This window comes from Pseudoalteromonas fenneropenaei, from assembly GCF_042643375.1.
GTDB lineage: Bacteria > Pseudomonadota > Gammaproteobacteria > Enterobacterales > Alteromonadaceae > Pseudoalteromonas > Pseudoalteromonas fenneropenaei.
In genome coordinates this window covers 1-57,671 of record NZ_JBHRSD010000047.1, presented here as the reverse complement: position 1 = coordinate 57,671, position 57,671 = coordinate 1, and the positions used below count along the sequence as shown (strand labels likewise).

Below are 57,671 nucleotides of genomic sequence, written 5' to 3'. Positions count from 1 at the left end.
CAACGCGTCAGCTGAATCAAACCAGTTAAGCTGTCCGTGATTCATAATGGCAATACTATCCGCGATAGACTCTATATCACTCACGATATGGGTAGATAGTAAAATCAGCCTGTCCGCTGCAAGCTCAGCGAGCATGTTTTTGAATTGGTTTCGCTCTTCTGGGTCAAGCCCGACTGTCGGCTCGTCAACTATCAGTAATGCGGGGTTATTCAAAAGCGCTTGGGCAATCCCGACACGTTGGCGCATACCGCCAGAATAAGATGATAATGGAAAGTGAGCAACATGAGTGAGGTTGAGCGATTCAAGCAGAGTATCAATTCGCGAGCGTGAAGTTTTTGTGTCGAGCTGTTTTAAATCACTGATATACGATAAAAACTCTATGGTGGTCAATTCGTCATAGACACCAAAATACTGCGGCAAATAACCCAGCTCTTGGCGTAAATGCTGGGGTTTGCGAATAATCGACTCCCCTTTCCAAAGCACCTCGCCCTGTGTTGGTTTTTGCAACGTAGCTAAGATATTCATTAAAGAAGATTTACCCGCACCATTTTTACCCAATAAACCCACAATACCCTGGCTTAAATTTAGGTTTATGTCGCGAAGTACAGCTTTGTCTTTTTTATAATAATGAGTGAGCGACTGAACTTGTAACATGCGTTTCTCCTTGAGTATGCTGTTGAACCGCATACTCTTACATACCGAATAGAGAAACGCATTTTACGTAACATTTATTTAAATTGTAAACAAAATAAAACCTTAGGAACTGCTTTTATTTATTTACATTTAACAAATAGTCACCTGCACCTGAGTAAGACAGTACAATAAAGCGATAATAGCCATTACTTGCACTGTAGGTTATCGCTTCATTCGATGTGGGTGATTCAGAGACCGCCACTTGCTGCCAAGCACCATTCACCCATTTCTCTAACTTAAGATCAAAATCAGCACCTGCTGGCCCTTGCAAGGTTGCCTTTATCGTCCCACCCGCATATTGAAACCAGTTGCCATTAGGTTGAATAGCTTGCTGTTTGTTATTCAAGTAACCAGTATAAACCTCGCCTGCTGGCGGTTCTACAGCACCAAGGTCAAAGCTGATAGTCGCGGCAGGGTCGGAAACACCGCTAATCGCAAGGCCTGAATCATTGCCATTCCACCACAATGAATTAGTGCCTTTGCTAGTGAGCGCATTAGGCAAGGTGGCACTAAATTCACCGTTCACATCAAACAGGTCGTTAGCATCGCCACGGTTACGGTTGTTTTCTGGGTCGCGTCTGGCATCAGCATGTTCCATTTGAATATATGGATGCCATTCATCCGAGTTATTCCCCGCAGGGTCAACATGCCAAATTGCTAAGCCTTGATCCGGCTGCTCTGAGTTTTGCCCTGCGCGGTGGATAGCCTCAATATAGAATGCTTCTTGCGTATTTTGTGGGTTCGACCATTTGTATGAAGTATTACTGGCTGCGGTATGCGTCAAGCGACCACTTGGCGCGTTGGCATTAAGTGCAGGGTTTAGCTCAGTGACAGTATCCCACCCTGCAGTCGCGCGTAGCGGTGCCACCGGGCGAGTCGGTTTAAAACGGTTAGTGTCGCCAATAGCGCCAAAGCCCATGACACCAAAACTTGCGACTGAACCTTGCGAAGTACCATCATAGTCATAAAGATCAGGCCAGTTGGTGATCAAATGCCCAGATTCATGCACAAAAGTACCAATGGCTAAGCTATTACCCATGTCAGTAATTTGGTATCTGTCAGTACAGACACCGTCGGCACAAAAGCGTGGGCTGAGCTGTGCCATATGCGGCCATAAGCCTTTAGACCAGCTGCTGTCGGAAGCGCCCGCGTAGAAAATATTCAGGCCGCGAATTTGCTTAGAGCCATTAGTAGTGAGCGACGCAAAGTTAAAGCCTTGGGTGTTTTCAAGCCAATTTAACGCTTCTTTGATCAGTTCTTGCGAACGTACTGTTGAGCTATAACGGCTGTCAGCATAGTAAGCTTTGTTGTTTTTTGCGGTGTAATACGCCGTCACAGTATTAGTGTAATCTAATTGATTACCCGACACTGAACGGAAGTAACCTCTAACCGACTGCGCATTGCCAAACTCACTGTAATTTAAATCATTTAAAAATGATTCAACTTGGCCTTTAGTAATGGTGCCGCGTGCATCTGGGAAATCAATAATAATGGTGAGGCCTTTTACTGTGCCAGAAATCGCACTTGGCTCAACCAGCTGTGCATTCACATCAGCGGTTTCTGCGAAAAAATTTTGTTTGGCTGTATGGATATGCTCCTTCACGAGCGTTTTAGACACTTGCTCAAGTTGACCCACTTCAGCACGTGCCAACCGCTTTGCATTCGCTTTGGTTACCAATACACCTGTCGATTGCAACGTTTTGCCATCGTCACTGACTTTGGCATAGGCCATACCATTTAACACTTCATCAAATATTACCAATTTGCCATTGGCTGCACGTTGCTCAGCAAAATAGGTGTTACCGTTTAAAGTGATGATGACGGTGTCACCATTAGGTTGCTTGAACGGATAAGTTTCATTTTGATAAGGCACTGCGGCATAAGCCAGACTGGAAGTAAGCAATGTGAGCGGAATTGCCAGCAGCTTAAGGTTGTTTTTCATGTTGTATCTCCTTTATTCGGTACGGCATTTATTACATAGCCAAACCATTCGATCAACATTTTATTTTCATTTTTATACCAATGTACCCAATAAATAGATAAAAATGCATAAAAAAACAAATAAAGACAAACATTTCAGCTAATGCTTGCCAAAAACAAAACAACATCACTAAGACCGATTAAGTTGTAGTAACACAGCTGATTGTATGAACATTGCAAGCACGAAAGAATCACAACTCATGATCAGGTTTATTGAGTAGCTTGCTTATAGGTTGGTAGATGCAAAAATAAGGCGTGGTCACTGCCACGCCTTATTACTTAAACCTTGATAGTTTTGAGGGTTAATTATCAATGCAAGATCAGTTACCCGTAAATTCCATCACAGCATTAGTCGGCACTTCTTCTACTTTCACAGGTAATAAGTATTTTTCAAGCCATTGTTCTTGCTCCCACAGCACATGCAGGATGCTTTCGCGGGCTTTATAACCGTGCCCTTCTTCAGGTAGCATAACTAATCGGGCTTCTTTACCTAGCCCTTTTAATGCCGCAAACATGCGCTCCGATTGCATCGGGAAAGTGCCAGAATTGGGGTCTTCTTTACCGTGGATCATTAACATAGGTTCGTTGATTTTCTCGGCATGGAAAAACGGCGACATAGTGCCGTAAACATCTTGCGCTTGCCAAAAATCACGCTCTTCACCTTGGAAACCAAACGGCGTTAAAGTGCGGTTATAAGCGCCGCTGCGTGCTATGCCGGTTTTAAATAAATCGCTGTGGGCGAGTAAATTCGCCACCATAAAGGCGCCATAAGAGTGGCCTGCAATGGCAATATGGGCTTTATCGGCCACGCCTCTTTCAACCAAAGCATTGACCGCAGCCTCAGCGCTTGCGACCAATTGACTGCGGAAGGTGTCATTCGGTTCTTTATCCCCTTCGCCCACTATTGGCATTTTCGGGTCGTCAAATACTGCAATGCCTTTGGCAAGATAAGGCATTGGCCCCCAATAACCGATATAACTAAATTTATAAGGCGACTCTCGCACCTGCGAGGCAACCGCTTTATCTTTAAACTCTAATGGATAAGCCCACATCAACACAGGCAAAGGGCCTTGCTCAGGCTTGTAACCCGCTGGCAAGTACAAAGTGCCTGTCAGCTCAACGCCGTCTTTACGTTGGTACTTGATGACTTCTTTGCTAATGCCTTTAAATTCAGGATATGGATGCTCGTAACGAGTAAGTTGCGTCAATGAGCTGTCCGCCATATTGCGAATAAATAAGTTGGGTTGCTCTAGTTGCGACTCACGCACGGTAATAAATTGAGTGCCATCATCATCTAACATATCTGTCACGCGCTCATAATAAGGCGCTTCAGACTGCCAAAGTTTAGTGCTGCTGTTGGTTTTTGCATCATAACGGGCGAGGAAAGGAATGTTGCCTTGTGGCGAAGCACCCACACCCGTTAAATACAGATAGCGGCCACCCACAATTTTGACTGACTTCACACCTAAATCATTATGCGCATAAACAAAATTGCCCGGATCTTGATAAGCATCGTTATAGCTGCGCTCAGAGAATAGCACGCGATTTTCATCGGCGTTACGTGGCGATACCACAAAGCTGCGCACGCTGCGGTCTTTAAAACGCCATTCGCTCAAAACAGCCACGTTATCGTCTGCCCATTCAATGCCGCTAAAACGTCTCTCTAGCTTAGCAAATAGCTCTGAACCGCGGCGAAACGGTGCACTAATGGTATATAAATAATCATGGTGTTCAACTTCAGCCTTCATATCGCCACCATCTTGGGCTTCAGCCCACAGCACAGTGGCTCCTTTATCGCTACGCCATTGAAAGTCGCGTGGGCCGCTAATTACGCTATCAAAACCTTGAGGTATATTTTCAGCCAAAGGTTGGCGGGCTAATTCATACAGCGGATGACCACGCATGCCCCAAATTTGCCACACAGTCGGGAAGCGTGGATACGGTACTTGGTAAGAGAATGGCGCTTCTAACATCCCAATCAGCAAGTTTGTGGCATCCGGCGACACTTGGTAGTCTTTAATCATCAGCTCCGGGCCAATTGCTTGCGTTGTGCCATCTAAATGCACTTTCTCAAGGCGGCTTTGGCTATAAAATGTAAACAGCTGCTCATCAAAGGGGGAGCTGAGTAAGTTTTGGTAGGTTCGCGCTGGTGCTTTTTCACCTGTGGTCACTTGTACGATAGGTTTTAGCTCAGCGCTTGCTTGGCTCGGTGGTAGCTTGTCTTTATTAACTGCGATATTCAGGATAACGCTGCTGCTATCTGGCAACCATTGGTATGGTGCAGCAAGCACACCATTGAGTGGTAATGGGCTAAATTGGCTCAGTTTGCGGCCACGAATATCATACATCCATAAGGTGCTGGTAGTTTTGTTAGAAAGCACAAAACTAAAATAACGGCTGTTACTAGACCAAGCTGGGGATGAAATCTTACCTTCTGGTAAATCACCAATTGTGACTACAGAGCCAGTTTGTACGTGTTTGAATTCTAGCTTGGTATAAAACCGCGTGGTGTTACGCATCAGTGTATGCGGATTAAACTTAATCCCAGCCAAAGCCAGCTCTGGCTGCGACAGCTCGCTCAGCGTCACCACATTGCTGCGTTCCAGCATCGCCAACCAGTCTTTATCATTGGACAATAAAGTGGTGGGGAGATACTTTACGTCCACTAAAGCGGCAATGGCAGAAGATGGGGTTTGATACCCTGCATTGGCTTGCTCACTGGCATTAACCGTACCTAGTACTAAAACACTGAGGGCCGCGAAAATTCGCCACCCAGTTCGAAACGCCGTCATATTAACTCTCTGTTATCCTAAACAAGTTCAAATTGATAATACTAAAATCAGCGTAAAATGCGAGTATTTGCGCTCTGCCAAGGGGCTAGGCTTTTGCTCCACCCAAGAATGGGGTAAACTGCGACGAAACGCCAAAAATCGCCGTTGTATTTCATCCTTACGGCGAAGCGAGTGCGTATACTATCCTTTTACGCTTAGCCTGTTTGCTAAGGTTAGGGCCGTTTGATAACTTTGTCCGTTGCATGACATAATGAATAAAAATAATAAATCTGAAAAAATCACCATTTTTGACGTTGCCAAAGAAGCGCAAGTCTCAAAATCAACCGTTTCTTTGGTGCTAACCCAAAGCGATAAAGTCAGCGACCGTAGCCGCGAAAAAGTCCTCAAAGCTATTGATAAACTAGGCTATGTCTACAATCGCGACGCCGCCGCGCTACGCAGTAAGCGTTCTAATTTAGTGGCGCTCGTCATTAACGACCTCACTAACCCTTATTCCGCCCAGCTTGCTGTCGGTCTTGAAAAGCACATTGGCGCTTTAGGTATGCTACCTATGTTGGTTAATACTGGCGAATGCCTGACTCGCCAGCAGCAAGTAGTTAACACTTTAAAAGAGTACAATGTTGCCGCGTTTGTCATTTGTCCGGCGCCTGGTACTGACAAACAATGGGTCAATCGCTTGATAGAAAGTGGTTTTCCGGTGATCAATATTATGCGGGAGGTACCATTTAGTGATGCCCCGACCATTTTGCCGGACAACCAAAAAGGCACTTTGCTTGCCACAGAGCATTTGCTCTCGCAAGGCATTGAAAAAATCGCTTTTGTTGGCGGAACGGAAGATATCTCTGACTACCATGAACGACTCGCCGGTTATCAAACTGCACTGCGTCTGCACCAAGTTGCAAGTAATAATGCCATCGTGCCCGCCTCTACCAACCGCCAAGGTGGTCGAGAAGCCTTTAACACTTTGATGCAAACCCATCCAGATACTGAAGCCATTGTGTGCTTTAGTGATGTTATTGCCTATGGTGTTATTGAAGCAATGCGCCAGCGCCAGCTTGAGCCGGGTAAGGACATCAAAGTGGTAGGGTTTGATGACCTCGAAGACTCAAGGCTAATGGACCCTTCTCTCAGCTCGGTGCATATTGAGGCCGATGACATAGGTAAGCGTACTTGCCTTGCGCTCGCTGAACTTTTAAATGGCTCTGCACCTGCAGTACGCACTTTAGTCGATGTAAAGCTAATTGTGCGTGACTCATCAAGAGCTAACAACGTCCGTTAGATACACGATTAGGTGCTAAAGCCAAGGTTGCCGCATGAGTTGTTCTCTCTGCGGCCTGCTCCTACCGATAAGTTGCTATTTTTTATAAACTAATCTTAACTAAAAACAGCGTATTGGGAGGCCTCCAAGTGGGCCTGAGAAAAAGCCGCCAAAACGCGTTAAAAGCACTAGACTTTGCGGTAAATGCCGCTAGAATGCGCAACGTTTTTCAATGCTTTGCTAAAATTTAACCAGCTCCTTTAAGGCATTTTTAATTTGAATTCAGCAACCTTCACGCAAAAGCGCAAGTTTATCGTTCGTCTCGGTAAAATGCTGCACAAATATGGCACACCAGCTTACCGTCTTGAAGCACATTTAATGGAAGTCGCAACCCATTTAGGGCTTAAGTCGTCTTTTGTTATGTCGCCTACCTCAGTGACTTTTGTTATTTGGACAGAAGGCCACGAAGAGGAATACACCCATGTGGCGCGTGTTGATCCGGGCGACCATGATCTCGGCTCATTAGCCGATACCGATGATGTAGTGAACCGTATGTTGGCTGGCGAGTTAGATATTAGCGAAGCTGAGCGCTGCCTTGAAGCAATCGCCACGCAAAAACCGCCTTACAACCGCTTTTTGACCGGCATTGCCTTTGCCATGTCGGGTGGCGCATTTGCCATGCTGATGGGCACTAGCTGGAATGACGTGCTGTGGTCAGCGATTTTATCCAGCGTGGTGTATTTATTTGTGCTGTGGTCTACACGCTCACGCCGCGTCAGTCACATGTTAGAACCATTAGTTGCGATTGTATCGGCACTTTTAGCCTGTGGCATTAGCGTGCATCTGGATGCACAAATAAACATACGTTTGGTGGTGCTTTCGTCAATTATTGTGTTTATTCCGGGTCTTGCTCTGGCGCTTGGCTTTGCCGAATTATCTGCACGCCATTTAGTATCCGGCACCGCAAGGGTAATGGATGCCCTAATGCTACTATTTAAACTCTATTTTGGCGCCTTTATTGGTATTGCACTCGGTTTTGCGCTATTTGGCCAAACCGACTTTATCCAACCTGAGCCTTTACCAAAATGGTCAGCTTGGCTTGCGGTATTTGCGCTATGTTCTAGCCTACTTATCATCTTTCGCACCAAAATGCGCCATGCCAGTTGGTCAATTGCCTCTGGCTTTATCGCGTTTGCTGCCAGCATGAGTGCTGCCGCGTATTTTGACTATGCCATGGGCACTTTTATCGGTGCGTTTGCGGTAGGGGTATTTAGTAACTTCTTTAACCGTATGGTCAACGCCCCAGCATCGATTGTTGCAATGCAAGGTTTAATCGTGCTGGTGCCGGGTTCAAAAACCTATATCGGCTTAAATTCCCTAATTGAAGGGCAAAGCTTTGTGGTCGCTGACCATATCGGCCAGCAAACCTTTTTAATCTTTATGTCGCTTATCGCGGGTCTTATCTTCGCTAACGTAGCATTACCACCGAAAAAGAGCTTATAGGTTAACGGGGGAAATCCCCGTTCGCTTTACATCCGTACTGCGCCTAAATCCAGCGCCTTACCTGCTGACAATAATGCAAATATTCCGAGCCAAATAATGCAACCATTGCCCGCTCTTCAGGCGCGATTTGAAATCGTTGTAAATAGGCTATAAAGCTTGCCCATAGCAGTAAATTCAACGGTGCTGCGAGGATAAGGAACAGTCCAAGCAAGATGAGCGCCATGCCTAAATACATGGGGTTTCGTGAATAAGCAAAAATGCCGTTTGTTACAAGTGAGGCGGTTGCCGTTGGAGTTCTTGGGTCAACCGTAGTGTGTCGTAACCGAAAGGTTAAAAACGCATTGAGCATAATTGCCAACCCCACACACCATAACGCCAGCGCACATACTGTCAGCCACAACGGTGGGCTCAACCGCCAGCTATAACAAGCCACCAGCCAAAACAATAGGCCAAATAAGGCTGTTAATAAAAGTGGCGGGATGCGTGTCTCTAACCAATGCGCTGCGCCTAACTGCTGGTTCATGTGCTGTCCTTACTCGTAAATTTACCACGTTTAGTCATGAGCAAGCTTACTCTTGATAATGAAAAAAACACAGTAATGAATAAACCTAAATTTTGTGCGCAGCTTAAGTTTTTCTTAAGTTAGCCTACATACAGTCAGAATAGGATTTAAGTTACTAGGCTTACTATTTTGCAAAAACTCAACACGCTGGCTTTACCCTCTGACACGCCGCTAATCAAAACGCGACTATTGAGCTTATTAAGTCATCGCCATATTTTACGCTTTATCAGTGCAATGTGGTTTACCGCGGCTTACAACAGTGTTTTTATCAGCAAACTCACCACTGCGGTCAATGTCAGCGCGATATTACTATTGCTCTTACTTACCTGGCTGATTATCACCTTGTTGACACCCGGTAGGTTGTTCAAACCTATGTTAATAGTGCTGATTTTCAGCTCAGCCGTCGTACAGTATTACAGCAGCAACTTTGGGGTGATGTTTGATGCCGGCATGTTGCAAAATGTGTTAGAAACCGACATTCACGAAGTTAAAGATCTGCTCAGTTTCAAATTCGCCAGCTATTTTGCCGTTTTTGCACTGCTGCCAACGCTAGTTGTGTGGCAAATGCCCAACTTAAAGTTAAACCGCTGCTTAAGGGTGCAGCGTTACTTGCTGATTATATTGGTTAATATCGCACTGATTGGCAGTCTCGCTTTGACCTCCTATCAGTCGCTGTCGGGTTATTTTCGAGTGAACAAAGAGCAACGTTATTACGCCACTCCGCTTAATATCGTTGCAGCAGTAAACAGTCAGTTGAAAAAACACCTTGCAACACCAGTCAAAGAATTTACCCGCATTGCCAGCAATGTGACTTTTGTGCCATTTTCTGCCAAACCGACTGTGTTTATACTTGTTCTTGGTGAAACAGCACGAGCTGATCACTTCACTATCAATGGATACCAACGCGATACCACGCCTAATCTCAGCAAACTACCAATTGTAAACTTTGCCCAAGTCAGCTCATGCGGCACCGCCACCGCCCATTCAGTACCTTGTATGTTCTCGTGGATGAACAAGGCCGATTATGACGAAAACATCGCGAAAAACTCAGAGAACCTGGTCGATATAGTCAAAAGAGCAGGTTTCGACGTGCTATGGCGAGATAACGATAATGGCTGTAAAGACGTATGTAACCGCGTTACTACCGAAAATTTATACCAATCCGCGAATATTCATTGTGAAGATGGCTGCCCAGATGAAGTCTTGCTGGAGCATTTACCAAACCTACTTCAACGCCAGAAAAACCTCTTTATTGTGCTACACCAACAAGGTAGCCATGGCCCTGCGTACTATCGCCGCAGCCATGGCCAACAAGTGGTATTTGCACCCGCTTGCCAAGATGAAACATTTGCTACGTGCAACCAGCAAGAAATCATCAATGCGTACGACAATAGCTTAGTTGCCACCGATGATCTGTTAGGAAAATTAGTGACTACACTCGCCGCTATGCCCAATGTGAACACTGGCTTGTGGTATGTTTCCGACCACGGCGAGTCGTTAGGTGAAAATGGGGTTTACTTACATGGCTTACCCTACTCGCTTGCACCTGACGCCCAAACCCACGTACCTATGCTGTTTTGGCTGTCTAACAATTACCTTCACGATGCCCAATTGAACCTTGATTGCTTACATAAAACCGCCGCACAAGCGACCAGCCACGATGCCTTATTCGGCTCAGTTTTAGGGTTATTGTCTATTCAAGTCACCACTAATAAAGATTTGACCGATCTCATCACTCCGTGTAGGAGCACTTATGCACAAAATTAGCGTAGCAGTATTACTGGCATTAGGGCCTTGGTCATTGGGTATGGCCAATGAACTGTTAGGATTAGATGAATTGTGTGCTGCGAAAAAGGCACCACGCGATACATCCCAAACCGCATCACAAGCAAATCAGCAGAAAACCATTGTGGTCGGCGAGCTGGCGGTAACAAATAATCCAATATTTCCACCGGATAGCCCTGATACGACGGCGTTTCATAAGCTCGTCAACTGGTTGCACATAGACACTCGAACCAAGGTGATTGTAGAGCAGCTCCCATTTAAACGTGGCGACCTTATCAGTGAAGCGGATTTACAAGAAGCCGAGCGTATTCTAAGAAGTAAAAAGTATATTCGTGACGCGAGCGTAACGTTAGATGCAGATTGCGAACCTGATCAACCCCAACGCATTGCAATCCAAACCTATGATACTTGGAGTTTATTGCCCAGTATTAATATTGGTCGCAGTAGTGGTAACAATAACAGCAGTTTTGGCTTCAAAGAGGAAAACCTACTGGGATATGGTATACGCGCATCACTTAAGTATAAATCGGATCATGAGCGTACAGGCTATCATACTGTGGTACAAATGCCCGCCCCTTGGCAGCCACATGCCATGCTAACGGCGCAAGCGGATGACTATGACGATGGCAAAGTGATGATGCTAGATTACTACCAACCATTTTATCAGCGCTCAAGCAGTTCTTTACAACGCTACTTTTTCCAGATTCAGCAACAACTTACTTCCATTTACCACAACGGCGGCACCGAAAGTCAGTATCAATATGATGGCACCATAGCACAACTGGCTTATGGTCAATTGTGGCAACAAGACAACGACAAAACCATACGTTGGCTCGCCGGTGTTGACCATCAAGACATTCAGTACGGTGATAATGCGCTGCTAGCTCGGGCGAATTTGCAAAACTACCAAATCACCGCGCCTTGGTTTGGTGTGCAATGGCTTGAAGACAAATATACTGTGTTACACGATATCGACCTTATCAATCACAACGAAGATATTAATCTCGGCTGGGATTTATATAGCAAAGTCGGCTTCGATACCGTCAATGCGGGCCAAGGTTTTACGGTTGAACTCACCGCAGATAAAGCTTGGCTACCCAGCCCTGCGATGCTGTATCGCTTTCACAGCCAACTTAGCGCCACACTTGGCACTGAATTGGAAGACCGTGTGAGTGTTTCCGCTAGTGGTAAAATCAATTATCGGATCAATGACTTATTTGCTTTATATGGGGAAGTCTCTGGCACTTGGCAGAATCGCGAGTTTTCCGATAGACCGCTGGCAGTTGGTGGTGAAGAAGGTATTCGCGGCTTTCCACAAAGCTACCAACATGGCACGCAAGTCACACGAGCCAGTGCTGAGTTGCGCATGTATCCCAATATTAATCTCTACCAAATTGTTGATTTAGGTTTCGTTGCGTTTGTCGACGTAGGTAAAGCCAGTGGCGATGTTTTCTATCAAAACATTACTGACAAAATGCTTGGCAGTGTTGGCCTAGGCGCGCGTTTGTATTCTTCGCGCTCGAGTAACGAAAACGTCATCCATATCGACTTAACTCGCCCCATTAGCACTTTTCCTGAAGTTGATAGCTGGGAAATTGGCCTGTCGGTAGAGACGCGCTTTTAAACGCGTCTCTACTTTTTATGGCCGTTCCGGCAATTTATATAAGCCCTGACTATAGAGATAATTGCCAAGTAGTGCATGCGCTTTGGCAATTTGAACTTGTAAAGGCGTGGCATTTGTCGCTTCCAATGGCGCATTTACACCACGATAAATATACGCTGATGGTGCTTTGTCTGGCTGTAACACGGTAAGTCCTGCTGCGGTCAAATAGCCAAAGTTATTGCTAAACTGCATCATCGCCCGTGGCGCTGCTGTGTGTGGTTTGGTTAAGTCAAAGCCTAACATTGGCGATACGTTCTCCACCCCAATCAAAGACAGCATAGTCGCCGGCATATCCAAATTGCTGGCAATGCGTTGGTCTTTTTGAGGTGTAATGCCCTCGCCCAAAATTAACCCCGGAATATGGAAGTTTTTTACCGGTACTGGCGTAGTTGAATCAACCCTCGCATCGTGATCGGCAATCACCAAAAACACAGTATTGTGCCAATAATCACTGGCTTGCGCTTTGGCAAAAAACTCACCTAAGGCTTTGTCACTGTACTTAATCGCATTGTTACGTGTGGCAAGTGGTTGCTCATAGGGTTCAATTTCCCCAGCAGGGAACTCATAAGGCGTATGATTTGAGGAAGTAAAAACGAGACTAAAAAAAGGCTTATCTTGTTTATTGAGTTGCTCAAACTGGCGATGCGCTTCAGCGTATAAATCTTGGTCGCTCGCCCCCCAAGAACCAACAAAACTGGTCTTGGCAAACTTAGGTAAATCAACGATGTCGCTAAAGCCATTGCCCAAAAAGAACGATTTCATATTATCAAAGTGACTTTCACCACCGTAAACAAACTGCGTATGGTAGCCTGCTTGTTGAAGTAACTCCGCAATCGTAAAAAAGCCATGCTGCGCTTTGCTTAGTTTTACCACAGCGCGTGACGGGGTGGGTAAAAACCCGGTCGTTACAGCCTCAATCCCGCGTACTGAACGCGTACCTGTGGCAAATAATTGCTCAAATGCCCAGCCTTGTTGCATTAACTTGTCCAGATTGGGCGTGAGCGGCAACCCTCCTAAACCGCCAACAAACCTTGCGCCTAAACTCTCTTGCAATAGGATCACTAAATTGCGCGGTTTTCCTTGGTAACTCGGTAATTGCCGATTCATCGTTGGAATGGCTCCGGCAATAAAACTCTGCTCACGACCCGTTTGCGCTTTCACCACCGCCAGCATTTCAGCCACTGGCATATCACCGTAAAACTTGGCTGCACTTTTTTCTGCACCAATACTTTTCATCGCAAAAGCCAGTGAAAAGCTTGAGTTTAGAGCCAGTTCATTGAGCAAAATATCGTCGGAAAACGCCACCATCGCGGGGTTAAGTGGGCGATGACCAAACGTCGAACGCGCGCCTATAAAAAGCGCAAGCACGACCACGAGTAAAGTCACCATTCTTGGTAAGTAGCCCATTTCGCTCGCTGCGCTAACCTGTTGCCCAACAAGACGAAACGCAAGCCAAGCGGTTCCAATCGTACCAATTACAACTACAAAAATACTGGCTTTATAGCCCGTCCAAAGCATGCCGAACACTTCTTTTGGATACAATAAATATTCAACAAACAGACGATTAGGCCGCAAATCATATTCAGCAATAAAGGTTGGTGTGACCAGCTCCATACAGGCAAGCAGCACCAGTATTACAGATAAGTAAACACACAGCAGCTTTTGCCATATTGCGCGCACTCGTTTTTGATTGGGGAGTAACAGATGAATAAGCACAGGTAGCAGCAACAAATAGCTCAAGGTCGCAATGTCTACTCGTAAGCCTTGGGCGAGAATGCCAAAGCCAGTTTGCAGCGAATTGACCCGCTCACTTTGCCATACCAACAATGCAATACGCATGCACGAAAGACCAACCAAAGCGGCTAGCATTGTTGCCAAAAACGGACGCAACAACCGTATAACTTGATATTTCATTGCTGCAAATTACTGGAATCGGGTCAGTACGAGATTAACAACCACCATGCTCCAAACAGTGACCGTCAGCGCTAAACTGACGAAAACTGCGGCTGAGCCAATATCTTTTGCACGGCCTGACAGTTCATGATGTTCGCAACCAATACGGTCAACTACCACCTCAATGGCTGAATTAAGTAGCTCGGTAATTAGTACGACAAACAAACATGAAACGAGCACGATGCGCTCAAGCAGTGTTACAGGCAACCAACAGGCTAAAGCGGTCAACACCGCAAACAACAAGACTTCTTGGCGAAACGCCGCTTCAAAACGCCATGCAGCCGCAAACCCCTGTACTGAATAGCCTGTCGCTTTAACTATGCGTAATATTCCACTGTGACCTGGTTTCATCGCAACCTAACCTAAAAGATTGTATTCAAACCATAACGCTAGCGGTGCAAACTTAAGAAAGTCTTAAGAAAGGTGAATTTATTTTTCGGATAATTAGAAAAGCAAAACGGCGCAGTGCGCCGTTTTATTAAGAAAGTGTAATTGGGTAAGTGGGGACGGCTGAAACCCGTTTGCCAATATGGCGGAGCACCCACCACCAAGCAACCAGCAAACCTGCCATAGCCAATAGCCATAAGCTCGAAAATGTAGGTGTTGTGCTCAGCATGCCAATTTGATACACCGAAGTGGCAAGAATATAGGCAATCGAGGTCGTCCAAGCCACAACTAACCACATCCATTTTCCACCGGACTCACGCTTGATTGCGCCGAGCACTGCCACACATGGCGTGTATAATAAAATCAGTACTAGGTAGCTAAACGCGCCCAACTGACCGTTGAATTGACTTGCCATCGCAGTTAATAAATCACTATTGGCCGCACCTTCTTCATTGGCCGCAGTTAACCCTAACGGATCGGCAAATTTGGATACTAGATCCTGCGCATTGGTCACCAGCGTACCGGCAGCCTCGGTGAATTTATCAGTCAACGACCATTCGCCCTCATCGGTTGGTTGACCGACATAGAGCGCATCAAGTGTGCCAACAATCGCTTCTTTGGCAAAAAGACCAGTCACTACGCCTACCGTTGCCGGCCAGTTGTTGTCTTCAATACCCAATGGCGCAAGTACTGGGGTGACCACTTGTGCTGTTCTTGCCAATAATGATGCATCGCTGTTTTCATGCCCAAAACTGCCATCCGTACCCACCGAATTAAGCACACTCAGCAAGGTCACGACAAATACGATGGTTTTGCCTGCGCGAACAATAAAGCCTTTTAAACGATACCAAGTAGTTAAAAACAGATTGCGCCATACTGGTAGATGGTAAGCTGGCATTTCGGTAAAACTCGGTGTTTTAGCGGCATTAAAGACTAACTTACGAAATACAAAACCCGAGGCAATCGCAACCAAAATCCCAAACAAGTACAGAGCAAACACAATATTTGCTCCATTGATTGGGAAAAATGCCGCGGCAAACAACGCATAAACAGTCAAACGTGCACCACAAGACATAAATGGCGCCATAATAATAGTAAGTAATCTGTCTGACTCACGATTCATGGTACGCGCACTCATTACCGCCGGCACATTACAACCAAAACCGACGATAAGCGGCACAAACGCATTACCCGGTAAGCCAATCGACGACATTAGCCTATCTATAACAAACGCAGCGCGCGATAAATAACCACTATCTTCCAAAATAGATAAGCAAAAATACAGTACCGCAATTACCGGAATAAAGGTCGCAACTAATTGAATACCGGCCCCGACCCCATCGCCTAAGATAACACCAAGCCACTCAGGTGCGCCAACATCAGCAAGTAGTAGTTTCACGCCGTCAATTAACAACGCACCCACCAACACATCAAAGAAATCGATAAATACGGCACCGAAGTTGACGGCGATAGTAAACATCAGATACATCATAAAGAGGAAAATCGGTACACCTAAAAAGCGGTTCAACACCACTTTATCAATGCGGGTGGTCAAATCTGAACGTGCTTCAGAGACCATGTTCACGCCGTTGGTGAGCTGTTTAATAGTCTGATAACGGCGCACCACTTGTTCGGTTGAACCACCTTTTTCAGCAGCAAAGGCCTCCTTGATATCAGTTTTGCTCGTTTTGACTAACCCAGCTAAGCTTTGATTCAGCTGCGTTTTTAAGGCATCAATACCACTGCCTTTAGAGCCAACTACAGCGATGATTGGCAAGTTTAAGCGCGTTGCCAAAGTATCCAAATCAATATTCTTGCCGCGTTGCTTTGCCACATCGAGCATATTGGCAACCACTACAACCGGTAATCCCAACTCTTGCAATTGCGTAGTTAACACCAAGTTACGTTCAAGGTTAGCAGCGTCAACCACGTTGATAATAAGGTCCGCTTCATGATGCTTTAGGAAATCAATCGCGATTTGCTCATCTTGCCCCGGCTCAATTTGTTCAACACTATACAAGCCCGGTAAATCAATCAGCTCAACTGTGCTATCGGCAAGCACAAGTTCACCGGTTTTACGCTCAACAGTCACGCCTGGCCAATTACCTACTTTTTGGCGCGCCCCAGTTAAACGGTTAAATATGGTGGTTTTGCCGCAGTTCGGGTTACCAACTAATGCTATTTTCACGCCTTTTCCTTACCCTGAAGCTCAATATGTGCCGCATCGGCACGACGAATGCTGACAAAAGTATCGCCTACCAATACTTGCATCGGACAACCCATCGGCGCGATATTGAGGACTTTCAACACCTCACCTGGGACAATACCAAGCGCGAGAATGCGACTCACCAACGCAGCGTCGGGATGAGTAATAGCGGAAATAATGGCGGCTTGATTCGGTTTCAGTTCACTGAGTGTCATAATTGTTACTGCAATTGATGATGGTTCTTATTACCAATTAATAGATACGCATGTTATCGTAATCTAAGCACTAGGGCTATGGCAGCGTAAAAATAATTTAATATGTGTATGCTAGAGCGTTGCAGTGAGGTCACTCTTAGTTGCGCATAGTACCCTGTTTCCGATTAAGACCTAGCTTTCAACCCCGTTTTTTGCCGTGTCCATACCTAGTTAATTCCATCCGTTATCGTCAGCACAAATCACATCATAGTGACACTTAGTGCTAAAACGGAGTATCTTCAATAGATTGGTGTTAGCTATTAAAGTGAACTACAAACTCTGTTGGGTGGGAGAAATCACGCTTAAATAAAGTACAAAAAAACATTGTCAGTAGCCATTACTTTGATATATTACTTAATCAATTAAGAATGCAAGATTTGGCACATCAGGCCATTATTGCTTAGCATGATGCTTTGTTTATTAAGGAGCAAAATTGGCTGTACTAACCTGTTTTGGGGAAATCTTAATAGACATGCTACCTAATGAAGGATCTTATCTACCCATTGCTGGCGGTGCGCCGGCTAACGTTGCCGTGGGTTACGCTAAATTGGGCGGCAACAGCCGATTTATCGGTGGACTAGGTGATGATGTGTTTGGCGAACAACTGCGCCATGCGATTAGACGTTATCGGGTTGACGACGCTTTATTGCTAACCGTACCTTGCAGTCAAACCGCACTGGCATTTGTGCAATTAGATCACACAGGTAAACGACGTTTTAGTTTTTATCGCCACAATACCGCTGATGTACGTTTCCCTTTAACTGAATTGGCGCATATTGACTGGCCTAGCGATGGCTTTTTTCACTTTTGCTCAAATACGCTCACAGATCCGCACAGCGCTTATACCACTTTGGCGATGATCACAATGGCGCACCATCACAAACAAGTTATCAGCTTTGATGTGAATTTAAGGCAGAACTTGTGGTCCAATGTTCAAGAGCTGGCCGATAGCGTTGAACGCTGCTTTCATTTTGTTGATATTTTGAAGTTCAGCGAAGAAGAGCTCTGTTATTTAGCAACTGCAAAAGGTCTGCGTTCAGAACAATACTTAGCTTGGCTACAGTCATCATTCGACGTTAAGGTACTTGTCATCTCTGCGGGGCATAAACCGGTAACGCTCATTTGCGATGATATTTGGCGGCAGTATTCTGTACCCGAAATTCACGCGATTGACACCACAGCTTCTGGTGATAGCTTAGTGGCCGCGTTGTTGTTCCACCTAACCGAGAGCAGTTTACGCAATGAATTACCGCTTAGGCAGGCACTAGATAATCGCCAATTGCTGAAGCAAGCGCTTAAATTTGCGGTGCAATGTGGCTCGTTCACTTGTCTTAGTAAGGGCGCGTTTCCTGCAATGCCTGAATTTGCCGATGTTGCACACCATTTTACTCCCTTCGAGCTTTCATGCTCGGCACTTCCTCAGGGATAGCATGTGATTCGGTCCAAGGTTGGACTGATTTTTCTCATCACTTTTACCAGCTTTATTACTATAAATCGCGGTCTGATTCAGTTATAACTAAGCATCAAAATCAATTAATAAGAATTTTTATGCGTGCAAGGATTGTCTCTTTCATCATTTCACTTATTACAGTTGTACCTTGGTGTGGATTTGCTGACACTTTTCATGAACTCACAATAGCCGAATTACAAACTAAGCGCGCAAAAAACGAACTTAGCTACGAACAACTCACGGCATTTTATCTTGAGCGTATTGCGCGCATAGACCCAAAGCTCAATAGTGTAATTAGCCTTAACCCCAATGCGTTGCAAGAAGCAAAGCAGCGCGACACTGCATTTAATGCGGGAAGGGCTAGTGGTATGTTGTTTGGGGTGCCTGTATTAATTAAAGACAATATCGATGTTGCTGGCATGGTGACCACGGCTGGAGCTAAAGCCTTACAACGCAATCTAGTCACTCAAGATGCTCCGCTGGTTGCCAAATTAAAAGCAGAAGGTGCCATCATTCTTGGCAAAACCAATTTAAGTGAATGGGCAAATTTTAAAACATTAAAAAGCAGCAGTGGTTACAGTGAAATTGGCGGGCAAACCAAAAACCCCTATAACACCGCCTTTACACCCTGTGGATCAAGCTCAGGTAGCGCAGTTGCGGTGAGTGCCAATTTAACCTTAGTTGCAATAGGTACTGAAACCGATGGCTCAATTTTATGCCCTTCGTCCTTTAATGGCATTGTTGGTTTTAAACCAACTCTCAGCAAAATCTCGCAGCAAGGTATTGTCCCAATTGCCCATTCCCAAGATACCGCAGGGCCAATGGCACGCACTGTAGATGATGCCGTTCTAGTCTACTCCGCTATCACCGGCGACATAGCGCCAAGCCTGATGCCAAAGCTTGCCTTGGCAGGTAAAACCTTGGGTCTATTAACGGCCATGCAAGATTTTTATGCGCCGCATCAAACCGCGTTAATTAAGTCATTAGATGCGTTTGCCGTGCGCGGTGTGAAAATTCTTAAGCATTTACCCTTTAACAACATGGATAAATTGTTTGCAGCTGAGTTCGAAATTTTACTCTACGAATTTAATCAAGATGTGAGTCAATATCTACGCAATACCAATCAAGATGTTGTCGTCAAATCGCTCAAAGATCTGGTGGCGTTTAATCAACTGCGCGGCGACACACGGCAAGACCTACTAGAAAGTGCACTAAACACCACAGATAAAGACAAATATGCCGAGGCGAAGGCGCTTATTAATGAATATGCGTTAGAACAGCTTAAAGCACTAAAACTGAAATATAAAATCGATGTTTTTGTTGCCCCCACTACAGCCTCCGCTTGGCCTATCAACCTACAAGAAGGTGATAACTATACTGGCAGCAGCACTTGGTTAGCCGCCATGATAGGCGCACCAGCCATTACAGTGCCATTACAAAGTATCGACGGTATCCCATCAGGACTGACTTTTTTTGCCCTTCCGGGTGAAGACGATAAGGTCTTAGCATTTGCCCGTGAATTTGAGCAAATGACCCAAGCGCGCGTTGCACCAAAATTGTAAACAGGACTTTTTATCCTTACAAACCTTGCAAACCATCATGTGCTCTACCAAGCTATTGTATATAAGGCAAAACTCAGAGTGCGCATGTAAATAAGGATGAAAGATTATTTCACCGCAAGTTTGGACGTCGCCAAATTTGCCTTAATTGCCATTGGTATGATTGTCTGCGTGCTTATTTGGCACAGCCTCAGGGTGAATGAGCGCGAAAGTGCTATCAGTCATATGCAGGACAACGCGAATCGAGCTAACACTGCTGTGATGGCGCTTTATACAGGAACAAAGCGAGCACTTGACCGCATTGCAGACCGTTGGCGCCAAGCAAATGGTACGAGTGAGCAGCTATGGCGAATTGATGCTACCCATTATGTGGTTGATCAACCTTGGTATCAGGCTTTGGAGTGGGTCGATGCCGATGGCGTCGTACGCTGGGTCGTACCTCTCTTTGGCAATGAAAAGGCAGTCAATTTTAATCTTAATTCAGAACCTGAACGTCAGACCCTGCTTACACTGGCAAAAAATACCAAAGTAAGCCAATTGTCCAAGCCGATTGATCTGGTGCAAGAAGTGCGGGGCTTTTTAATTGCAACCCCACTATGGCTGCGCAATGGCCAGTTTGATGGCTATATGTTGGGCGTGTTTAATGCTCAAGAGTTTTTCAATCAGGTCGTTAAACCCTTTCAGGACCATTTCGTCGTCACTATCCAATTTGATGATAGACTTCTTTATGCCTCTGAACCTTTTGACCCCTTAGACCGCAGCCTCAATAAGGCCACTACGACTATTTTCGACGACTCAGGCTATACCTTGACACTCATTGCCAAAGAGCAATTATTCTTAGATTTTGAAACCAACTTACCCGATCTGGTGCTCTTACTCGGCTTTGTGCTTTTTGTGTTACTCGATATCACGCTCTTTTTTTGGAGCTACGCTACCGAAAAAAATAATTATTTAGAAGAACATAAACGAGAATTGACCGACAACCTAAAAATTCAGGAAGCCTTTATAGAAAACATCGGGGATGCTGTGGTGATAATAGACAAAGAAGGCGCCATTCAACGCTTTAATAGTGCCGCTACAACCCTGTTTGGCTACACAGAAGAAGAGATCAAAGGGCAAAATGTCAGCGTTTTGATGCCAAAATCCATCGCTGATGAACATGCGCAATTTATCGCAGCCAGTTCCAGTTCAACACATCGGGTACTTGGCAGGACCCGCCCACTGATGGCGCAAAACCGCGCAGGCGAGGTATTTCCAGTCGACATTACAGTAACGCGCGTAGCCCTGAAGAATAACGTGTTATTTATCGGTCTCATTCATGACAGCCGTGAACGCCACCATACTCAAGCAATGTTAGAACAAGCGAAAGAACAGGCTGAAACAGCAAATACCGCCAAGAGTGAGTTTCTAGCAAATATGAGTCATGAAATTCGCACCCCCATGAATGGCATTTATGGCACCTTGCAAATTTTGGAGCAGGAGGTGTTAGAACTTGGGCACAAAAAATTAATCAACAAAGCCCTCTACTCAGCCAAAGCACTACTCACTATCATCAATGACATTCTCGACTTCTCAAAAATCGAAGCCAATATGCTGGAACTGGAAACCACCAACTGCAGCATTTTGCAGATTTTTGAATCGGTTATTTCAGATCTCAACCCTGTAGCGCAAAGTAAAGGAATAGGTTTAGTGCAACAAATAGAGCAAAACTTCCCTGATGGTTGGCAAGGTGATGCGGTCCGTATTCGCCAAATTTTGCTTAACTTAACCAGTAACGCAGTGAAATTTACCGAGCAAGGGCTAGTCACAATCAGCGTGGCGCTGGCAAAAACGAGTGATGGAAAAGATCAAATTAAATTTGTAGTGGAAGATACCGGCATTGGCATGGATGAAGCGGCGATCCAACAGTTGTTTACCCGATTTAAGCAAGCCGATAGCTCTACCACTCGACGCTTCGGCGGTACAGGGTTGGGCATGGCTATCACCAAAAATCTTATTAATATGATGCATGGCGACATTAACGTATCCAGTCGAAAAGGTGTAGGTACGCGCTTTGAGGTCTTGTTACCGCTCCCTCGTACTGACACTGTTGCACCTAGCAAAAATCACCAACATGCTACTGCACCCAAGCTTACAGGTAAGACTATTCTCATCGCCGAGGACAATAAAATTAATCAGATTGTGATCCAAACGATGTTAAAAAGTACCGAAGCCACACTCCATATTGTTGATGATGGTGAGCAAGCGGTTGCTAAAGCTCACGAGCTACAACCAGACTTAATTCTAATGGATATTCAAATGCCTGTTATGGCGGGCACAGACGCATGTCGTATCGTCAAACAACAGTTACCAGCCATTCCCATCGTGGCACTGACAGCTAATGTCATGGAGCAGGATAAAAAAGCGTATTTATCCTGTGGTTTTGATGCCCATTTGGCCAAACCAATCGAACTCTACTTGCTGTATGGACTTTTACACCAAATTTTTAAACCTTAGCTCGCCCCAAGTAGTAACCTAGGCATTTGACTTTCAAGCACATGCGATTTGCTTTAGCGAAAAGACAGCCGTTAATTCACATTATTGATCAAACGTGACAGATGTCACTGTGGTGTTGTGACATCCGTGACTGCCGCCAAAAGGACGTGCACCTTATGCTGGTGTCGTAGACCTTGTGGAGACAATCATGAAAATTCTCTTTGATATTGCACTTTATACGCACATTGCGCTTGGCTGTATTGCACTTTTGTTATTCTGGGTGCCTGTGGTAGCCAGTAAAGGCAGTAAGTTACATAACTTCACTGGCAAATGGTATACGCTCTGTATGCAAGTTGTAGCGGGTTGCGGCGTGCTATGTAGCGCTCTGGTGATTCTGGACCCACTCACAGTGCATCCACGTCATTTTATCGACCCGCAACAAGCCGCATTGTATATCGAACAATCACGTGCATTTGCAAGCTTTTTGCTGATGCTATCTTTTCTAGTCCTCACGGGCGTAACCCATGGCATGCGGGTTATCCAAGATAAAGCGTCACGTCAGCGCCTACGTCGCTTCGATATGCTGTGCTTATATTTAGCTTTGCTGCTATCTAGCCTCTATACCTTGTATTTGGGGATTATCGCAAACAATATGTTGTTCAATATTTTCGCGACGATAGGCATCCTATCTGTTGCGGGAATACTGCGCTACACCTTTAAAAAGGAACTAAAACCACGCGAATGGGTGATTGAACACTTAGGTGCTATGCTGGGTTCAGGAATTGGTGTGTATACCGCTTTCAGCGCAGTAGGCGGCAGACATGTGCTTGCGGTGTTGTTATCTGAGCAATGGATATTTATCTCGTGGATAGTCCCATCCGTAATTGGCACCGCAGCGATATTGTGGAGCACTCGTTATTATCGCAGTAAGTATCGCGTAAGCTAACAATATCGCTTCAGGCGCATAGTCGCGTCCTAATCTTTACTCACCAGCACTCGTAATAATTTGCGGGTGCTCACCGCATCTAACTTATCATATGCCATTAACAGCTCAGCTTTGCCGTCTGCATTGAGGTCAGCCACCACGATATTACTACCTGCTTGCGGGAATGGCGCATTCACTTTAAGTGGTGCAGAGAATTGCTTTGCCGCCTTTAATGGACGGATGGAGATGCGGTTTTCTCCTTCACTTAAGAGCAAATCGAGCTGTTTATCGCCGTCCATATCAGCCAGTGTAACGAGCGGATCACCAGCTCTACCCTTGCTCAAACTGAAGCGTAGCTCAGTGTCAAAGGCATTTGCGGGCTTTTTACCAAATTCACCGTTATCATCTTGCCAGTAAAGTAAAACATCTTGAGCTATGCTGCCTGATAACAGCGCTGAAATGATTTGTGATACGCCAATTTCAAAGCCAGATACTAAGACCTCAAGCTTGCCATCCTGATTAATGTCAATTAACTCAAGTCCAGCTAATGTACCTTCAGCACGTATGGTAGTATTCGGTTTACTGCTAAAAGAGAGCTGCTGCTTATCATCCAAGCTGCCATAGTAAAACTCGTAATCATTGCGTCTATCCAGCGCACCACTGCTGGTGGTAAAGCGTACCACTAAATCATCAATAGCATCACCGTTAACATCGAGAATGTCTTCCACTACACGGTGACTAAGCTCACTTTGATCCGGAGATTGGCCGCTGTCATCGCGTAAATCCCACCAGTTGACGCCATGAATATCATCAGCCACTTTTATCGCAAGGCTTTTTACACCCCCAGATAAAGTATATTGGCTAATCAGCCCCTGAGTAACTTCATAAACTTTGGCCTTTTCAGCCGTTTTGAAAAACACACTGGGCGGCCTGACTTCTAACTCGTTGCGCACTAAACTACGTGCTGCTGCAATAGGCAGAGTGTGCTTTCGTAACTCATGGTGACCACTCAACCACACAGTAAAATGATCCATTGCGGGTAGCATCACGTCCGCTTTGCGGTCTTGATTAAGATCGGCAATAAAGTCTATTTCGGCCAGAAAACCATTCTCGCCAAGCTGATAAAAGCTATGCACATCGCTGTACAAAGAGAGTCTATCTGGGACTGCTTTGGTTGGCACTCGATATGCGGCAACATGGTCGCGCGCGAGGAAAAATAATCCAACTTCCCCCTCAGCTGCCGACTCTAATACATCAACGGCAAAATAGTTTTTACCAATCGCAAATTCATCGACCACGCTGAGCGCTTCATTTTGCAGCGCCAATATTGTGATTTGGTGCGCTTGATTGAGGCCACTGCCAATCAAAATAATTTCTTTGCCCGGCAATGGGGCGACATCTGCCACTATCGGAGGACGACTAATATTATAATTTGATTGATGATTGAGAGTTTGATAACTCAAGGCCGCGACCGAGGGCGTAAAGCAGCTTGGGACTATGGCAAGTAATAATAACGACAATAACTTAGTTGGCAACGAAGCGCTTTGAAAACCCATATTTACACTGACCTTGTGTTTTTTGTTTCAGTATAGAGTGCAATAGGTCAATTTAGTTCATTTTTTGTCAGGCGTCTGCCACCTCCTGTGCACAGACGCCTGATAATTTTATTGCTTGGTGAGCAACGCTAATTCACCAATTTGCACTAAACGTCCGTTATCTCCTCCCACTCCACTGCCGCTTTGGTTATTACTAAACTCAAAGCGATAATGCCCATAAGCTGTGCTGTTGTTGCTTAAGTCGTATTGGTAAGTCGTTAAACGGGTTGGGTTTTGCGGATAAGCACCGTGACCAAGAGGCGTCCATTGTTCGCCATCTTGCGAGCCATACACAAGCCAACTGGTTGGGTCGCGCATTGCGTTGTCATTCCCCGTTGCCACTGAGTATTTCTGCAATATCTGCGGCGTGGGTAAAGTCAGTGTCACGGCAACAGAGTTCACCTCATTAATTGGCAATAGTTGAGGTAAATACTGTGATAGCCACCATGGCGTCTCTAGTACTGCGTTAAATTTCTTCTTCACGTTGTTATCGATAAGCTGTTCGGGCCCTTCTCCCCAGACACCAATATGCGTGGCATTGGTGCTGATGCTTACACCTTCATCTTGAGTAAAGTTACGATAACCCGCGACAGGCGTCGGCAGTGGTGCAACAATACCCAGCTCGGTTTGTAAGTAAGTTTGATATTCTTTGAGCACAGCTTCAATACCACGCGCTGGGCCAAAAATGGCCTTGAAGGCGGCATCAAAGCTCCAGTTTGGTATGGTTTTGGCCGATTGATTAAACAAACGGATAAAGTCTGTGTTGCGATTAGTTTTTGCCACCCACTCTAAAAAGAATGAAGTCTGATTGTAAGCATCTTCATTGTGGGTGTAGATCCAATCAATCTTGCCACGATAATGTTCAAGGTAACCCGCTTGAATACGTACATAATTCGCCAGCCCTTCAAGATAGGAATGGAGTTCTTGCCCTGCCTGATACACCCCTTTGGCTGGGGTATGGTTATAACCATGAGTGAGCTCGTGCCACAGTACCCCAATAATTTCATTACGAATCGCGTCATCACTTTGACCTGCGAGATTGGCGATGTGCTTAACATCAAACATCAACACCATATCTTTATCAGTGCCACCTTTCGCCGCCGGGAAATCATAATCACCAGTTTCAAAACGGACTGAGTTAAATACCGGCGCTTCGGTCACATTGTGGTACAGCACTTTGGCGACCCCAAGTGATATTTCTTGGATAACTTCCGTTAGATTTGGCAGCACTCGTTCTAATGCTTGTTGTCCTTGATGCTCCGGCAAATGCTTCACGTAGCTTACTGACGGCGGCTCAAATCCAGCCCATGGCTCTGCCTCATTCCAAACACGGATATAATCGTCTTGTACAAGCACGCTGTCGCCTTTGTCGTTACTCGCTTTAAGCGACACGGTTTTTGCGCCCAGTGAATTAAAGACCACATACGGATTTTGCTCACTGCTAGTTGCAGGTGTCCCGTCTTCAAACTGCCATTCCCATTTACTGGGGTTGACCAAAGACGTATCAGAAAAAATTACAAATTGACCCACTGCTGGCGTTTGCGTGGTAGTGGTAAAACTCACCAATGGCGCCTCGGCCACCACAATTAAGCCTAAATCGGCTAATTGCAGCAAATTCCCGCCCCATTCGTCGATACCTGAGTTTTCAAAGCTAAACCGAAAATATTGATAAGAGGTTTCGTTATCGCTGAGTGAGTAGCTTCGCGTCATTGAACGTGTCGCAAACACCTGATCCGATTGGCTATCTATACTGATCCAAGTTTCACCATCACTTGACGCTTCAAGTAGCCAAGTCTTAGGATCTCGCGGCGGTGCATCTCCTGCCGAGGTTAAGCTGTAGCCTTTGATCACCGCAGGTTTTACGGCACGAAACACCACTGTAGCAATAGGGCTAAAGGTCAGAAACTTGGTCGCTGCATTGCCATCAAGCAGGTTTTCAACCGACTCCGCAGCGGGTGAATCAACCGCATCGGGTGCACTTATTTGCGCGCCTGTGTCAGCGCTCATATTGCGTAACGCAGCATTCCCCGCAGCCGGAGTTGCAGCTGTGGAGCTCTCCTGTGTAGACACAAACCCAGAGCCATCATTGCATGCACTCAACATGCTAGAAATGGTCAGAGCCAAAAACGTAAGTTGGATTTTTTTCATTGTTATTTACCTGTCTAAGACGGTAAACCCATTCAGGTTGTACCGTCTTTACCTGTGTTTAGGAGTTAGAAGTTGTAAGTAGCGCGTAACGAGAATTGACGACCGAAGGTGTCGTACGCCCCTTTGCGATAAAAGGGGTAACTATCAAAAGTCTCATCCTGTGGCGGCATGGCATTAAGCAGGTTATTTATGCCAAATTGCAGACGTAAATCGTCACCAATTTGCTGTGCAATCGTAAGGTTATAGCGTGTCCACGCTGGTAAACGTTGGCGCTCACCATAGTTGGCGTTGTTCCACATTTTGCCTTTATAGATAGCGGTGAGTGTTACGGCTGTGTCGTCGTATTGCCATCCGAGCTTTGCATTTGCCATGGTTTTAAAGTCAAAGTTTGCTTGATCATCAAGTAAGTCAAGTAGCTCGTCCCCCGCCATCACCCGCTCTTTTTTCTTCACCACTTGCGAAACTTGCACTTTGTAATCCCAAGCACCGTATTCGCTATCAAGCTTACCTTGCACCGCAAAATCGACGCCCGCGTTTTGGCGCTCACTGGCGTTGATATAACCTTCCACCACAGTGGCAGGCAAATAAGGTGAACCGCGGAGCAATTTACCTAACCGGTCATAACTCTGACCATTTTCGTCAAAACGAGTAATACGCGCCGCCGCATTCGTACATAGAGTAGAATTACTATCATACCGACCGGTACGGCATTCATAATCCGTTTGCAAAATTTCGCCAGCACCTAAACGACGTACTTTGTCTTTAATGGTGATGTCGTAATAATCCACGTTAAACGAAAGATACTCAGCAAACTCATACACTACACCTGCGGTGAAAGTTGTACCCGTCTCTTCTTTGAGGGTTTTGTCGCCATATAGGTATGACTCATAGTTGGCTTGCACAGTCGGTTTGTCTGGATTTGATCTATCCGTATCCAAACAAGTTACCTCTAATGCAGCAGCGTTATAACTACCGGCATCACCACTTTGTAAAAAGCGCACACACGCATCACCTAATGTACGGTCAGCTGTACTGCCAAAGTTCCCAGCAAAACCTTTGTACACAGCATCTAAATCTGGCCCACGGAAGGTCGTGCCACCCGCAGCGCGTAACACCAGCTGCTCAGTGGGCTTGTAAACAACCCCTAGTTGACTCGACACTGCACCACCTACGTCTGACTCATCATCGTAATAGTCATAACGAGTAGCGGCTTCGATATCTAAACCTTCCATGACTGGCACTGCCATCTCAATTGCAGCTGCATAGCGTTTGCGGTCACCTTGGGTGGTAAGTCCGGTTAGGCCTGAAAACTCGCCACTTAAAATACGCTCATCCGGTTTGGCTTCAAGGCCTTCTTTTAAATACTCAACATAGGCCGAAAACGCCACGGGACCTGCGGGTAACTCAAATAAGTCGCCAGCGATTTCAGCGGTCAAACTGGTGTTGTAAGCTTCGTTGTCATAGGTGGCATAATCCGCAAGCTCTAAAATACTTTGCTTATCAAAAGCGCCAAACCAAAATGCGTAGTCAGGGCGGTAAATTGGTAAGCCGTCTTTCTCCCCTAACTTTTCGCCAAAGAAACGTTTGTTGCCAGTAACAGTCGCGGCAATATAGCTGTCGTCAAAGTACACTTCTGAGCGCGATAACGTCACGGCATAAGTGTAGTCTTGCCATTCTCCTTCAAAACCAAAGTTATACGAAAGCACTTTGTCTTTGTAGGTGCGGCCAAGACCATCGTCGGTGTATTCTGAATCTAACACTTTGCGCCATGCGTACTTCACCACCGCGCCTTGACTACCATCTTTATGCTTTAAGTCTGGATCAAAATAAGGATCACCAATAAAAAACAGAGGCCCACGGTCACTTTTTTTGGTTTGATCAACAAAGAAACCATTAGCGAACAAACGCAGGTCGTCTTGTAACTGATATTCGCTATTAAAGTACGCGGTAGCTGACTCGGCTTGGTTGGTTAAATGGTTATCGCCCGTTTCATCCCAGCCGCAGCTGTAGCCATAGTTGTTACGCGCAATATAATGTTGCACAGCCTGCGAATGCGGATTAGTGGCGGTATTACAATATTCGCGCGTGTAATTATTGAGCGTTGCGGTGTCTGTCGAATACACAGTAATAGAACGATTCAATTCCTTCGCTTTAGTCGGCGAAGGTGAATCCCATAGACTGTCATGGTAAGGTCGGTCAGCCGCTTTTAGCGCATCTTCACGTTTAAATTCAAACGCATAATCTAATGTCCAACGATCAAACGCCAAACCACCGACTAAACTTGCATTGAATTTATCTGCGGTATCGTAGGTGTCGGTGGTAAATTTCGCATCAACATAATGACCGCTAATGCCTTTTTTGGTAATGATGTTGATCACCCCACCCATTGCATCAGAGCCATACACCGCCGATGCACCACCGGTTTGCATGTCAATCCGCTCGACCATCGCCATCGGAATAGTATCTAGGTTAACAAAGTTCTTTTCGCCGTTAATCGCCATTGGGTAGTAAGCCATGCGCTTACCGTTAATAAGCACTAAGGTATATTCCGCACCAAGGCCACGTAAGTTAAGCTCCTTGGCGCCTGGCGTATACGAACCAGTTTCAACCTCACCAATAATGGCGCCAGTCGCTGCGGTTAAATTTGATAACGCATCGTAAACACTACTAAAACCGGCCTTTACCATATCGTCGGAAGAAAGCGATACCACATTGGTTACGCCCTCAAAGTCAGCCCGTTTCAAACGTGAGCCCGTTACCGAGACGCGCTCTATCGGCTCTGCTGTGGTTTGTTGATTATTTGCGTCCTCAGCACTGGCTGCAAACGAAGTCGCTAACGCAACAACTAAAGGCGAAAGTGCGAAGGTAAGTTGAGATTTAAACACTGAAATTGCTCCCTTGATGATTTGTAACGTTCCAATTTTTATTTATAAGTCGCATCACTTTCAATACTTTGCTGCGCACAACTCCGTCAACCCACTTACAAATAAAGTGGATTTAAACGAATTTTCATGGAACGATCCAATACTTATCTATCTAGGTACATTTGTCAAATATTTGTTCGAAAAGATTAAATAAAAACAAGTGCGGTAAACTCAAGCCGCACTTTGTTTCATCTATGTTATTCAGATTTGGCAAGCTCAGTGCTCAAACTCTGTTGATAACGCTGCCACAACTCATCTAAGTCTTCATTAGTCACCGCTTTAATTGCAGCAGCAAAGCTCCAAGGGCTTATCGTATGTGCCGTTTGGTTAAAACGAAAGGCAAATTCCGAATGCTGCTCAGCCAACCAAGCCAAAAAGAACCCCGTGTTGGTATAACCACCAAGCCATGATTCTGAGGGTTTGGGCGCACGGGTTTTGTGGAATCCGGCCTGAATACGAATGAGATCTGCCATTCCCTCCACAAACGCATGGGCTTGCGGCTCGCCATAGTGGCGATCTTTTGGAAAGAGCTGATAGCCATGGGTAAGCTCATGCCAGAGTACCCCAAGCAGCTCGTATTCCACTTGTGAATCTGGCTGCTCGGCCAAACGCTCAGTGATATATTTTGAACTAAACGCGATGATCATATTGCTCTCATCACCACTACGATAAGCTATGGTATCCATCCATTTCAGCTGAAATGTGACCTTTGAAAAATCAGGCACTTGTGTAAAGTCTCGATATAACATGGGAACAAGCTGTAACGTCACGGCATTGATGGTTTGGGTTAAATCAGGAAACAACCGCACTAAACGCTGATAGCCAAGCGAGCTGGTATCTTCAAACTGAACTTCTACTTGAGCAGGGGTGAATCCTAACCAAGGCGCGGTAGGGTCAAGCACTTTAAGCGCATTTTCACGTTGTAGTTGGTGTTCTCCAACCCGATTTTCTGCATGCAGATTAATGTGATAGCTGCCAGGAAGAGTAGGTGTAAACTGAACTTGCTCACCTTGTAAAATCAGCGCGGAATTTGATGCGCCCGCAGCTTGAATAGTCCAAGTCTGCTGAGTAGGTTGATTGGCCGTCTGGCTCGTAAGCGTCACTCGCTCGCCAAGTGTAGTTACGCTTTTATCGATGCTGAAATCCGCCAATGGCAATTCTGTCGCAGCAAACAAGGCAAAATCAGCCAACTGGAGATAGTTGTCACCCCACTCAGTCACGCCTCGCGATTGCATATCTAAGCGAAAATGTTTGAAAGGACGTGGATCAGCGATTTCAAACGCCACCGTTTCGCCCCGCGCTGCAAATTCAAATCCGCTTTGTTCATCCAATACTTGCCAATTATTGCCATCCAGAGACGCCAATAAACGCCATGTAGCTGAGTCTCGCATTGGCGCATCGCCTGCGCTCGTCAAGCTGTAGCGGCTGACTATTTCTTGATTTTCGCTGGAAAATTGCACCCAAGCTTTTGCGTGTTCGCTTAAATATTTGCTACTTTTCGCCTTATCAAACAGCTGAGCAATACCTTCATGGAGAATAAAGTCTGCATACTGGGCAGTAATTTCACCTTTATAATCAGTGATATCGCGCACCACAGGGGAAGTTGCCGTGTTATTTTGCAAAGCACAAGAAGACAAGCTCAATAAGCTTGCGCCTAACGTGAACCGCCAAGCCCAATGGCTTGAAATTAGGGTGGTCTGTTTCATTTATCGCTCCTTTTTGGATGAGATTATTGGATCGTTCCATGGAATTCAATATAAACTCAACTGAAAGCCGTTAATTTTTCAGCACATGCCCCTTAAAACCTCGTTCCCATAATAAATAATGATAAAAAACTTCGCACTGTAATGCCTTGTAACTACCTATTTGCTGATTTCTGACTACACTCAGCTTGTTAGGCGTGGACACAGTATTCCCAAACAACGAGCAAGGTTGTTAAACGTTTTATTGCAACTATACCCACATTACTTGGTGTTGCAGGTAGGCGGCAAGTAAGCGCATCCCCATGAGCATAGAATTACTGTGTGATTGGAGAGAGCTAACGCAGCCAACAGCGCTGCGGCTTCAAGTAGCAGGGTATAAACAGGGTTAAGGAAGAAGTCTTAATGTTATGGCGTCGCGTATCTTTGCAAGAACAATGGCATTTTTTGAAATTATTGCCCGCTGTGCTTTGCTGGATTTTTAGCGCAATCAGTCAGGCCGCAACCTTGACTATCGGCGTATCACAAACTCCTTTATCAACGCCGTTTATCGTTGCTCAGCAGCAAGGGTTTTTCTCTCAATTTGATTTAGATGTCACAATCAAACCCTGTCTTGGCGGCGTTGTGTGTAGCGATATGCTCAATCGTAACGAAGTCGACTTTGCCACGTTTTCTGACTCTGTGGTGATGTTTCAAATATACAAACAGCAAGAAATCGCGGTGATCAGCACCTTTGTACGAGCAGAGGGTGATGTCAGATTGTTAACCAAGAAAAATGCTCCGTATCAAACCATGGCACAACTAAAAGAACAGCCCATTGGTTTGGTAGCTGGGAGCGCTAGCGAGTTTTTTGTTGATGCCATGCTGGTCGCTCATGGCATGCAAAGTAGCGATATTACGAAAGTGTACTTAAGCCCCGTTGCACTCTCAGCGGCACTCAATGACAATCAGGTCGCGGCAATATCAGTGTGGGAGCCTTGGGCTTATCAATTACAACATAACCCGCAGCAACCACTGCGCGATTTAAGTCTAGCAGGGATCTACACCCTATCTTTTAATCTGGTAAGTAAAACGCAAACCTTAGCAGAAAATGACCACAAAGTGGTGGCACTGCTCAAAGCGTTAGACGCCGCCATTGAGTGGGCTCATGATCATCCCTTACAAACCCAACAACTGGTCGCAAACGCGCTAAATTTAGAACTTAAACAAATGCAATGGTTATGGGAACGTTATGTATTTCGCTTAAGTTTGAGTAATACTCTTATCGCCGAGCTACAATTACAGGCGCGCTGGGCAACCAAACTCGGCTTAGTTGAAGGTGAACTCCCCTCATTTCGACAATATCTATACTACGATGCATTACAGCAAGTACTCAATGAGCAGCTGGAGTGGCAATGATGAACTCGATTTCTCGCAAGTTGACACTACTATTCGTTTCCACTGCATTACTATTGTTGATGATCTCATTTGCACTTTGGAATATCGCCGAAGAACAACATGAAGCCAAACTACACGCGAATGAAATTATCAAAATTCACAAAAAAGTAGACTTCTTACACGGCCAATTGTGGATGTACTTGCAATACAAAGATAAGCAAAGTTTACAACGAGTCTCTTTAGCTCAGCAGGAGCTAAATGCCTTATTAAATCAATTCCTCCAACCTAAGTTAGCACTCAGTCCTTTAATACGACTAAACGGTAATCTTGCTATGTTATTAGCTCACGAAGTAACACTCACTCAACTCTTGCCTGTAGAGCCAGACTTTTCAGATAGGTTAGCTAAGGCGCAGTTACTGCTACATTCACGCTATAACATTTTGATGGAAGACATGAGCGAGGCACTGCTTGATGCCCAAAAACAGTTGGCGCGTAACAATGCAGCGCAACAACACCAAACCTTGTTCTTTACTGCACTATCACTGATAGTTTTTGCCATTTTAGTGAGTATCATCGCGCTATTTATCCTCAAGCGCGTACGCGGTGGTTTTTACCAATTGACCGATGGCATTGCCAGACTTTCGCAAGGAGACTTAGACAGCCGTATTGTCGCACGCTATCAAGACGAAGAATTTGCCACCGTTATTAAAGCGTTTAACCGTATGAAAGCATCGCTGCAAAAAACTACTGTGACCAAACAGCATTTAGCGCAAGAAGTTGCAGCGCAGACCGCACTGCTAGAACAACAAAAAGCCAAATTAACCTTTTTGTCCGAACGAGATCCTTTAACCGGCATCTACAATCGCCGTGCATTTAGCCAAGAACTTGAACGCACTATCGCTATGGCGCAACGGGCACAACTGCAATTTGCCTTATTATTTTTTGATTTAGATAAATTTAAAGCCATTAATGATACCTATGGGCACCCCGCCGGCGATGCAATATTGGTCGAAATTGCCAGACGTTTACAACACAATATTCGCAAATCGGATTTTTGCGGACGTATAGGTGGCGACGAATTTGTTGTTTGCCTTAATCTTGAAAAGGACTTTTCAGGGGTAGCCGACAAAGCCGAGCAATTGGTCAATAAATTAACCCGCCCAATCTTTTACGAACAGCTCAAACTTGAGATTGACGTAAGCATCGGCATTAGTCTTTACCCTAACGAGGCAACAACCCAGCAAGCACTGTTACATTTGGCCGATACAGCCATGTATAAAGCAAAAGCACTGCACGGTTCACATTGCTTTTGCCACCACTTACATACCGAGCCAAAACGTTTGGCGTGATGAACTAAACCTTAAAGCGACCTACGCTATGATTGAGCCCAGTCGCAACTGTACCTATTGAATGTGATGACTGATTGGTATCACTAACTAATTGCAACGCGGTTTGACTTAAGCTATTTAACGAGTTGACGTTATTGGTAATATTATCAACCACAGTACTTTGTTGTTCGGTCGCAGTCGCTATTTGATAGATAGTATCGTTAGTCAGCTGTAATTGCTCAACGACCTTGGCCAGTGCCTCACGCGCTTCATTGGATAATTGCACCACCTCGCCTACCTCATTTTTACCGCGGTTAATGGCTTCAACAGCTTGCTCCACACCCCGCTCCAATCCTACTATCATTTGCTGAATATCTTCAGTTGAGCGCTGAGTTCTGCTGGCAAGCGATCTTACTTCATCTGCCACTACGGCAAACCCGCGGCCTTGTTCACCCGCTCTGGCAGCTTCAATTGCCGCATTGAGTGCCAACAAGTTAGTTTGTTCAGCAATAGCGCGGATCACATCCAACACTTGCACAATGTTTTTTGATTCCATTGCCAAGTTTTGAATAACTTCACTGGCAAACTCCACCGCGCCGGATAAACCTTGAATACTGCTTACCGACTTATCAATTACGCGCTCAGCAACATCCGTATGTTGCTGCACTTCGTTGGTACGACTGGTTGCGCCTTGCGCATTGGAGGCTATCTCATGTACCGCGTGAGACATTTCATTGATTGCCGTTGCTACCATATCCAAATTTGCGCGTTGGTCATGGGAGGTGGTTTGACTTTGGGTAGCAATACTCTTTAATTGCGACACAGAGCCTTCTAACTGCGAGGCATCTTTTTGCACATGTTGGATCAAAGCTTGAATGTTTGCCATCAACTGATTAAACGACTTGGCCAACGCCGTCAGTTCGTCTTGACCTGACGTATCCAACCGACCTCGTAAATCCCCCTCGCCCTGACATAGGCTTTGGATCATTTCGTCAATTGAATCGATACGCTTAGTCACCAATAATGGCCCATACACGACACTGAGCAAGCCAAACAAGGAAGCTAATAGCACTAAGGTGATAAACAGCATTCGGCCTGTGGTATTTTTTTGCTCAGCAACTGCAGTGGTATTTTGTGCCAATTCTAAGGTCATTTCGCCTATTTTATCGTAGTGATCGCGTAAGCGCTGAAAGCTGACTTCAACTGTTTCAGTATTGTATTCATTTGCTTGAGTGCTATTACCTTGGTCAGCAAATACAAACACCTGCTTCGCCTCACTCAGCCAGGTATTATAGTCACGGTTAAAATCCTTCGCGGTAGTCACAATCTCTGGTACATCAGCCAAATTCGCCAATACCAGCTGCATTCTATCCAGCGCTTGTTTGGCGTTTTCGTCAAAGTCCGCTTTGGCTTGCTGCTTTATTTTGTCGTTGTCCGGATTGAGTAGGTAAAGTTGTGCAGCCGTTGCGGCTTGGTAGAGATCTCTATCGGCGTTTAAACTCGCTGAAATCGCCGAAATATAGGTTTTGGTCACTACAGCTAAATCATCAGACAAACGCTGCATCTGACGATACGCAAAGGCACTGACGACAATTAAAAACACAAACACTACAACAACAGGTACTGCAAACTTAGTACGGATAGATAAATCGTTCAGACGTGACATAGGCCACTCCAATAGTCGATTGATAGCAAAAGTATAATCGCTATCAGCCGACATTCAATGTGGCTTAATGTGGCGTACTTTGACTTAAGTACCGCGCAAAGTGAACAACGCCTTTGCGCGGTGAAGTGGCGCTAAGGCTAAAAGAAACCTAGCGGGTTTTCACTGTAGCTGACCAACAGATTTTTGGTTTGTTGGTAATGATCTAAGGCTTTTTTGTGAGTTTCGCGACCAATACCGGACTTTTTATACCCGCCAAACGCCGCATGGGCCGGATACATGTGATAGCAGTTTGTCCACACTCGACCTGCCTGAATCTTGCGACCAAAGTGATAAGCGCGGTTCATATCGCGCGTCCACACCCCTGCGCCCAAGCCAAACTCGGTACTATTGGCAAGCGCGAGGGCTTCTTCCGCAGTTTTAAAGGTTGAAAGGGAGATCACAGGGCCAAAGATCTCTTCTTGGAAAACCCGCATATTGTTGTGACCTTTAAGTAAAGTGGGCTGAATGTAATAACCCGCGGCAAGTTCATGTTGCATCACTTCAACGTCACCACCAATCAACACCTCAGCGCCTTCTTTTTTACCTATATCAATATAATTCAATATTTTATCAAACTGTGCTCGTGATGCTTGCGCACCCACCATAGTCTCAGTATCAAGCGGATTGCCGCGCTTAATCAGCTTAGTGCGCTCAATTACCTTAGCAATAAAGGCATCATAGATATCTTCTTGAACAAATAAACGCGATGGACAAGTACAGACTTCTCCTTGGTTAAAGTACGCAAGTACCGCGCCTTCGATACATTTACTTAGGTAGTCATCGTCTTTTGCCATGACATCACTAAAGTAAATATTGGGTGATTTACCACCCAGCTCTACAGTTGAAGGAATGATGTTTTCAGCCGCACATTTTAGAATATGTGAACCCACAGGTGTTGAGCCAGTAAAAGCAATTTTGGCGATGCGCTTACTGGTCGCAAGCGCTTCACCCGCTTCTTTACCAAAACCATTGACGACGTTAACTACCCCAGCAGGCAATACATCACCGATTAATTCCATCAGTACCAAAATTGAAGCTGGTGTTTGTTCGGCAGGCTTTAACACCACGCAGTTACCCGCCGCCAGTGCGGGCGCCAGTTTCCAAGCGGCCATCAGAAGTGGAAAGTTCCATGGAATTATCTGTCCGACCACACCAATAGGCTCATGAAAATGATAGGCTACGGTATGCTCGTCGATTTCACCAATACTGCCCTCTTGCGCACGAATGCAACCGGCAAAATAACGGAAGTGATCGGCCGCCAAAGGAATATCCGCCGCTAAGGTTTCACGCACGGCTTTGCCGTTGTCCCAAGTTTCCGCAACGGCCAGCAGCTCACGATTGGCATCAATAATATCGGCAATTTTTAAGAGCAGATTGCTGCGCACCGTCACGCTAGTCGTACCCCATGCGTCACGCGCCGCATGGGCGGCATCCAGCGCCAGTTCGATATCGGCGCTGTCAGAGCGCGGGATACGGCAAAATACTTCGCCATTGACTGGGCTTAAATTATCAAAGTATTGGCCATTGACCGGTGGCACCCACTGGCCACCAATGTAATTGTGATATTCAGCTTTAAAATGCACTAGCGCACCGGCGCTATTTGGATTGGCGTAAATCATAGTCTTCTCTCAACTTGCTGTTATACCTTGCCTACTTGAAACCGCAGCGATGTTGACTAAGCTCGCTCAACCCAATCAGATAGTTTATCTCTGCTCATGGGGATGTACGCTCTTGCGCCGACCAGCGACTCCGAGTAGTTTGGGTGTAGTTATAATTAGGGCTGAATAATACCAACCCTCAATAATACTTGATCATTTTGAGGGACCAAAGCTGTCGCTAACGGCGTTAAAAATTTCTCATTTAGAACAACTAAATAGAAAAATTTTCGCCTTGTAATCGACAAGGTTTGCTTGCCTCAAAATAGATCACTTAATTAAGAGGATTGGTATAATTTGTGCCCGAAGATTGACAATACGCCACCTAAGGCATAAAAACTTAACTCTCAGTCCAAATTAGTTAGCTGTCCGTCCACCGCTAAGTATGGGTACCACAATGCTAAAAAACCTTGAAAAACAAAGACAAAAAATTGGGTGTTTAGTGGAGAACCGCGTGAGTTTTAACGCCGACGATGTGGTGCTCAGCGTTTACGACACCTATGCCGATGCTAAGCGAGTGGCATTGACCTCCTCTGAGGTGCTGTTTTGCGGCATGCTCTCGGGCAAAAAGATCATGCACGTGGAGCAATGCGATTATCATCAGCCATTTTTACCCAATCAGAGTTTTGTTCTCGCTCCTGCGCAGCAGGTCTACATTGATTTCCCCGGTGCCAGTTTAGCTACACCAACCACGTGTTTAGCCATTGAGATCAGCCGCGATAAAATCTCTGCTGTCGCGCAGCAATTAAACGCCAAAGCCGCTCAACGAGCACCCGCGTTGCAGTATCATCACGCTCTGGTACACACCGAACACAATCAGCAAACGCAACATCTGCTCGCCCGAATGCTGCATTTATGCAGTGAAAATGGCGATGAACGAAGCTACTTGATTGACTTGGCATTAAACGAGTTAATCGCAAGGCTATTGCAGCAGCAAAGCCGCGATTGGATCTTGTCGCAAGTGAAAGCAACGCCTGATCAATGTGGTTTATATGCGGCCTTAGCTTACTTACAACAGCATTTGTGTGATGTCGTGGAGATTGATGCGCTATGCAAAATCGCCTGTATGAGCCGCAGTAAATTTTACGCGGCATTTAAAGCTGAGCTGCATTGCACTCCAGAGCAGTGGCGGCAACAAAAACGCCTAGCGCTGGCTAAGCAGCGCTTGCAAAATGGCGAAAGTGTTACCAAAGTGGCATTCGATTTAGGGTTTAGCCATCCAAGTCAGTTTAGCCGTTGCTTTAAACAGGCCTTTGCACGTTCACCCAAAGCTTATCAAACCGAGTGTCAAGCTACGCATTGAGCGCGGCAAATCACTCACCAAGTAAAGTGTAAAAGCGTTGGGTTACGCCATTAGTCCAACCAAATCCTTGTTGTACGAGATATTCGCCACCGCCTGCGCGTGCGTGCAAATCGCACACATTGTATTTTTCTAGCAAACAACCGTGGCGAGCAAAATCCATTTCCACCATATTTATCCAGCGTCGCATAATAGTGTGCGCAAGTTCATCAAAGCCATAGCGCAGTAAGCCACTCACACCAAACCATTGCAGTGGCGCCCAACCATTAGGGCTATCCCATTGCTGCGCTGAGGTAGTTAACGTAGTCACCAGTCCACCCGCTTGCAAAAACTTGTTTGCCAACCTTGTTGCCATGCGCTCGGCTTGGCTAGCACTGGTTAAACCGGCAAATAACATAGTGGTTGCCGCTAATGACTGCACTGACGTTGATGTGCCGCTGACAAAGTTATAATCATGATACCAACCATTTTCTTCATGCCAACAATAACGCTCAATGGCCTCAGTGCGCTGCTTGGCCAATTGCACATAACGCAGCGCTTGCTGCGGCTCGCCAAGCGCGCTGTAGCAACGACTGAGTTGCTGCTCCAACATCACCAATAAGGCATTTAAGTCAATCGGAATGCGCGAAGTCGTGTGGATACTGCGTAAATCATCCGCACAAGCCAACCAACGGCTTGAGAAATCCCAGCCGGATTCACACGCCGCACGTATTTCACGATAAAAACCTGCCCGCTCAGCTGGCGCTAATTTGGCCGCGGCTTCAACATCTTCTTTGTATGATTCTGGACGAGGCTCAGCTTCGTCATCCCAGTAACGGTTAAGTAGCGCCCCGCATGGCATCCGCACTACTCGTCGCGCTGCAACATGCTGCTCGCCTAAAAGCGCAGCGCCAGTCATCCAAAACGCATATTCACGTTCCAGCGCATCACACACTTTACGCACCCAGCTCAAGTCATGTTGCTGGTGCGGCCATAATAGCCCTGCCATTAAGGCCGTCACGGGCGGCTGTGAGCGGCTTAAATAATAACTGCGGTTGCCGTTTGGCACATGACCAAAAGTCATGATCAAACTGATAAAATTGTCTAACATGGCAGCGACTTGGGAATGCCTGCCACTGTCCATTAAACCCAGCGCTGTAAAATAGCTGTCCCAATAGTAAATCTCGTTAAAGCGCCCGCCAGGCACGATATAGGGCGCAGGTAACGGCAGCAAACTGCCCTGCCCTTGTGTTTGCGCGTCACGCGCCAAGCAGCTCCATAAATGCTCAATATAAGCGCGCACATCATTAAAATCAGGCAAAGGCGCCAACTCGGGTGACTGTGCAAAGTCAAAATGTGCCGCAACAAACGTGGCTAAATCCGCTACTGGGTTTTGCTCATAAGTTTGCATGGCATGCTGCCAGCTCACTTTAGGTAACGCATCAGCAAATGTTTTGCTGTCGGGAAATAGTCCGCTACTTTGCACGGCTTTAAAAAGCGCACTGTGTTCAAACTTCATTTATTGCGCTCCTACTACGTTTTGGTTTTGTGCAGCCTGCTGCAATTCTGCGCGGCGTTTAAAGAAAAATAAGCAAACGGCGACACCAGCTATCGGCAATAACGCACCGTAAAAAGCGTGTTGGCCGCTAAAATACTCAAACACTAACCCTGTGATGATAGAGCCTGTGGTGCCACCCAGCGCTGAAAACACCACAATTAACCCCGTCATCGCAGCATGCTGCGCTTTGGCTAAGCTGCTCAACATCACCGAATTAATAAGTGGATAGATTGGTGCCATTAAAAGGCCAATTAGTGGCATTAAATACGCCGCCAGTGGTGCGGAAAATATGCTGCTCACCGCTTGCGGCGCAACATTTTGAGTCAGCGGTAAAGTCAGCACAATCAGCACTGCCATGCCAAGTAAACAGCAGTTAAGGAACACGTACCAAGGAATAAACTTTAAAATTTGCCCAGCAAGTAGTCGACCAAGCGCAAGGCTGGCAGCAAATAAACTGGTTAATTGCACACTGACCGTTACAGGTAAATGTAAGATTTCATTGTTGAAAGTGGGCAGCCATGAGCCCACGCCTTGCTCAATCAACACATATAAAAATGCCGATAGCACAAACACCAACACCAGAGGTTGCGCCGCTAGTTTCAGCATCATCACAAAATCCTGAGCTAATGGCGTGTTGGTGCTTTGTGCCGGTTTATTGATGGGCGCCAACCACACCACCAGCATAGTTAGGGCAATTAGTGCAGCAAGCAAATAATACACTTGCAGCCACGCCATTGAACCGCTCTCGCCGTCGATAAATGCCGCAAACACCCAGTAACCTGAAAGCACCCCCACCATAAAAATCCCTTCTATGGTATTGAGCAAACTGGAATGTTGTTTTGCATCGCTGGTAACTTGACCTATCAAGGCATACACCGACACTTTAACAATGGCAAAGGCACTGCCGATTGCCGCAAACAAAAGCTTGATGGCCCAAAAATGTCCGATACTAGGTGTGAGTACCGCGACCACAGCTACCACACATAATGCCGCAAGCAACGCCACCTTATAGCCAATCCGGGGAATAAACGACGCCACCAAAAACGAAACAATGGCTATCGGTAAATCTTTAAACCCTTCGAGCGTGGCGGCTTGCCCCTTACTCACTGCAAAGGTTTGAATAGATTGCAAAATCACAGTGCCTACACTGTTTAGTAAGATAGCAAATAAAAAATAGCATGCCGCCATGGCGACAATGATCCGGGTACGGCTCATAGCCAACTCTCGTTAACAACTCAGTTGCATTTCAGTCTAGCGGTGTTTTTTTTGCAATGCAAACGTTTGCATTTTAATTTATGAAAATATTCCTAAACCATGACTTAAGTGTTTGAAAGCGCTTGTCCATATAAGTCAGTAATGCGAAAAGGCTGCAAATGGCAAACGCCCAGTGCAACCGTGCTCGCTTAGCTCGATTGCCGTTGCATCAGGGCAATTGCTACTTGCTCTGAGCTTGGCTGCTCACCTGCTAATTGCGCTAAGAGCTTAGCCACCAACAATTCAGCGGCTTGCTTTGTATTTTGCGCTATGGTGGTTAAAGAAGGGTGGCTAATATCGGCCATGGCGATATTGTCAAAACCGACGATCCGCACATCGTTTGGCACACTGACATAACGTTCCTTGAGCGCTTTCATGGCGCCGAGCGCAACCATATCGCTACAGGCAAAAATGCCATCAAAGGTCAGACCATCTTGGCGCAGCATCTGGTTTATCTGCTGGTACGCGGCTTGGCTGGTAATATCAATGCGCACCAGCTGTGCATCTGCAGAAGCGCAGTCTGCCAGTGCTGCCTGAAAACCGCGATACCGCTCACCCAATTCAGCATGCGCTGGCTCACCTAAAAACACCAACCGCCGAGCGCCTCTATCAAGTAAATGCTGAGTCGCGGTTTTACCGCCTAAAAAATTATCGCTACCGACGATAGGATAATTACACGCAGTTTTGGGGTCGCCCCACACCACCAGCGGTGTACCTGCCTCTACCGCTCGTTCAATACGATGTTGCTGCTTACCTTGCCCCACCACCACAATACCGTCGGCGCGGCGACCGGAAATAAAATACCCATGCCAGTCGTCGCCCGCCATGTAGGAATTCGATAACAGCAATTCATAACCTTGACGATTAACGGCTAAATTAATGTCGCTCACCACTTTAAGTAAAAACGGGTCATCGATAGATTGCTCTGTTTCGTCATCTAAGTTAATGATCACTGCAATTACGTTGGTTTTTTGCAAACGTAGTCTAGAAGCCGCAGCATTTAAACTAAAGCTATGAATTTTAGCAAGTTCTTGGATTTTCTCACGCGTTTCCTGCTTAATAAGCGGACTATTATTGAGCGCTCTTGATGCGGTAGAAGTCGACACCCCTGCCAATTTAGCCAGATCCGCCAATGTCACTTTACTTGCCATAGAACTCCTACCACTTCCTAAACTTCGCTCAACAACGCAATAAGGTATTGAATTTACCAGTATATCGCAAACTTTACTGCAACGATGTAAAAGCCGCAGAAATTTTCTACATGAGTGTGTCGTAAAAAATGTTTGCAAACGTTTGCATAACGTTCTATTTTAAATTTGAGCCAAGTGCAACTCCCCATCTAGGGAGGTTGGCAAACACAGTTACCGCGGCACACAAATGCCAACACAGCGCTGCGTTAAGGCGGCGATGTGGAATACAAAAACTGGGCAGAACACTATGACAACAAGAGGAATCCTGCAGTGAACAACCGTTACGCGTACACCCTGCTGGCTTCGGCGATTGCATTTGCAATCAACATTGAAGCACAAGCAGCTGAACAAAAAGCACAAGATAAAGTTGAAACCATTATCGTCTCTGGTACACCTGGTGGCAGTGGCGTGCGTAAAGTCGATGCGGCATTTGCAGTGACCAACCTAGACGCAATAAAAATCGACCGTTTAGCACCGAAAAGCACCGCTGATCTCTTCAAAGCCGTACCTGGTGTATGGGTTGAAAGCTCAGGTGGAGAATCAGGCGCCAACGTATTTGTACGAGGCTTTCCAGGTGGTGGTGATGCGCCGTTTTTAACCGTTAGTTTGCAAGGTTCACCCATTTACCCTGCACCTACCTTGTCGTTTTTAGAAAACTCATCAATTTTCCGTCTTGATGAAACCATCAGCATGATGGAAGCACTGCGCGGTGGACCAAACCCTGTGGTATCGAATGGTCAACCCGGTTTGACCACTAACTTCCAATTAAAACGTGGCAGTGAAGAAACCGAAGGCACTTTTAAATACACCACTTCAGATTACGGCTTACAGCGCGTTGACGCTGTGGTCAGTGGTGAGCTAAGCAAAGATTTCTACTATATGGTGGGTGGTTATGTAAAACGCTCTGATGGCATTCGCGACGCGGGCTTTACATCTGAAAAAGGCAACCAGTTCACCATTAACCTCACCAAAGTATTAGATAAAGGTGAAATTAATCTCTACACCCGTCAAACCGATGATACCGGTGCTTGGTATTTACCGACGCCATTGAATGTTGCAGGTGTCGATGCTGAATATACCCAGCTCTCTGGTTATAATCGCCAAGCGGTTATTTATGCAGGCCAAGGCGGTCAGGCAATGGAAATTGACTTAGGTGATGGCCGAGGTTGGGACGGCCACGTTTCTGGCGGTAGTATCAAGCTAGACCTAGCCAATGACTGGCAATTTGTCGACCGCTTTAGCCTCACTCAAGGCGCGGCTAACACCTATGGTTTAGTGCCAGCGGGCGCAGCAACCAATTTAGCCAGCGTTGCTGACAATGGCAGTTCAGCCACAGGGGCAATTACTGGCACTGAGTACGACGGCAATACCTCAGTACAAAAGTTTGGTCGCTGGGTCGTACTTAAAGATATTGATGCCTTCACTAATGACTTGGCCTTTAGTAAAGATTTTGGTCAAGTGAAAAGCGCCTTTGGTGTGTATAGCGCCACCACCTCAGCGAAAGATTGGTGGAGCTTAGGCAACGCAGCGTATCATGTACTGGGGGGCAGCAAAGAAATGCTCACTGGTATTGCTTGTAATAGCGCTGTTGAAGGGTGCGACTTCAACTACGACATAAATTCAACGGGCGATGCAAAAACGTTAGCGTTTTACACTACCCATAGTTACCGCGCCACCGAGCAATTAACATTAGACCTAGGCTTGCGTAGTGAAAAGCACGAGGTCAGCTACTCGGTTGACGAAGGACTCGACGGCATCATTACCAAATCGGTTGATTACGATGCACGCAAAACCTCTTGGACGCTTGGCGCCGATTACAAGTTAAACGACCACAGCGGGGTATTTGCACGCGTTAATAAAGGCTACAAAATGCCTTACTTTGACGACTTCCGTGACAATTTTGGTGCTTATACAGGCGGTCAAAACCTCATTAAAGAAGTGACTCAAGCTGAAGTGGGCTACAAATTTATGGGTAGCAACACCGACTTATTCGCAACCTTATTTACTAATGAAGTCAAAGGCGACACTTTTGTCCGCCGTCCGGGCGCACCCGCTGAAATCCTCACCAACGAGGCTAAAGGTATCGAGCTTGATTACAACTACAATCATGAATCTGGCCTTGCAGTGAACTTAAACGCGACATGGCAAAAAACCGAGATCACCGAAAGCCCAGGTAACGAAGGCAATGAAAGTCAACGCCAACCGAGCTGGCAAATTCGTGTCACGCCAAGTTATGAGTTTGAAGTCGCTGGCATGTTCGCCAGTGTTTACGGCACACTTTCTGCGGTAGATGACCGTTTTGGCAATAACGAAAACACTGTCGTGCTAGAAGGGTACGAAAAACTAGATTTAGGTATGACACTTGAACCAACAGAAGGTATTAAGTTGCAACTGGCAATTGATAACCTCACTGATGAGCAAGGCATCACCGAAGGTGACCCGCGTAATGATGACGCGCCCAACGGTCGCTACATTATGCCACGCAGCATCAAGTTCAGCGTTGCCTATAACTTCTAACTCCTTGAGCCATACCCAAGTGCAGCAAATGCAGCCGCTGCAACTGGGTAAACACACCAGAGTTATTGCGTTCATTTAGCTCTGGCCCCTTGGGCAACAAAGTCCACAGCAAAAATACGCTGTGGACTTTTTATTTTGGGCTACTCAGTTATACTTGGCATAATTATTTCTTGCCAAAAGATGTCATGGATTTACTGGCTTTATTAGATATTTACCCGCTTTCTTGGTCTGGCATTGCTGCCGCTATCCTCAGTGGTTCGATTATTGGCTTAGAACGTCAACTACGCGGCAAACCCGTTGGAATTCGCACCTCTTCTTTAATTGTCTTAGGTACTTACGTTTTTATTACGCTCGCAATGGCGGTCAATAATGCGGTGGCCGATCCCTCGCGGATCATCGGCCAAATCGTGACTGGCATAGGCTTTTTAGGTGCGGGCGTGATGCTAGCGCGCGACGGGGTGGTGGTTGGCGTCACCTCAGCCGCCGCCATTTGGATGCTTGCCGCAATTGGCATAACCATCCCTATTGCGGGTGAATGGGTGGCGATTAAAATCTCCTTTGTGGTGGTCGGTATTCTTTATGGCGTTGATTTATTAGAAGAATCATTCACCTCACTAACCCGAGGTGTACATGTCAAGTACAGCAATTGGCGGGTCAAGAAATTTGAGCGCCAACAAGCTAAAGCCAACAATGGCAATAGCAAATAATCATCCACTAAACGGCGGGGTGTTCGCCCCGCTACACTTACGCATTCGTCTCATCTGCTGTTGTTGTTACCCGAACTTAGTTAAGGTGGTGCACATCATCCTTGTGTCATGTAAAACAATTAAGCTAAAACTGCACCACTACAGTTGAGGATTTTATGAAGTTTACTGCCGCCCTGTTTATCAGTTTTGCCGCCTTATTGAGCAACCTAAGTGTTGCTAAACCGGTGCAATTTCTTGCCTATGGCGATATGCCTTATTCAAGTGTTGACCGCGACTTAATCAGTGCACCAGACGGCGCATTGTATAAAGCGGCGCAAATCACGCCACATCAGTTTGTGGTGCATGTGGGGGATATTAAAGCGGGCGTCCAATCTTGTAGCGATGCACTGCTCCGTGACAATTACCAAGTGATCAGCAGCTTAAGTACAAAGCCGTTTATTTATACACCAGGTGATAACGACTGGACTGATTGCGACCGCGTCACTTTACTGCAAACATTTGATGAACTTGAGCGGCTGCAATTTGTGCGCGAGAATTTTGCGACTCAAACCCCAGCGTTAGCTAACTTTAAACGCCAAGCCAACCAACCGGAAAACCAAAGCTGGCAGCTTGATGACGTGCAGTTTGTTACTTTACATGTGGTTGCAACCAATAATGGTCGTAGGCAGATTTTGCAATCTGATGAAAAAACCGCACTCTCGCAAGTCGATAGCAGAGATCAACTCAACTTTGCATGGCTCGACCAACATTTACCAAAAAAAGGCCCGAAAGCCGCTGTGATTATGATGCAAGCCGACATCTACGTGAAAGCTAAGCACGATGGCGCTTGTACGGATAAAGAGCAAAAAAAGTGTGATGGCTTGCTTGCGTATCGCAAACAAATGGATAAGCTCGCAAAAAAGCGCAACTACCCCATTTTATTGGTGCATGGAGACACTCCAGCATACTGTTTTTCAAAGCGTAATTCTGGGCTTTGGCACTTAAATACGCCGGGCGATTTTAAAGTGCTCGATATCGCGCAAGTCACAGTAGAGCCGGAAAGCCAACAACCCTTCACAGTGAAGTCGCTGTTAAGTAAAGACAGCATTGCTGCCTGCCCAGAGATCAGTAAAGACTAAGACGACGCGAGCACTGAGCTCGCGTCCTTATTTTTTCTGTTTTAGAACCAATTCGGCATAACTTCAGCTCAATTACGCTTTTTTCGCGAAAAATACCGCGTTTCTCTGTCACTCAACGCTGAAAAATGCTATTGCTTAGACAATCTCAGCGTTCATTATAAAAACCAACGCAACGCGCCCACTGACCTAAATTTCGGAGATCATCATGAAAGGCTTTTCGCTACTCGCTTTAGCGGTTTCCATGGCACTTACCGGCTGCTCACCTAGCCCAACTCAAACAGAAACTCAACCAGCACCGGCTCAACAAGTCACTAAACTTGACCGTGCTGCCGTGGATAAAGTAGTCGACGGTTACACCAAAACCTTTATTCAGCACCAACCTGCGATGGCAACCTCGCTCAATTTACCTACTGCTGAATATGGTGACTACGCAAGCCGTTTGCCTGATTATTCCAGCCAAGGCATGAAAGCCCTGCAACAAGATATGGCAAAAGCAGCCAGCTCTTTAGCGCAACTTACCCAAGCTGAACTGAGCAGCAACGATAGCCTTCATGTCCGAGTGAATGAAGTGATTGCCAAATACTACGCTGGCGACAGCAATTTCAGCGGTGGTTATATTGACACTTGGGGCGGCCATTTACCTTATATCGTCAACCAATTGTCTGGTCCATTAGTTGATATTCCAACCGTATTAAAAGATCAGCACATCATTGCCAGCATAAAAGACGCTAAAGACTATCTCGCCCGCCTTGACGGTTTTGCTACTGTGATTGATCAAGTGCGCGCCAAAGTCGCTGAAGATGCAAAAAACGGTATTGTGCTGCCTAAAGTGCTGTTCCCAAACACTTTAGGTTATTTAAGTAACTTTGTGGCAAAAACGCCTGAGCAGCACGCGCTAGTAACTTCTTTCCAAACTCGCCTAGAAAACCTTACCGATGTTTCGGACGAAGAAAAAGCCGCGATGGTGACACTCGCAGCCAACCTTGTAAAAGATAAAATTTACCCTGCTTTTGCCCGCGTAAGCAGCGATATGCAAGCGCTTGAAAGCACCGCTCCTGAAGCAGTTGGGATTTCAGCTCAGCCCAATGGCGCTGCGTTTTATCAACATGAGATCACCTACTTAGCCGACTCCAGCATGAGCGCCGAGCAAATTCACCAAATTGGTTTACAAGAAGTTGAACGCATTACCAAACGCATGGACGAAATTCTGAAAGCCAATGGTTATAGCGAAGGTAGCGTTAGCGAGCGCATGCAAAAACTGAACGACGAGCCACGCTTTTTATATGCTGATAGCGATGAAGGCCGTGAACAATTATTGACTTTCTTACGCGGTGAAATTGAAACGGTTATCGCCAAAGCGCCGACGCTATTCTCGACTTTGCCAACGCAAAAAGTAGAAGTGAAACGTATTCCTAAAGAAGTTGAAGCGGGTGCACCGGGTGGGTATTACAATGGCCCGTCGTTAGATGGCAGTCGCCCTGGGGTGTTTGCGATTAACCTTAAAGATATGAAAGCGGTGCCAAGTTTTGCGATGAAAACCCTGACTTATCATGAAGCAGTACCGGGTCACCACTTCCAAATTGCGCTTAATATGCTGCAAACTGACATCGGCTTAATGCGCCAAAATGCCTCTTTCAACGCTTATATTGAAGGCTGGGCTCTCTACTCTGAGCTAGTAGCGTTTGAGATGGGCATGTATGAAAACGACCCATTTGGCGACCTTGGTCGTCTACAAGCCGAAGTTTACCGCGCAGCCCGTTTAGTGGTAGACACAGGTTTGCATGCGAAAAACTGGTCACGTCAACAAGCGATTGAGTATTTTGCTGAGGCAACAGGCTCTGCGATGAGCGACGTGACTGCCGCTATCGACCGTTACATTGCATGGCCGGGCCAAGCATTGGGTTACAAGTTAGGTATGCTGAAATTAGTCGAGCTACGTCAACATGCGCAACAAGCACTAGGTGACAAGTTCGATATTAAAGCCTTCCACGACTTAGTGTTGTTAAAAGGCGCGCGCCCAATGGCGATTGTTGAAGAAGACGTAAATAGCTGGATTGCAGCACAATAATTACTGTTTAAACTTAAAGTTAATTGGGGTACTTTAGCTATTTGCTAGTACCCCAATGTTGTTTTTAAAGGATATCATTTTGAAAACCTTATCTCTGCTCGCGCTATCACTTATCTCTAGCAGTGTCTTTGCTGCGATTGCACCAAACAGTGACAAAATAGCCAATTACGCAGTAAAAACCTATCAGCAAGCGCAAGTCCACACTTTAGCCAATTTGGTGTCGTTCCCAACGGTTAACGAAGCGCATATCGCCACACCAGACAATCCGGCTTTTATTGGCTTTAAGCAGTTACTTAAAATCAAAGCCGCTGAGCTTGGGCTAGATTACCAAGACCACGGCCATACGGTGTTAATCGGCCTAGGTCAGCAAAGTGATAAAGTCACTATTGTCACCCATGGGGATGTACAACCCGCCGATGCCAGCAAATGGCGCCAAAGTCCATTTACCTTAGATGCAAGCTCTGAGCCGGGTAAACTGATTGCACGCGGCACAGAAGACGATAAAGGCCCCATTGCTACTGCGCTTTACGCGATGAAAGCGATTAAAGACCAAGGCGTTACCCTTAATAACCGCATTGAGCTGATGGTGTACTTGGCAGAAGAATCCGACTGGGAGCCGCTAAAAGCCTTTATGCAAAATTACGCGCAACCAAAATATGCCGTAACCATTGATGCCAGCTATCCTGTCGTCGTGGCGGAAAAAGGCTGGAGCTTAATTGCCCCAACATTTGATGCCAGCTCGGCGCAGCAAAGCACTTATGTTACAGGGCTTATGGGCGGTGCATTTGCTAGCCAAATCCCTGAAGATGCCAGCGTGATTGTGCATAACTTAAATGCGGCAGATGAAGCTAAATTGCGCGCCGCGGCCAAGCAACTAGATAAAGTACAAGTGACGTTACGCGCATTACCTGAAGGCATGCTAGTCACGGTAAAAGGTGTTTCTGCCCACTCATCTGAGCCAGAGCAAGGCATCAACGCCATTGCTCATCTAGCTGAGCTATTTAAAGAAATTCCACTTGAAATGAATAGCGATGGCCAAGCGCTGACCTTTATCCATGAATTAATTGGTCTTGATTTGTATGGCCAACAATTTGGTGATATCGCGTATCGCCACGACTTTATGGGGCCGATGAGCGTTGCGCCAACCCTTTTAAAACGCGCTGGCAATGCCCTGACCTTATCCGTCAACCTGCGCCGCCCAGTTGGCAAAACCGAAGCTCTGTTAGCTGAGCAAATTGACGCAGCCCTTGGCAAATGGCAGCAGCAACATCAAGTGCGTTTAACTGGGCTAGAAGTAGAACTTGGCGAGCCAATGTTATTGGATGGCGCCCCACACGCACAAAAGCTGTTAGATGTGTTTAAACACTATACTGGCGACCAACAAGCGGGGTTTGTTTCTATCGGCGGCGGCACCAACGCCAAGCTATTTGATAACGCCGTCAGCTTCGGCCCTTCAATGCCGGGGGTAAAATATTCAGGCCACTCCGAGCACGAATTTATCACCACCAAACAGCTTGAACTGAACTTACGTATGTACACCGCCATGATGTTAGAGCTGGGGAATATGTAGCTGAGTTAATGGGAAATAAGTTAAAGAGAAATAAAACAGGTGGCGAGCATGCCACCTGATTTTTATATATCGCTTACAAAAATAAAACGGTTAGTTTCTGTGCCAGAAGCGGATATTCAATACTCTACTGGCGATAAGTCATTCCTAGGGGGAACAGTGACCGCTGTTTCTTAATCTCACTAAAAGGTATTTTTTTCATGACTCTCATACGCCAAATACGAAATAGACTCTTCATTTTTTATAGTTTCAAAAGAACTCAAATCTACTTCTGTTAACAATGTATTTCCATACTCATGGTGTTTGTCAAACGGGGTAGGGAATAGCGTTAGTTGGATTGGCTTGCCCAATATTTCACTGTCCTCATCTGGCATTGGTAATATTATTTGAAACATTGTATTAGCAAATGCGATTACAAATTGCATATACGGAGCGTCGTTTACAGTATCTTTCCGTCGTAGAAGAAAAATAGTTACTCCACTATATGGTTTAGGCCCAGGTGTAAATTGTTCAAAAACAATGAAAGGTCGGTAAGATAATGACTCATAAGTATGCGACTCTAAACCAACCCATGTTATTAGATGCTTAAGGCTACTTAGCTCTTGCTTAGGGGCAACTGAAATAGCCATTTTTACAAAACATTTGAATGCGGCTGCTGGAATATATGGCTGTTTGTGAGCTGTTATTTTTATAGATTTATTTTCTTCGTCAATTTCGTATATCTTGTCATCTTCATAGCTAGTTAATGAGATAACCTGATCTTTCATTGATATTTTTGTTTTTCCATCTCTGCCAACATAAGTTGGAATACCCTTTTTCCCATCAACAGCAGCCAGTGTTCTTTGCACGCCAAGGTATTTTGCGAGGTGGTCTTCTATTGTCCTGCTAAATTTCTCATTGCAAACATCGCATTCGTCGTATGCTAGGAGAGATTTATTGCCCGTAAACTCAGGAATTGCATGTGCAATTTTTTTAAAATCAACATCTGGGGAAGACCTATCACAAAATCTGCAAACTCTCTGTTCTTTTGTACCGATATAAACCTTTTCTTCCTTAGTCAAATTGATATATGAACTGATGATGTCGTAGTTCTCATGAAAATAGCTAGTCCGATCCATATGTATTCCCTTAATACGGTGCTGAATGGCAGGGCCAAACCTTGAATTTTATATGATATAGGTTGGAACTATCTGCTCCACGCTCATAGTCCACTTTTTCACATGTGCCAAAAGCGGAGCATCAACGCCTCGCTTAACCAGCGCAAAATAGCAGGCTAAAATTAGCGACGAAGGAGCGCAAGCTTGCTGTTTTGCGTCCCTTGGTTAAAGCGTTTGTTAGGCATTATTTATCCCAACATTTTTCCTCAAGCTGCAATAAAAATCTTTTCTAAGATTGCTCAGATTTCCTCTAAGCTGCGAAATTTCGTGCCGCGTTGGAATGTTAAAATCTGAATTACTCCTAAACACAGAATTTCTTAAAGACGATACTTCCCCTTCGTACTCCCATATTTTTTTCGATGCTTCAGAATTGTCTCCAACCAAAATCAATAAGAGTGCGTAACAACGCTCAAGGTCACCTATAGCATCAACATAACTCTCGTCTTTTCCGTTTAAAAATTTTTTGAAATCACTACAAGGCTGCCCATTAGATTCAATATCCTTGCTAACCCCATCTAACGCAGCCAACAATTTGGATGCTGAAGAGAAATACTGTTGTGCTGAATCTGTTGCTTCTAACAATATATCTTTTCTAGCCTCCCACTTTGTTTTCTCTACATCGTGCTGTCTATTTCTTTCACTAATAAAATAACTGACAACACCTGTAACTAGCGCTCCTAAGCCAACTTTAACGACCGTGTCTAGAATTTGCAGACTTGTTAGTTCTGGCACGTCTTTCCCCTTGATGCCTAACATCTTAGTATTTATGGGACACGTTGTTTGTGTCACATAATCCCTTGTTGAACTGAGGCGCTGCCTGCACGTAGCTTGGTGTAGTTTATGCCATGGGAATTTGATTTTAAGCCTAAGGGGTAAATGGTTGGTTTGCTCAATCCGTTACCTTACTTTGCGCTTCCTAGCATCGCTCAGTCGTTTTTTATGATTCCATTACAGCCAATTCAGGGACTTTAAGCAACCTTTTTTAAGCCACGCAGCACATCCTCTCTCAATTCTTTTCATTAGATTAACTTATTGAAGTTCGGCAGCTCTTTTACGCTGCTAACTCAGTCGTATATCTGCCTGTGTGTCGTCTTGGTTTTGTCTTTGTGCTGTGAACACCATTTTAGACTCAGTAGTCCATGCCCGCAAACCCCTCCCCTCTACAAACTCAGCACATACTTTTTAAAGTTATCTAAAATACTTTGCCAGCCTTGCTGTTGAAATTTTGCGGGGTGGGTTTGCTTTAGTGCTAATGATTGAGCCGAGTCCTATTTATAGTCTCAACAGACAAATAATGGGTTCTTTTAGCACCACTCGTACAATCATCGCAGTATCCTTATTTTATCCCTCTCCCACTTGAGAAGAACATGTGTACGAAACCAACTAATCGTGACGGGGTCACATAATCGTGACGGGGTCACATCTTGCATTGTGCATGATGTAGGCCGTAACTGTTTGCTATTCACCCAAAACAGTCTACCCCCCTACAAACTCAGCACATAGCTTTTAAAGTTATCTAAAATACTTTGCCAGCCTTGCTGTTGAAGTTCTGCGGGGTGGGTTTGCTCTGCTTCAAATTGCTCTGTAATGGTGACGCCGCTTGCGGTTTCAACAAAGTCGATGCTGACTTTACGACCATCGGCAATGACGTAGGCGATGCGCTGCATTGGCACCACTTCGGTAAATTGGCCGTTAAAATCAAAACTCATTGAGCCGTCTTTAGCTGCCATTTGATAGCTAAACTCGCCACCAACCCGAAAATCGCTGCGCGCCAACGGGCAACACCAATCGTCATTAGCAAAGTTCCAACTTTCAATATCGCTTGGCGTATGCCATGCGCTCCAAACCAGTGCTAATGGCGCATTAATGGTGGTAGAAACTGTGATAAGCATAGTCTTTCCTTACAACCTTCCTGACAATGTTCTGTACGAACTGATCCTACTTAAACTATTTGCCGCTACAGTTAGGCGGTGAGTAGGCAAGTCCCTCAGAACATAGATTCTATGTGATTAAGGTCGCCAACACCGCTGCGCCGTTAAGCAGTATATAAATCCATCATGCGCGTATTGCAGGTGAGGTGCAAGCAACAAGTTGGCTAATTTACCAACCGCGCTACTTGCCATACTTGATGGTATGCAATTGCATGCCCAAATACTGCATAGTGAACTGAATTACATCAATAAAACATTGTGGCGTGGTGTTACTGCATGAAGTACTCAAAATCGAAAAGTGCTTGCCCCGTAATGCGCGCAGCTCTATTTTTAGCGCCTCGTCGTCCATAAACTCGGTAATACGGTCTAAAAACGCTTTCATCGGTGCAGTAACGCTGTACCAATATACTGGGGAGGCAAAAACAATGTGCTCAAACTGCATTAAATAGCGCAGCAAACCACGAAAATCATCATTTTTATCGCGATGCTCATAACTGTAAGGCGCGACTTTAAAACTATCTAGATATACCAGTTCAGCGTTGAGTTCGGTGGCTAACTGTTGGCTGGCTTTGGCGGTATTGCCAAATTCACGGGCGCTTGAGTACAAAATTACGCTTTTCATTATGTCTCCTTTTGAATAAATTGCTGGTAGACTAATTCCTCAAGCTAAGTTGAGGTAAAGCGAATTTTTAAGGATAACCCTATGACAAGTTCAAAACACCGTGAAGAAGCCAATCTCAGTGTAGGGCAAATAGCCAAACGTGCTGGAGTCAACGTGTCAGCATTGCATTTCTATGAGCAAAAAGGGCTTATTCGCAGTTGGCGCAATAACGGCAATCAACGCCGTTATAAACCAGACACGCTACGCCGCATTGCGGTAATAAAAGCAGGGCAAAAAATGGGCATTAGCCTTGATGAGATTAAAGCAACACTAGCCACTTTGCCTGATAACCGTACTCCCAACAAAACCGATTGGGCAAATTTGGCCACCCATTGGCAGCGCCAATTAGATGAAAAAATTGCTTATATGCAGCATGTACGTAATTTTGTGCAAGGTTGTATAGGCTGCGGCTGCTTATCGATGAATGCCTGCCCTATGTATAACCCTAACGACATCGTTGCCGATAGCGCCAGCGGTGCTGTGTGGCTAGAAGCCCCAGACAAAGCGCTGGCAGCAAAAATCTGTTATGATAACAACTATAATAAAATAGGAACAACAGAATGAAAAAAACCACGCTGTGTTTAGCGTTACTTGCCACCTTAGGCTTAGCTGGTTGCCAAAATAGTGTAACCCTAGCAACCACTCAAAGCCAGACCCAAGTCAACGAACAAAACCAAGCTTTTCAAACCTTTGCCGCACAGTTTATCGAAGATTTATGGGCGCAATATCCAGAAGCATCCTCATGGGCTGGCTATGGCAAATACGACGATATCATTACCATTCCTGATGAAGCGAGCCGTGTCAGCAGCGCCGCATTTGTTGCTAAGCAACTGGCCAAATTACGCCAGTTTGATTTAACAAAGCTAACTAACGCCAACAAAATTGATTACCATTTGCTTGAAAACACCCTGCTACAAAGTGAATGGGAAGCCAATACGTTTAAATCTTACCAGTGGGACCCATCAAGCTATAACGTGGCTTATGGCTTTGCCAGCATTCTAAATAGCCGTTTTAAAAGTGATGACGAAAAGCTCAAACTGATATTAAACCGCTTACAGTATGTCCCTGCTTATTACAGCGCAGCCGAAGCCAATATTACTATTCCAACCCTCGAGTTCACGCAGCTAGGTATAGCGCAAAACCAAGGTGCGTTTAGCGTGTTAAACGACGAATTACTGGCTAAACTGGCCGACAGTAAACTGACTGCAGCCGAGCAAACCCTTTTCACCACCCGCTTTAACCAAGCAAAGCAAGCCATCACTGACTATATCGAGTTTTTAACTCAGCTTGAGCAAGAGCTTACGGCCAATGGCAACGCGCGCTCGTTTCGTATTGGCGAAGAACTGTACGAAGCCAAATTCGCTTTTGATATTCAATCTGGCTACAGCGCCAAGCAAATGTTTGCAAAAGCCGTGGCCGATAAAACCCGTGTAACGGAAGAAATGGCCAAGCTGACTATCCAGCTGTGGCCAAAATACTTCCCGAATGTGCCTATGCCTGCTAAAGAGCGCGATGCCGTCGCTATGCTTATCAAGCATTTATCGGCCAAGCATGTGGCGCGTGAAGATTTTGTCAGCGAAATCAAAGCGCAGATCCCTGCCCTTGAGCAGTTTGTAATGGACAAAGGCTTAATCGGCCTAGATGCCAACAAACCTTTGGTGGTGCGTGAAACACCAGAATATATGCGCGGTTTTGCCGGTGCTTCAATCAGCGCTCCTGGCCCTTACGAGAAAAAAGAAAACACCTATTACAACGTGTCACCACTTGATGATATGAGCGATGAGCAGGCCGAGTCTTACTTGCGCGAATACAATCATTGGATTTTGCAAGTTCTCAACATTCACGAAGCCGTGCCGGGCCATTACACCCAGTTGGTGTACTCGAACGAATCACCTTCACTGGTTAAAAGTATTTTCGCTAATGGCGCCATGGTTGAAGGTTGGGCGGTTTATACCGAGCGTATGATGCTTGAAGAAGGCTATGGTGATTTTGAACCTGAAATGTGGCTGATGTACTACAAATGGAATTTGCGCGTTATTTGTAACACCATTTTAGATTACAGCATTCACGTCAACAACATGAGTAAAGAAGACGGCATCGCGCTATTAATGGACGAAGCCTTCCAAGAACGCACCGAAGCCGAAGGCAAATGGCGCCGCGCCACCTTAAGCCAAGTGCAATTGACTAGCTACTACAGCGGCTACCGCGAAATTTATGACTTCCGCGAAGCGCAAAAACTAAAGCTTGGCGACCAGTTTAAACTACGCGCTTTCCACGACGAGTTTTTAAGTTTTGGCAGCGCTCCTGTTAAATATATTAAAGAGCTAATGCAATACTGATGTTGGAGTAAATTGATTAGGGGGCACTCGCCCCCTAATCAATTTAATTTGGTTCAATTTTTTATTTTGTGTGGTTCGATAGACTAAGCATCAATCAGGTTAAAAGAGCTCTTTTCAGACGTTCGGCTCTAACTTACTTTTGGACGAAAGCGAGTTTCGAACTTAATGTCCTCCGACACCGACAAATGAATGTTTAATTACATAGGTGACAATATACTATTGAACAGGATTGTAGTAATGGCATTTTATTGCCTTGTCAGTTAAAATTTAAGTAACACAGGAGGCGTTATGACAAACACTGTTGCTAAAGTAGCGATCGAGCGCAAGACGAAGTTTACCCCCAATATGGAAAACTTTAAGGTCAGTTTGAGCTACGAAGGCCTTTCACTGAAAAAGGATAGTGAAGGCAAAACGATTGCGGATTTAAAACGCAAGTATGCGCGATAAG

General features: G+C 45.6%; 40 protein-coding genes (1 of these 40 running past the window's edge). 19 read left to right on the top strand and 21 right to left on the bottom strand.

The features are described 5' to 3' along the window. From ACFOEE_RS19655 to ACFOEE_RS19645, 3 genes are all read right to left on the bottom strand, one after another. Positions 1–654, bottom strand: the 5' portion of a protein-coding gene (locus ACFOEE_RS19655) for an ABC transporter ATP-binding protein (RefSeq protein WP_377128565.1). 225 nt of this gene lie to the left of the window's left edge; only the first 654 of its 879 coding nucleotides appear in the window; the start codon lies at positions 652–654; its stop codon lies off the left edge, out of view. A 115-nt stretch (positions 655–769) separates the two neighbouring features. Continuing rightward, positions 770–2,635 carry a M6 family metalloprotease domain-containing protein gene (locus ACFOEE_RS19650; protein ID WP_377128562.1) on the bottom strand — a complete coding sequence of 622 codons (1,866 nt, stop codon included), beginning with the start codon at positions 2,633–2,635 and terminating at the stop codon, positions 770–772. Positions 2,636–2,993: 358 nt separating this feature from the next. Next, a complete protein-coding gene (locus ACFOEE_RS19645; RefSeq protein WP_377128559.1) occupies positions 2,994–5,465 on the bottom strand; it encodes an alpha/beta hydrolase family protein in 2,472 nt (823 codons plus the stop codon). Positions 5,466–5,715: 250 nt separating this feature from the next. On the opposite strand from ACFOEE_RS19645, the gene ACFOEE_RS19640 reads away from it, so the two are divergent. Together ACFOEE_RS19640 and ACFOEE_RS19635 are read left to right on the top strand one after the other, a co-directional pair. Further along, complete coding sequence (locus ACFOEE_RS19640) at positions 5,716–6,744, top strand: LacI family DNA-binding transcriptional regulator (RefSeq protein WP_377128556.1); 1,029 nt, start codon at positions 5,716–5,718, stop codon at positions 6,742–6,744. 255 nt (positions 6,745–6,999) lie between these two features. Continuing rightward, a complete protein-coding gene (locus ACFOEE_RS19635) occupies positions 7,000–8,226 on the top strand; it encodes a threonine/serine exporter family protein (protein WP_377128553.1) in 1,227 nt (408 codons plus the stop codon). Between the two features lie 43 nt (positions 8,227–8,269). Here the strand turns inward: ACFOEE_RS19635 and ACFOEE_RS19630 are convergent, their stop codons facing one another. Beyond that, on the bottom strand, positions 8,270–8,749 hold the full coding sequence (locus ACFOEE_RS19630; RefSeq protein WP_377128550.1) for a methyltransferase family protein: 480 nt from the start codon (positions 8,747–8,749) through the stop codon (positions 8,270–8,272). 168 nt (positions 8,750–8,917) lie between these two features. Between ACFOEE_RS19630 and ACFOEE_RS19625 the strand changes: the two genes are divergently transcribed. Next, positions 8,918–10,555: a phosphoethanolamine transferase gene (locus tag ACFOEE_RS19625; RefSeq protein WP_377128547.1), complete on the top strand. Its 1,638-nt coding sequence runs from the start codon at positions 8,918–8,920 to the stop codon at positions 10,553–10,555. Next, on the top strand, positions 10,542–12,197 hold the full coding sequence (locus tag ACFOEE_RS19620; protein WP_377128544.1) for a hypothetical protein: 1,656 nt from the start codon (positions 10,542–10,544) through the stop codon (positions 12,195–12,197). The genes ACFOEE_RS19625 and ACFOEE_RS19620 overlap by 14 nt, the downstream gene beginning before the upstream one ends. 15 nt (positions 12,198–12,212) lie before the next feature. Here ACFOEE_RS19620 and ACFOEE_RS19615 read toward each other — a convergent pair whose 3' ends face one another. The 4 genes from ACFOEE_RS19615 to ACFOEE_RS19600 form a co-directional block, all read right to left on the bottom strand. Next, positions 12,213–14,150 (bottom strand): LTA synthase family protein, encoded by a 1,938-nt coding sequence (locus ACFOEE_RS19615; RefSeq protein ID WP_377128541.1) that lies wholly within the window; start codon positions 14,148–14,150, stop codon positions 12,213–12,215. A gap of 9 nt (positions 14,151–14,159) precedes the next feature. Continuing rightward, on the bottom strand, positions 14,160–14,540 hold the full coding sequence (locus tag ACFOEE_RS19610) for a diacylglycerol kinase (RefSeq protein ID WP_377128538.1): 381 nt from the start codon (positions 14,538–14,540) through the stop codon (positions 14,160–14,162). Positions 14,541–14,667: 127 nt separating this feature from the next. Continuing rightward, positions 14,668–16,764, bottom strand: coding sequence for a ferrous iron transport protein B (gene feoB, locus ACFOEE_RS19605; RefSeq protein WP_377128535.1), 2,097 nt, complete (start codon positions 16,762–16,764; stop codon positions 14,668–14,670). Further along, positions 16,761–16,997, bottom strand: a complete 237-nt coding sequence (locus ACFOEE_RS19600; protein ID WP_377128532.1) for a FeoA family protein — start codon at positions 16,995–16,997, stop codon at positions 16,761–16,763. The genes feoB and ACFOEE_RS19600 overlap by 4 nt, the downstream gene beginning before the upstream one ends. A gap of 472 nt (positions 16,998–17,469) precedes the next feature. Between ACFOEE_RS19600 and ACFOEE_RS19595 the strand changes: the two genes are divergently transcribed. From ACFOEE_RS19595 to ACFOEE_RS19580, 4 genes are all read left to right on the top strand, one after another. Next, positions 17,470–18,465, top strand: coding sequence for a carbohydrate kinase family protein (locus tag ACFOEE_RS19595; RefSeq protein WP_377128529.1), 996 nt, complete (start codon positions 17,470–17,472; stop codon positions 18,463–18,465). A 119-nt stretch (positions 18,466–18,584) separates the two neighbouring features. Continuing rightward, positions 18,585–20,048, top strand: coding sequence for an amidase family protein (locus tag ACFOEE_RS19590; RefSeq protein ID WP_377128526.1), 1,464 nt, complete (start codon positions 18,585–18,587; stop codon positions 20,046–20,048). A gap of 96 nt (positions 20,049–20,144) precedes the next feature. Continuing rightward, positions 20,145–22,541, top strand: coding sequence for an ATP-binding protein (locus ACFOEE_RS19585; protein WP_377128523.1), 2,397 nt, complete (start codon positions 20,145–20,147; stop codon positions 22,539–22,541). A 187-nt stretch (positions 22,542–22,728) separates the two neighbouring features. After that, the gene (locus ACFOEE_RS19580) at positions 22,729–23,466 is read left to right on the top strand and encodes a hypothetical protein (RefSeq protein ID WP_377128520.1); all 738 of its coding nucleotides are present in this window, start codon (positions 22,729–22,731) and stop codon (positions 23,464–23,466) included. Between the two features lie 29 nt (positions 23,467–23,495). Here ACFOEE_RS19580 and ACFOEE_RS19575 read toward each other — a convergent pair whose 3' ends face one another. The 4 genes from ACFOEE_RS19575 to ACFOEE_RS19560 all read right to left on the bottom strand — a co-directional run bounded on the left by ACFOEE_RS19575 (position 23,496) and on the right by ACFOEE_RS19560 (position 31,818). Then, on the bottom strand, positions 23,496–25,001 hold the full coding sequence (locus ACFOEE_RS19575; RefSeq protein ID WP_377128517.1) for an FG-GAP repeat domain-containing protein: 1,506 nt from the start codon (positions 24,999–25,001) through the stop codon (positions 23,496–23,498). A 108-nt stretch (positions 25,002–25,109) separates the two neighbouring features. Beyond that, the gene (locus tag ACFOEE_RS19570) at positions 25,110–27,188 is read right to left on the bottom strand and encodes a basic secretory protein-like protein (RefSeq protein WP_377128514.1); all 2,079 of its coding nucleotides are present in this window, start codon (positions 27,186–27,188) and stop codon (positions 25,110–25,112) included. Positions 27,189–27,253: 65 nt separating this feature from the next. After that, complete coding sequence (locus tag ACFOEE_RS19565; RefSeq protein WP_377128511.1) at positions 27,254–30,073, bottom strand: TonB-dependent receptor domain-containing protein; 2,820 nt, start codon at positions 30,071–30,073, stop codon at positions 27,254–27,256. A gap of 236 nt (positions 30,074–30,309) precedes the next feature. Beyond that, complete coding sequence (locus ACFOEE_RS19560) at positions 30,310–31,818, bottom strand: basic secretory protein-like protein (protein WP_377128508.1); 1,509 nt, start codon at positions 31,816–31,818, stop codon at positions 30,310–30,312. 399 nt (positions 31,819–32,217) lie between these two features. On the opposite strand from ACFOEE_RS19560, the gene ACFOEE_RS19555 reads away from it, so the two are divergent. Then, positions 32,218–33,210, top strand: coding sequence for an ABC transporter substrate-binding protein (locus ACFOEE_RS19555; RefSeq protein WP_377128505.1), 993 nt, complete (start codon positions 32,218–32,220; stop codon positions 33,208–33,210). Then, positions 33,207–34,538 (top strand): diguanylate cyclase domain-containing protein, encoded by a 1,332-nt coding sequence (locus ACFOEE_RS19550; protein WP_377128502.1) that lies wholly within the window; start codon positions 33,207–33,209, stop codon positions 34,536–34,538. Before ACFOEE_RS19555 ends, ACFOEE_RS19550 begins: the two co-directional genes overlap by 4 nt. Positions 34,539–34,542: 4 nt before the next feature. Here ACFOEE_RS19550 and ACFOEE_RS19545 read toward each other — a convergent pair whose 3' ends face one another. Together ACFOEE_RS19545 and exaC are read right to left on the bottom strand one after the other, a co-directional pair. Further along, positions 34,543–36,183, bottom strand: coding sequence for a methyl-accepting chemotaxis protein (locus ACFOEE_RS19545; protein WP_377128499.1), 1,641 nt, complete (start codon positions 36,181–36,183; stop codon positions 34,543–34,545). A gap of 137 nt (positions 36,184–36,320) precedes the next feature. Continuing rightward, positions 36,321–37,841 (bottom strand): acetaldehyde dehydrogenase ExaC, encoded by a 1,521-nt coding sequence (gene exaC / locus ACFOEE_RS19540; RefSeq protein WP_377128496.1) that lies wholly within the window; start codon positions 37,839–37,841, stop codon positions 36,321–36,323. Between the two features lie 433 nt (positions 37,842–38,274). On the opposite strand from exaC, the gene ACFOEE_RS19535 reads away from it, so the two are divergent. Further along, on the top strand, positions 38,275–39,180 hold the full coding sequence (locus tag ACFOEE_RS19535; protein ID WP_377128493.1) for a helix-turn-helix domain-containing protein: 906 nt from the start codon (positions 38,275–38,277) through the stop codon (positions 39,178–39,180). A 10-nt stretch (positions 39,181–39,190) separates the two neighbouring features. Here the strand turns inward: ACFOEE_RS19535 and treF are convergent, their stop codons facing one another. The 3 genes from treF to ACFOEE_RS19520 form a co-directional block, all read right to left on the bottom strand. Continuing rightward, positions 39,191–40,675, bottom strand: coding sequence for an alpha,alpha-trehalase TreF (gene treF / locus ACFOEE_RS19530; protein WP_377128490.1), 1,485 nt, complete (start codon positions 40,673–40,675; stop codon positions 39,191–39,193). Continuing rightward, a complete protein-coding gene (locus ACFOEE_RS19525; protein ID WP_377128487.1) occupies positions 40,676–41,929 on the bottom strand; it encodes an MFS transporter in 1,254 nt (417 codons plus the stop codon). It lies immediately after the preceding gene. Positions 41,930–42,117: 188 nt separating this feature from the next. Then, positions 42,118–43,119, bottom strand: a complete 1,002-nt coding sequence (locus ACFOEE_RS19520) for a LacI family DNA-binding transcriptional regulator (RefSeq protein ID WP_377128485.1) — start codon at positions 43,117–43,119, stop codon at positions 42,118–42,120. A gap of 309 nt (positions 43,120–43,428) precedes the next feature. Between ACFOEE_RS19520 and ACFOEE_RS19515 the strand changes: the two genes are divergently transcribed. From ACFOEE_RS19515 to ACFOEE_RS19495, 5 genes are all read left to right on the top strand, one after another. Next, a complete protein-coding gene (locus tag ACFOEE_RS19515; protein ID WP_377128769.1) occupies positions 43,429–45,675 on the top strand; it encodes a TonB-dependent receptor in 2,247 nt (748 codons plus the stop codon). Between the two features lie 185 nt (positions 45,676–45,860). Further along, positions 45,861–46,382, top strand: a complete 522-nt coding sequence (locus ACFOEE_RS19510) for an MgtC/SapB family protein (RefSeq protein WP_377128482.1) — start codon at positions 45,861–45,863, stop codon at positions 46,380–46,382. Between the two features lie 155 nt (positions 46,383–46,537). Further along, complete coding sequence (locus tag ACFOEE_RS19505) at positions 46,538–47,500, top strand: hypothetical protein (RefSeq protein ID WP_377128479.1); 963 nt, start codon at positions 46,538–46,540, stop codon at positions 47,498–47,500. A gap of 205 nt (positions 47,501–47,705) precedes the next feature. After that, complete coding sequence (locus tag ACFOEE_RS19500; RefSeq protein WP_377128476.1) at positions 47,706–49,568, top strand: DUF885 domain-containing protein; 1,863 nt, start codon at positions 47,706–47,708, stop codon at positions 49,566–49,568. Positions 49,569–49,647: 79 nt separating this feature from the next. Next, positions 49,648–51,138 carry a dipeptidase gene (locus tag ACFOEE_RS19495; protein WP_377128473.1) on the top strand — a complete coding sequence of 497 codons (1,491 nt, stop codon included), beginning with the start codon at positions 49,648–49,650 and terminating at the stop codon, positions 51,136–51,138. Positions 51,139–51,317: 179 nt separating this feature from the next. Here the strand turns inward: ACFOEE_RS19495 and ACFOEE_RS19490 are convergent, their stop codons facing one another. The 4 genes from ACFOEE_RS19490 to ACFOEE_RS19475 all read right to left on the bottom strand — a co-directional run bounded on the left by ACFOEE_RS19490 (position 51,318) and on the right by ACFOEE_RS19475 (position 54,845). Next, positions 51,318–52,253 (bottom strand): HNH endonuclease, encoded by a 936-nt coding sequence (locus tag ACFOEE_RS19490; protein ID WP_377128470.1) that lies wholly within the window; start codon positions 52,251–52,253, stop codon positions 51,318–51,320. Between the two features lie 216 nt (positions 52,254–52,469). Then, a complete protein-coding gene (locus tag ACFOEE_RS19485; protein WP_377128467.1) occupies positions 52,470–53,024 on the bottom strand; it encodes a hypothetical protein in 555 nt (184 codons plus the stop codon). Positions 53,025–53,776: 752 nt separating this feature from the next. Then, positions 53,777–54,184, bottom strand: coding sequence for an SRPBCC family protein (locus ACFOEE_RS19480; RefSeq protein ID WP_377128464.1), 408 nt, complete (start codon positions 54,182–54,184; stop codon positions 53,777–53,779). Positions 54,185–54,404: 220 nt separating this feature from the next. Further along, the gene (locus tag ACFOEE_RS19475) at positions 54,405–54,845 is read right to left on the bottom strand and encodes a flavodoxin family protein (protein WP_377128461.1); all 441 of its coding nucleotides are present in this window, start codon (positions 54,843–54,845) and stop codon (positions 54,405–54,407) included. Positions 54,846–54,926: 81 nt separating this feature from the next. On the opposite strand from ACFOEE_RS19475, the gene soxR reads away from it, so the two are divergent. From soxR to ACFOEE_RS19460, 3 genes are all read left to right on the top strand, one after another. Further along, positions 54,927–55,448: a redox-sensitive transcriptional activator SoxR gene (gene soxR / locus ACFOEE_RS19470; RefSeq protein ID WP_377128458.1), complete on the top strand. Its 522-nt coding sequence runs from the start codon at positions 54,927–54,929 to the stop codon at positions 55,446–55,448. Continuing rightward, a complete protein-coding gene (locus ACFOEE_RS19465; RefSeq protein ID WP_377128455.1) occupies positions 55,445–57,223 on the top strand; it encodes a DUF885 domain-containing protein in 1,779 nt (592 codons plus the stop codon). The genes soxR and ACFOEE_RS19465 overlap by 4 nt, the downstream gene beginning before the upstream one ends. A 288-nt stretch (positions 57,224–57,511) precedes the next feature. After that, positions 57,512–57,670: a hypothetical protein gene (locus ACFOEE_RS19460; protein ID WP_377128452.1), complete on the top strand. Its 159-nt coding sequence runs from the start codon at positions 57,512–57,514 to the stop codon at positions 57,668–57,670. Position 57,671: the final 1 nt, after the last annotated feature.

Bases quoted from the DNA above. Each gene is read 5' to 3' on its own strand.
- ACFOEE_RS19480 (WP_377128464.1), bottom strand. From the start codon at position 54,184: ATGCTTATCACAGTTTCTACCACCATTAATGCGCCATTAGCACTGGTT.
- ACFOEE_RS19505 (WP_377128479.1), top strand. From the start codon at position 46,538: ATGAAGTTTACTGCCGCCCTGTTTATCAGTTTTGCCGCCTTATTGAGC.
- ACFOEE_RS19600 (WP_377128532.1), bottom strand. From the start codon at position 16,997: ATGACACTCAGTGAACTGAAACCGAATCAAGCCGCCATTATTTCCGCT.
- ACFOEE_RS19545 (WP_377128499.1), bottom strand. From the start codon at position 36,183: ATGTCACGTCTGAACGATTTATCTATCCGTACTAAGTTTGCAGTACCT.
- treF (WP_377128490.1), bottom strand. From the start codon at position 40,675: ATGAAGTTTGAACACAGTGCGCTTTTTAAAGCCGTGCAAAGTAGCGGA.
- ACFOEE_RS19560 (WP_377128508.1), bottom strand. From the start codon at position 31,818: ATGAAACAGACCACCCTAATTTCAAGCCATTGGGCTTGGCGGTTCACG.
- ACFOEE_RS19640 (WP_377128556.1), top strand. From the start codon at position 5,716: ATGAATAAAAATAATAAATCTGAAAAAATCACCATTTTTGACGTTGCC.
- ACFOEE_RS19555 (WP_377128505.1), top strand. From the start codon at position 32,218: ATGTTATGGCGTCGCGTATCTTTGCAAGAACAATGGCATTTTTTGAAA.
- ACFOEE_RS19580 (WP_377128520.1), top strand. From the start codon at position 22,729: ATGAAAATTCTCTTTGATATTGCACTTTATACGCACATTGCGCTTGGC.
- ACFOEE_RS19500 (WP_377128476.1), top strand. From the start codon at position 47,706: ATGAAAGGCTTTTCGCTACTCGCTTTAGCGGTTTCCATGGCACTTACC.
- ACFOEE_RS19520 (WP_377128485.1), bottom strand. From the start codon at position 43,119: ATGGCAAGTAAAGTGACATTGGCGGATCTGGCTAAATTGGCAGGGGTG.
- ACFOEE_RS19475 (WP_377128461.1), bottom strand. From the start codon at position 54,845: ATGAAAAGCGTAATTTTGTACTCAAGCGCCCGTGAATTTGGCAATACC.
- soxR (WP_377128458.1), top strand. From the start codon at position 54,927: ATGACAAGTTCAAAACACCGTGAAGAAGCCAATCTCAGTGTAGGGCAA.
- ACFOEE_RS19550 (WP_377128502.1), top strand. From the start codon at position 33,207: ATGATGAACTCGATTTCTCGCAAGTTGACACTACTATTCGTTTCCACT.
- ACFOEE_RS19630 (WP_377128550.1), bottom strand. From the start codon at position 8,749: ATGAACCAGCAGTTAGGCGCAGCGCATTGGTTAGAGACACGCATCCCG.
- ACFOEE_RS19610 (WP_377128538.1), bottom strand. From the start codon at position 14,540: ATGAAACCAGGTCACAGTGGAATATTACGCATAGTTAAAGCGACAGGC.
- ACFOEE_RS19465 (WP_377128455.1), top strand. From the start codon at position 55,445: ATGAAAAAAACCACGCTGTGTTTAGCGTTACTTGCCACCTTAGGCTTA.
- ACFOEE_RS19535 (WP_377128493.1), top strand. From the start codon at position 38,275: ATGCTAAAAAACCTTGAAAAACAAAGACAAAAAATTGGGTGTTTAGTG.
- ACFOEE_RS19585 (WP_377128523.1), top strand. From the start codon at position 20,145: ATGAAAGATTATTTCACCGCAAGTTTGGACGTCGCCAAATTTGCCTTA.
- ACFOEE_RS19525 (WP_377128487.1), bottom strand. From the start codon at position 41,929: ATGAGCCGTACCCGGATCATTGTCGCCATGGCGGCATGCTATTTTTTA.
- ACFOEE_RS19620 (WP_377128544.1), top strand. From the start codon at position 10,542: ATGCACAAAATTAGCGTAGCAGTATTACTGGCATTAGGGCCTTGGTCA.
- ACFOEE_RS19590 (WP_377128526.1), top strand. From the start codon at position 18,585: ATGCGTGCAAGGATTGTCTCTTTCATCATTTCACTTATTACAGTTGTA.
- ACFOEE_RS19490 (WP_377128470.1), bottom strand. From the start codon at position 52,253: ATGGATCGGACTAGCTATTTTCATGAGAACTACGACATCATCAGTTCA.
- ACFOEE_RS19510 (WP_377128482.1), top strand. From the start codon at position 45,861: ATGGATTTACTGGCTTTATTAGATATTTACCCGCTTTCTTGGTCTGGC.
- ACFOEE_RS19570 (WP_377128514.1), bottom strand. From the start codon at position 27,188: ATGAAAAAAATCCAACTTACGTTTTTGGCTCTGACCATTTCTAGCATG.
- ACFOEE_RS19615 (WP_377128541.1), bottom strand. From the start codon at position 14,150: ATGAAATATCAAGTTATACGGTTGTTGCGTCCGTTTTTGGCAACAATG.
- ACFOEE_RS19650 (WP_377128562.1), bottom strand. From the start codon at position 2,635: ATGAAAAACAACCTTAAGCTGCTGGCAATTCCGCTCACATTGCTTACT.
- ACFOEE_RS19645 (WP_377128559.1), bottom strand. From the start codon at position 5,465: ATGACGGCGTTTCGAACTGGGTGGCGAATTTTCGCGGCCCTCAGTGTT.
- exaC (WP_377128496.1), bottom strand. From the start codon at position 37,841: ATGATTTACGCCAATCCAAATAGCGCCGGTGCGCTAGTGCATTTTAAA.
- ACFOEE_RS19460 (WP_377128452.1), top strand. From the start codon at position 57,512: ATGACAAACACTGTTGCTAAAGTAGCGATCGAGCGCAAGACGAAGTTT.
- ACFOEE_RS19575 (WP_377128517.1), bottom strand. From the start codon at position 25,001: ATGGGTTTTCAAAGCGCTTCGTTGCCAACTAAGTTATTGTCGTTATTA.